The sequence below is a fragment of the Nocardia sp. NPDC003693 genome, from assembly GCF_053981095.1.
The window spans coordinates 56079-113749 of sequence record NZ_JBSFNO010000022.1; the positions used below are offsets into that span (position 1 = coordinate 56079).

The following is a 57671-nucleotide window of genomic DNA, read 5'->3' on the forward strand; positions in this document are numbered from 1 at the left end:
CGCGTGGTGGATTCGGTGCGCGCGGGTGGCGGTCGCGGCGGCTACGTGGTGGTGGACGCCGACATCTCGACCGATGTGCGGCTGCCCGCGACCACCGTCGCAGAACTGCGGCAGAACACCGTGCTCGGCGACATCCACCTGGCCCTGACCACGCCGACCGACGGCTTCGGGCAGCTGCTCGCCGACGGCGGCACCATCGCCCAGGAGCGCACCCGCCCGCCGGTACAGCTGGAGGACACCATGGCCGCGCTGGCCGCCTTCACCCAGGGCGGGGCGGTGAATCAGTTGCAGGACATCATCAATCGCTTCAACACGGTGCTGCCCGCGGATCCGAACGAGACCAAGCGCATCGCGCAGAACGCGGCCGCCAACGCCGAGGATCTGGCGGCGAACCTGGACGCGATCGACTCGCTGCTCGCGGGCCTGGCCACCAACGCCCAGGTGCTGCACGACGGGGTCGGCTTCCTCGATCACGAGTTGAGTCAGCAGTCGGTGGACGCCATGACCGGCGCCACCGAGTCCATTCGCGGTGTGGCGCAGATCTTCACCGCGCTGGGACAGATCGGCGGCGCGCTGCCGTGGCTGACGCCGGTGGTCACCGCCGCCGACGGCGCCGCGCAAGCCTTCGTGCCGCTGGCGATTTCGGGCAGCCCGCTCGACACCTCGGTGCCCTCGAACCTCTCGCTGTTGGTCGCGCTGTTGCGGGACAAGCTGATTCCCTTCGTGGAACGCGGCCCGAAGGTGAATGTGACCGGCGTGCGGGTGGATTCGGTGTCCAAGGACGACCAGGTCGGCAGTATCGTGTCGACCCTGCGCATGATCGGAGCGGTGCGATGAAGTGGGGATCGCTGGCCTCGCTCGGGGGCATCGCCGCGGTCACCGTGGTCGGCGCGAGCTATCTGACCTTCGGTGTGGTGCGGGCGGATCCGTTCGCCGAGTTCACCCACGCCTCCATGGTGCTGGCGAATTCCGGTGGGCTCAGCGTCGGTTCGCCGATTCTGCTGACCGGTATGCGGGTCGGGCAGATCACCTCGGTGGAGGGCACGGCCGCGGGGGTCGAGGTCGGCTTCCGGGTCGACGCCGATCGTCGCGTACCGACCGACAGCGTCATCAGCATCGAACAGCTTTCGGCGCTGGGTGAACCGTACGTGGAGATCCGGCCGAAGACCGGAAACGGGCCGTATCTGCGCGACGGCCAGCGCCTGGACACGGCCACCATCAAGTCCCCGCTCTCGATTCCCGAGGTCTCGCGCCTGGTCAACCAGGTCATGAACCAGCTCGACCCGAAGGTCGCGGCCTCGCTGGCGAGCACCCTGGGCGCGGCGTTCGAGGGCACCGAGAGCGTGATGCCCCAGCTCACGCGCGCCGGTGACCTGCTGGCTTCGGCGATCATGAGCCGGGAGCCGAAGATTGCCCAGCTACTGAACAGCTTCCAGGCCGCGGCCTCGAACATGGACGGTATCGGCGCGGCCACGGCGGCTGCCGCACCCGCGTTGGTGCAGTTCACTCGGTCGCTGGAAGAGCTGGTCAACGCGGTCGGTAGACTGGTCGACCAGACCCCCGGACCGCAGTCCTACGTGGACAGCAATGGTCTGGCGCCCTTCCTGGCGAAGCTCACCGAATGGTTGCGGCAGGCCGGTCCCGAACTGAACAGCCTCGCACCGCAGCTGCAACCGCTCGCGGACGCCGCGCGCACCACCGGCCCGCAGCTCGATATCAGCGCCCTGATCTCGCAGGCGCTCGCCGCCACCGGCGAGAGCTCGGTGCGGGTGTGGGTCAACGTCAAGTAGCAGTACCCGAAGAAGGAGAACGCGGATGTCCCAGGACACCGACCCGAAGGGCACCGGCCCCGGCGATTCCGAGTCGGTGGCCTCCGCGGGCGCCACCGCGTCGCCTGTCGATCTCGGCAAGGCGGCCGCCGCACCGGCGTCCCCCGCCACACCGGCGGCCGGTGCGCCGAAAACCTTGCAGCTCAAGGTTTCCACCCTCGGCCTGGCCGCGGCGGCGGTGCTGCTGATCGGCGCGCTGGTCGCCACCAGCGCGCTGTGGCTGTCGGCGCGGCACGACCTGGCCTCGAACGAGGCCGCGGCGGCCGACACCCGGCACGCCGAACAGGTCGCGACCGACTACGCGGTGGGCGCCTCGAACATCGACTTCACCGATCTGACCACCTGGAACGGGCGGCTCAAGGCCAACACGACCGCCCCGCTGGCCGCCAAGTTCGACGCCACCGCGCCGAAGCTGCAGGAGATCCTGGTTCCGCTGAAGTGGACCTCGAGCGCCACCCCGGTCGCGGCCAAGGTCTCGGCCCACGACAACGGGATCTACCAGGTGAACGTCTTCCTCAACGTCACCTCGACCAACGCGCAGAACCCGGACGGTGTGCAGACCACCGTCACCTACAACGTCACCGTCGATCCGTCCCAGGACTGGAAGATCACGAACGTGGGCGGAAATCTGGTGCCGAGCCAGTAGCGAACGGGCGGAGTAACGCCGCACACGTCCGCTCTCGTTCCCGAGACCCGGGTACGGGGCGGCCGGTATCATCGCGCGCGCTTGCCGATCACCTGGAGGAACCGTGCCCGCGAATCCCACTGCCGCCGAACTGCTGGCGACCGTCGAAGCCTCACCGCAGGCGGTGGGGGTGCACGACCGGGCCGCCTGGGTCGGCCTGTTCGCCGACAACGGCAGCGTCGAGGATCCGGTGGGTTCGCGCCCGCACATCGGCCGCGCGGCCATCGAGCGCTTCTACGACACCTTCATCGCGCCCAACGGCATCGCCTTCGACGTCACCAACGATGTCGTCTGCGGCATGACCGTCTTCCGGGATCTCACCATCGCCACCACGATGTCGACCGGGGTCACCCTGCACGTGCCCATGCACCTGCGCTACGACCTGGCCGAGGTGGACGGTGCGCTGAAGATCCGTGCGCTGCGCGCGCATTGGGAACTGCCGGGCATGATCGCCCAGCTGATGGGCTCGGGCGCGCAGGGTCTGCTGGCCGGCGCCAAGCTCGGGCCGCAGTTGGTGAGCAACCAGGGTGTCGGCGGCGCACTGGCTTTCATGAAGGGCATGAGCAGCGTCGGCAAGGCCGGCAAGCAGGCCGCGGCCCGGCTGCTGGACGCCATCGGCCGGGGCGAGGTCGCGGGCGCGCACGCGGCGCTGGCGCCGGTGCCGCAGCTGTCGTGGGCGAGCGACGAGCGAATGTCGCTGGAGGACTTCACCCTTCGTGCCAAGGGCCTGCGCTGGAGCAAGCCGCTGGCTGCCGGTCGCAACGTCACGGCCACCGTGGAGACCCGGGAGGGCCGGGGCATCGCGCAGCTCGATTTCACCGAGCGCGGCGCGCGGATCACCGGCGTCCAGGTGTTCGTGCCGAGCCGGCAGCTGTGAGTCAGGCGGGCTGGTCCCGGGCGGCGCTCTCGCGCCGGATCGCCGATGGCGTCGCGCCCCACCAGCGCCGGCAGCAGCGCGTGAAGGTCGACTGTTCGGAGAGCCCGACCAGCGAGGCCACCTGGCTCATGGGAATGTCGGTGGTGGTCAGATAGCGCCGCGCCTCCGCGCGCCGCACCTCGTCGAGCAGGGTCGCGAACGAGGTGCCCTCGGCCGCTAGCCGGCGCTGTAGCGTGCGCGGGTGCAGCGTGAGCAGCCTTGCGACAGCGTCGATTTCGGGCGCGGCGGTGCCGAGCAGCTTCTGCAGCGTGGTCCGCACCCGCGGCGTGAGCGCCGCGGCGGCGCCGCCGGACTGGCGGGACAGGAAGGCCATGGCGAGCTGGTGCAGATTCTCGTCGCCGCCCGAGAGCGCCCGGGTGGCCAGTGACGCGGGCACCCGCAGCAGCGCCACCGGCCGCTCGATCCGTACCGGGGCGCCGAAGAATTCCTCGTACACCGCGATCGGGGCGGCGGGCCGGTACGGCAGTTCGACCGAGCGCAGGCCGTAGCGCGGTTCGGCGAGCCGCGCGATCGTGTGGTGCACGAAGGCCAGTCCGACATCGGTGCCCTGGACGGGGATGGGCAGACCGGGCTCGGTGACGGTGTAGCGCAGCGCGATGACCCCGCGATCGCCGTACGGGTCCGGTTCCATGGTGAGACTGAGCGAGCGCGCGTGCACGAACAGGTAGCGCGAGGTGCATTCCAGGACGTCGGCCAGGGTGGGCGAGTTGCGGATGGCCAGCGCCAGCGGGCCGAGCATGTCCAGATCCTGGCGCAGGGAGATGCGCAGACCCAGATCCGGGCAGTGCAGCCGATGGGCGGCCAGCTCCATGACCGCGCCGACCGCCTGGTCCGGGACCAGCAGATCATCGGTGTCCAGGGCCTGGATCGGCAGCCCGCACAGGGTGGCGAGCTCCTCGGGATCGCCGCCGAGCTCGGCGACCGTGGCGCGGAATCCGCGCAATCCGGCGGATCGAATGACCGACATGTCGTCCAGAATCAAATACTTGTCGTGCAGAGTCAAGAATGGGCCGACCGGCCGTCACAGACTGGAAGGCATGAACGCCGCGACTGCCCCCGCCGAACACCTCGATGTCGTGATAGTCGGAGCCGGGCTGTCCGGCATCGGCGCGGCCTATCGACTGCAGACCGAACATCCCGGGCGCAGCTACGCCATCCTGGAGAGCCGCACCAACCTGGGCGGCACCTGGGATCTGTTCCGCTACCCGGGCGTGCGCTCGGACTCGGACATGTTCACCCTGGGCTACCCGTTCAAGCCCTGGGTCGAGGCCAAGTCCATCGCGGACGGGCCGTCCATCCTGAGCTATATCGCCGAGACCGCGGCCGAGAACGGCATCGACCGCCATATCCGCTTCGGCACCAAGGTCGTCGGCGCGCACTGGGACAGCACCGCCGCGCACTGGGAACTGACCCTTCAGGAGCGCACCGGCGCCGGCGTCGAACAGCGCACCCTCACCTGCGGATTCCTCTACTCCTGCGCGGGCTACTACGACTACGACCGCGGCCACTCGCCCGACTTCCCGGGCCTGGCCGAGTTCGCGGGCACCGTGGTGCACCCCCAGTTCTGGCCGCAGGACCTGGATTACACGGGGAAGAAGGTCGTGGTCATCGGCAGCGGCGCGACCGCGGTCACGCTGGTGCCCGCCATGGCCGAACAGGCCGAGCACGTCACGATGCTCCAGCGCAGCCCCACCTGGATCTCCGCGGTTCCGGGCCGGGACAAGGTCGCGGACAGCATCCGGGAGAAACTGCCGCCGAAGCTGGCGCACCGGGTCATCCGCACCAAGAACATCCTGTTCAATATCGGCTTCTACCAGTACTGCCGCCGGCGTCCCGAGGCCGCGCGCAAGCTGCTGACCGGACTCACCACCCGCATCCTGAAGGACCGGGACCTGGTCGCCGAGCACTTCACCCCCGAGTACGACCCGTGGGATCAGCGGTTGTGCGCGGTGCCGGACGCCGACTTTTTCAAGGCCATGCGCAAGGGCCGCGCCGAAGTGATCACCGATCACATCGAAAGCTTTGTGCCCGAAGGCATTCGGCTGAAGTCGGGCAGGGTGCTCGAGGCCGACGTCGTGGTCACCGCCACCGGTCTGCAGCTGCTCGCCTTCGGCGGGATCGAACTGCACGTGGACGGCGCTCCGGTCCAGCTGTCCGACGAATTCGTCTGGCAGGGCACGATGCTCACCGGTGTACCCAATTTCGCGGTCTGCATCGGCTACACCAACGCGTCCTGGACGCTGCGCGCCGATCTGTCCTCGCGGCTGGTGTGCCGCGTGCTGGACTTCATGGATCGGCAGGGCTACCGCGCGGTCGTACCGCAGCCGGACCGGACGTTGCGCGAACGGCCGCTGCTCGATCTGGCCTCGGGGTACATCCAGCGCTCCATCGGGCAGTTCCCGCGCCAGGGCGATCGGCATCCGTGGCAGGTGCGCCAGAACTACCTGATCGACGCGGCCACCACCATGCGCACCGATCTGCGCAAGACGCTGCGGCCGGTGACCGCCGGCAAGGCCCTGCAGCGGGTCTGAGACGCCCCTGGCTAGCATCGGGCGTATGAGTTCCACCTGGAAATTAACGGCCCTGGTGGCGGCCGCGATGCTGGGCACGATGGCCGCGGCGGGTTCGGTCCACGCCGCCCCGCCCGCCGCCGCGGCCGATCCGTGGACGGTGCCCGCGGCCCCGGCCGAGTCCGCGTCGATCATCGTGGCGTACAGCTTCGGCAATCGGATACCCGCCGGGGCAGATCCGGCGCGGACCGTGGGTGAACCGGGACCGGTCAACACCGAGCTCGCGGCCGCGGTGGTCGCCGCGCGGGGCGGACGCAGTGTTCCGATCTACGCGCAGACCGAGATCGCCGAGGTGCTGCGCACGGCCTACGGCCTGACCGACGTCGTCGCCATCGACCCGGATCGGGCGGCCGACGGCACCCTCGTCTATCTCTCGACCGATGGGGTGGCGGCGAAGATCGCCGAGCTGAGGGGCGGTGCGGTGGCCGGTGAGCGGGCGGCGGTGGTCGCCTTCGCGGACCACCTGTGGCGCGCCACCCGCACCACGGCCGCACACGGTTTCGACGCCTTCGCGCCGGCCGGCGTCGCCATGCCGAATCGATACGATCCGCAATCCGGACAGCTCTGGACGACGAGTCCGCTGCTGTACCTGCCCACCGACTTCGCGGGCAGACTGGCGCTGCTGCGGTAGTTCGCCCGGCGGACAGGCCGATCGGGGGAGTGCGAGGTGCGCGTGCCCGGATGCGGGCCGGCGGACCGTGGCCGAGGATGATCCGGAGAGCGCGGCGGCCGGGCGACGATCGGGGGGTGGCCATGGGTTCGGACGGTGGATTCCTGTCGCGCGCACCGGGGTTGGAGCCGCCGTTGCGGCTCCGCGGTTGTCCGGCCGAAAACTGGACGGGCGATTTACCCGCGTGCGCAACACATTGGCAAACAATGGTTCGCGACCATTCGGTGTCGCACACGCGCCCGGTCTCGTGTCGCAATGGCGTCATCCGAAAAACGGTCGCCGGGCGCGCCGGAACCGTTGCGCTACAACGGGTAATAACGGCTTCGCAGCCTGCGAAATCGGTCACTTCCGGCGAAGCGCTCGCCGGGGCAAGGCAATTCGCCCGTGCGGCGCTGCGCGTGGCGCTGGAGGTGCTGGACGGTCGTCGGCCGCCGGCGCAGATGCGGCCGCTGGCCGAGGGGCCGGTGATCGCCGCGTTGAGCACGCTGGTGAGTACGGGATCGGCGCCCGGGCGTGAACTCGGCGGCGCGACCCTCACCAGGGTGGATGTGATCATGACCGAGTCGCGGCGGGGGGAAGTGTGTGCCGCATACGATCGAGGAATCCGACATTTCGCCCTTGCCGCGCGCATTGTTCGCGGTCGATCGGGGTGGCGGTTGACCGCATTCCGGGTGTGCTGAAGACCGTCTGGTCTGCGCGGTAATAGCAGAATAGTCTGATCTCGGGTATTTCCAAACGTGCCTGGTTTGAAACCTTCCAGTCATGGCATTAGCATTTCGGCGAATAGCGGCACCTCTACGTGGAAGGGCAGTCCATGGCGAAGAAAGTCACCGTAACTCTGGTTGACGACTACGACGGCGAATCGAAGGCCGACGAAACCGTCTTTTTCTCGATCGACGGGATGGATTACGAGATCGACCTGTCGATCAAGAACGCCGGCAAGTTGCGGGAGTCGCTGGAAGCGTGGACCGAGAAGGCCCGCAAGGTGGGGCGCTCCAAGCAGCGCAAGGTCGCCGTGGCGGGTGGGCGTGCCCGTCCGGCGGTGGATCGCGAGGAGAGCACCGCGATCCGCGAGTGGGCACGGGCCCAGGGACATCAGGTGTCCTCCCGGGGACGCATCCCCGCGGAGATCGTCGAGGCGTACCAGCGCTCGAAGTAAAATAACGGGAAAATCCCGTAGTGAAATTCGGCCGGAGCCGGTGCCCGATGGGTACCGGCTCCGGCCTTATAAAGAGGTTCCACCAGCGCTTATTTACGCGGCGTGCAGCGGCGAATCTCCGGCGCGCGGCAGTTCGGCGCGGATTCGCTCGAGCAGTCCGCTCGCGCGTTCGCGATGGACGTCACCCGCGCCCGAGTCACCGGCCGCGTCGGCGAGCGCGGCCAGTACCGCGTCCATCGGCCCGAAGGAAGCCATACCGGTTTCGACTCCGATGACCGTGCCGGTATGCGGCAATAGGAATTCGTAGAGCGCCGCAATCGCGTCGGTATTGCCCAGCGCGATCGCGGTATGGGCCCGCAGCGCCGACATCAGCACCGGATAGGGTCCGTCGCGCCGCGGGTCGGTGTCGTCGAAAACCGCCCGCGCCGCGTCCAGCCGATCCGCGTGCGCCAGCGCCAGCGCGTACGGCTGCGCCATCACGCTCGGCAGTTCGGCATAGCTCGCGCCGATCCGGTCCACCAGCCCCGAGAGATTCCCGCGCGCCCAGCCGATCGCCGTGGCGCAGAACAACTCCGACTCGGTGGCGTTGGTGCTGCCGGAACGCCGTAGCCGCCTGCCGAATTGCTCGTACAGTCGCTCGGCCTGGGCGACTTCCCCGCGCAGCAGCTCCATGGTGGCGGCGAAACAGCCGACCATGTCCAGCAGCGGCTGCAACTGGCCCTCGTCCGCGCATTCGAGGGTGCGCGCGGCTCGGCGCCCGGCTTCCCGAAGATCGGTGCGCGCCACCGCGACCCGGTAACCCTGGTAGTGCGCGAGCGCGCGGTACTCTGCCAGGCCCGCGGCCTCGGCGACCCGCTCCATCTCGGCGGTCAACTCGACGAACTCGGCGTCGTAGTCGAACTCGAGGTAGGTCAGCGCGTTGATCGCCGCGCACACCAGTTCCGCGTCCCCGATCTCGCGCGCCATCGCCAGCGCCTCCCGCGCCAGGGCCTGGCCCGCGTCGTACTCCTCGAGCCCCGCCTCGAACGACGCCGCGATGCGCAGCCGCACCGCGACTTCGGTTTTCGCGATCGACCCGGCGGGGTTCGCCGCCGGGTTCGCCGCTGTCGGGCTCGGTTCGGTGCTCGCCCGCGGGTCGCTGTCGCGGTGCTCGGGAGCCGCGGTCGCGATCGACCCGGCGGACCGCACCGCGGCCGAGTTATCCTGAGCCGCACCGAGTTCCGTGCCGAGGGCGTCGGAACCGCGACCGGTCGTGCCGGTGCGGGCGGGCGGCGGCGCGGACCGCGGCCCGACGGCGTCCAGCGCGGCGAGGGCCCGCGAAAGGGCCTGGCGGACCTGGTGATCCGGGTCACGCCATTCCCGGATGGCCCAGATGACCGGCACCCGCCAGCTGGTCAGCGCGGCGTACCGCAGATCGTCGTCGCCGAGTCCGTCGGCCATCGTCAGCGCGCGCAGGCGTTCGGCGCGGGCCTCGCCGTGCCGGTTGTCGTAGGCCAGGGCGGTGACCAGCGTGCAGCGCAGCTCGAGCAGGGCCGTGCGATCACCGCGCGCGGCGTGTTCGGAGGTGTGCCCGGCGAGTTCGTGCAGTTGCACGGCCGAGCGCAGGAGCCGGACCGTCTCGCTGCGCATGCGGTGCTTCATGCGGTGCCGAGCCGCCGCCCGGACGTATTCGATGGCGTGCCAGGCGGTTTCGGGGGTCGCGCCGAGGAAGGCGTGCCGGGCGAGCACCTCGGGATCGGGGACCGTCCGGGCGTACTGGCGCGGGGTCTCCAGGAGTTCGAGCGCGGCCCAGTGCATGCGGCCGCGGCGCAGCACCGGGATGCCCAGGTACACCGCGTCGCGAATCAGGGTGTGCTCGAAGTCGATGCGCCCCGAGCCCCGGGTGCCGACCAGTCCGGCCGCCTCGGCGGCGGTCACCAGATCGATCAGCTCGTCCTGCGTGGTGCCGGAGACAGCGGCGAGTGCGCTCAGCTCGATTCCGGTGCCCCAGACCGCGACGTGCCGCAGCACCTCGGTGACGCCCGCGGGCAGGCGCGCGACGCGATCGTCGATGAGCTCGCGGATCGATTCCGGCACCTGTTCCAGATCACCGTGCGCGGCCAGCAGTTTCGCCAGTTCGCGGACGAAGAGCGGATTCCCGCCGGTGCGCCGGTGCAGGCGATGCGACAGGTCCTCGTCCACCGGCCGCAGGCCCGCCGCCCGCGCCACCTGCCGGGTGCCCTCGGGGTCCAAGCCGGTGAGCCGGAGCCGCAGCGCGGTCTGCGGGGCCAGCGCGGCGGCGGTGGTGTGCACCCCCGGAACGGCTTCGGATCTGCGGGTGGTCAGCAGGATCAGCACCGGTTCGTCGCGCAGCCAGCTCGCGAGCTGGCGCAGCACCTGCAGGGTGGCGGTGTCGGCGCGATGCACGTCCTCCAGCAGCAGCGCCACCGGGCCCGCCGCCGCACCCGCGCGGCGGCAGCGCTCGGCCAGCGTCCGGGACATGCCGAAGGCGTCCGCGGGCGCGGGCTCGGGCGCCGTTCCGGGGGGCGCCGCGCCGTCGAAACCCGCTGTGGCGTCCAGAATCTCGGACCAGGCCCAGGCGGGCGGCGCGCCGTCGATCTCGGGACAGCCGCCGGTCGCCACCTGCCAGCCGGTCGTGGCCAGCGCGCCCAGCGCGGCCTCGGCCAGGGTGGATTTGCCGATGCCCGCCTCGCCGTCGATCCAGGCCAGGCGCAGCCCGCCCGCGCGGACGGCCTCGGCGAGGGTGAGCAACTCCCCGAGTTCGGCGGTGTACCCGGTGCCGGTCGGCGCGCCGGGGATCTCGATGCCGCTCACCGATTGTCCTGTGCCACTGTCGATGCGGGTCCCCGGACTCGCCGCTGGGCCGGCTCCGGCGGCCGCCCGCTCCGTCCCGGGCGATCGGCGCGGATCCGGGTCCGGCCGCAGTTCGGTGGCGTGGGTGAGGATGGCGCCCTCCAGCTGCCGCAGCGCGGGGGCGGGATCCACGCCGAATTCGCGGCCGAGGAATTCACGGGAGCGGCGAATCGTGGTGAGCGCCTCCAATTGCTGTCCGGTGCGGTATTGCGCGGTGGCCAGCAACCGGACGAGTTCCTCGCGGCCGGGATGTTCGTCGAAGAGTGCGCGGAGTTCGAGAACGACTTCGCCGAAACGTTCGAGTTCGAGTTTGGTCTGGGCGTTCATCTCGATCGCGGTGAGATGCAGATCGGTGAGCCGATCGGTTTCGGCGGCGGCCCATTCGGTATCGGCGAAAGCCTCCAGTGCGGGCCCGTGCCAGTGGCCGAGAACCGTGTCCAGCATGCCGATCCGGCGGGCGGCGTCCGGCCGGGCGGCGGGATTGCTGATGAGTTCCTGATATGCGCGCAACTGCTGTTCGAAATGCCAGGCATCCACGGCGTTTTCGGCTATCCGCAGGGAATATCCGGACGATTCGGACACTATGTAGCGGGCGGGCGCGCGCCGGGCCCGCTGCGGTTCCAGTAGTCGCCGCAGGGTGTGGATGTGCACCTGCAGCACCGCGGCGGCCCGGGGCGGTGGTTGTCCCGACCACAGGTCATCGATCAGTCTGTCGGTGGTGACGGCCTGGCCGCGGGCGACGACGAGGCGGCCGAGGACCGCCCGCTGCATCGGCGTTCCCAGCGGTGCGTCGTGACCGTCGAGCGACAGGTGCAGCGGGCCGAGCACTCTGATCTCCGGCCCTGCCATTCCGAACGCCCTTCCTCATCCCCAGCCAACTGGACGTTCGCCGCAAGAAGAGCACTATCCCGCAAAAAGTCGAAGATGCCAAAAGTTTGCGGAAAAGTTGTCCAATAGTTACGGCCGGAGAGTGGTGGCCCTTGATTCCTGTGCTAGCCGGATGCAATTCGAATGCGTATGAATTCATATGACGGAAACCCCGCCGGAAGTGCACCGGAAGACGGGCGGCGGATACTTTCGGGTGGAACCAATCGAGGAAGGTGTTGTGGCGTGATACAGCAATGTGATTTCCCCGCAGGCGGATTCGGTATCGGTGGAATCGAGCCGGCGGCTTCGGGGGCGTATGTGGACCGTGACGGCGATATTTGGGAGAAGTCCGGGGACGGCTGGCATCTGCTGTTGCAGCAGGGTGTCGCGGTCGATCCCGACTCCGCGTGGGATTGGACCGAGGGCTGCGTCCGCGATTACGCGCCATTCGCTCCGGTGGTCGCCGAAATGCGCTGACCCGGGCGGGCGGTGTCATCGGGCACAAACTCGTCACGGCCCTTGCCGTGCCGCAGGGGGTCACTAGGGTGGAGTCGAGTTCGCCAATCGTTTGCTGTTGCGCGGATCGGCTCACTGATTCGGTGCGGCGGCCCGACGCCACGAGGTGACGATGACCCAGAGCTGGCCCGGTTCCCGGGGATCATTCGACTCTTTCGACGACATATTCGAGCGCTTCTTCGGCAACGGCATGACGTCGCAGCCGCCGGTGCAGCGTATCGATCTGACCCGTTTGCTGAGTGAAAGCGCGAAGGCCGTGGTCGACGGTGCCAGGGCAGCCGCGCACGAGTGGGGCAGCGCGGAGATCACCCCCGAACACCTGCTCTACGCCGCCGCCGACATCGAGCCCGGCACGAGCATCATCACCGAGATCGGCCGCGACCCCGGGCAATTGCGCGCCCAGATGCGGGCGGCCGCGGGCAGCGGGGTCGGCGCGCACGGCGCCGGGCACGCCCTGGCGCTGAGCCCGGCGGCCAAGGCCGCCCTGCGCAACGCCCAGCGCAGCGCCGCCGAGGCCGGCAGCAGCTACATCGGGCCCGAGCACATCCTGCTCGGTATCGCCGCCAGTCCCGAGAGCCCGGCCGCCCAGGCCCTGTCCGGCGCCAAGCTGCCCGCCGCGGGCGCGCCCCGCGAACCCAGCGACACCCCGACCCTGGACGAGTACGGCCGCGATCTGACGGCCGAGGCGCGCGCGGGCAAGGTGGACCCGGTGGTGGGCCGCGCCGAGGAGATCGAGCAGACCGTGGAGATCCTCTCGCGGCGGCGCAAGAACAACCCGGTGCTCATCGGCGATCCGGGCGTGGGCAAGACCGCCATCGTGGAGGGCCTGGCCCAGCGCATCGTCAACGGCGACGTGCCCGACACCCTGGCCGGGCGGCGGGTCGTGGCGCTGGACGTCGCGTCGCTGGTGGCGGGCAGCAAGTATCGCGGCGAGTTCGAGGAGCGGCTCACCAAGGTCCTGGACGAGGTGCGCGCGCACTCGGACGAGCTGGTGGTCTTCATCGACGAGCTGCACACCATCGTCGGCGCGGGCAGCGGCGGCGAGGGGTCGATGGACGCGGGCAATCTGCTCAAACCCGCGCTCGCCCGCGGCGAATTGCACGCCATCGGCGCGACCACCATCGACGAGTATCGCCGGTACATCGAGAAGGACGCCGCGCTGGAACGCCGCTTCCAGCCGGTCATGGTGTCCGAGCCCTCGGTGGCGGACACCATCGAGATCCTGCGCGGTCTGGTCGACGTGTACGAGGAGCACCACCAGGTGCGCTACGACGACGAGGCGCTGATCGCGGCGGCCGAACTCTCCGACCGCTATCTCACCGATCGCTTCATGCCGGACAAGGCCATCGACCTCATCGATCAGGCGGGCGCGCGGGTGCGCCTGCGCACGAAAACCCGTGCCCCCGAAGCCCGGGAGCAGCAGGAGGAACTCGAGCGGCTGCGGCGGGAGAAGGACGCCGCGGTCAACGCCGAGGACTACGAGAAGGCCAACCGGCTCAAGGCCGATATCGCCGCGGCCGAGCACGCGGAGACCCCCGCCGATACCGCCGAGCCGCCGGCGGTGACGATCACCGATATCGCCGAGGTGATTTCGCGCCGCACCGGCATCCCGGTCGCCGATCTCACCGCCGAGGAACGGCAGAAACTGCTGAAACTCGAAGAGGTGCTGCACAAACGGGTCATCGGCCAGGACGAGGCCATCGTCGCGGTCGCCGAGGCGGTGCGCCGGGCGCGGGCCGGGCTGAAGGATCCGCAGCGGCCCATCGGCTCGTTCCTGTTCCTGGGCCCGACCGGCGTCGGCAAGACCGAACTGGCGAAAGCGCTGGCGGAGGCCGTCTTCGGGGACGAGGATCGGCTCATCCGCTTCGACATGAGCGAGTTCCAGGAGAAGCACACGGTATCCCGGCTGGTCGGCGCGCCGCCCGGCTACGTCGGCTACGACGATGCCGCGCAACTCACCGACAAGGTTCGGCGCCAGCCGTATTCGGTGATCCTGTTCGACGAGGTCGAGAAGGCGCACCCGGACGTGTTCAACGTGCTGCTGCAGTTGCTCGACGACGGCCGGGTCACCGACTCCAAGGGCCGCACCGTCGATTTCAAGAACACGATCGTCATCCTGACCAGCAACATCGGCTCGGACATCATCCTGTCCGCGAAAGACGGTGACCTGGAGGCGATCACCCCGCAGCTGGAGGAGCGACTGCGGGGGCATTTCCGGCCCGAGTTCCTCAACCGGCTCGACGAGCAGATCGTCTTCCACCGCCTGGACCGCGCCCAGCTCCGGAACATCGTGAACCTCGTGCTGGACGGCACCCGCCGGCGCCTGCGGGCCCAGGACATCGAACTCGATGTCACCGACAAGGCCATGGACTGGCTCGCCGACACCGGCTATCAGCCCGAGTTCGGCGCGCGGCCGCTGCGCCGAACGGTCCAGCGGCAGTTGGACAACAACCTGTCGAAGAAGATCCTGGACGGCGAGCTGGTCCCCGGCGACACCGTGCGCGTGGACGCCGACGACGCCGGACTCGTGGTCGAGGCGGTGCATCGGGACGGGAACCGGACCAGTCAGAGTTCGATCGCGACCGACGATGCGGCCGGGGCGGGCAAAGCCGGGGACGGAAAGGCCGGGGCCGCGCGGAACGGCCGCGGTGGAGGCGGCGAGGACTAGCCCGGCTCGCGTCGCGGCCCGGCGCCGCGTCGATTCCGTCGGCGCGGCGCCGTTCGCCGTCCGGGACGTCTCTCGCTTTGCGAACGAATCTGAGTTAACTTGCAGGAATGGAGCTCGATCGCGAATCGGCAGCGTTGCCGTTGGGGGACCTCTTCGCCGAGGGGCCGTTCCCCCCGCACCACGCGGGGTGTTTCGGCTGCGGGCCGTCGAACCCGTCCTCGCCGCGCATGGTGTTCGAGCGGTGCGGAAACACCGTGCGTGCGGCCTTCACCCTCGACGAACGGCATCAGGGCGCGCCCGGTGTGGCGCACGGCGGCATGATCGCCGCGGCGCTGGACGAGGCGTCGGGGGCGCTGCTGCTGCCGCTGCGGCAGCCGGCGGTCACCGCGAAGCTGGATGTCGATTTTCGCGCACCCGCGCGGCTGGGCAGGGAATTCGTCGTTACTTCCTGGTTGACCGCGGCCCAGCGGCGCAAGCTCTTCATCGAATCCGAGCTGACCGATGGCGACCTCGTGATCGCCACCGGCCGGGCCATTTTCGTGAAGGTCGAGCAGGAGCACTTCGTGAATCTCGGCGCGAATCCGGGGGAGCTGTTCAGCTCCCAGCGGTAGCGCCGGACGTGCCCGGCGGGGCGGTGATTCAGCCCAGGCGCCGGATGTCACCGCGCACGCGGTAGAAGCCGCCGCGCGCCGATTCGCTGATCGAGTCGACGACGTAGCGCGCGCCCGCCTCGCGAATATCGCGGGGGAACTGCACGTTCCAGCCCCGCTCGTAGCCGGCGGAGACCACGTGCACGCGCAATCCGCCGCCGGTGTTCACGCACTCCACCACGACGCCGTCACCGGCCTCGGCGATGACTTCCACGGTGGCGCTGGGGGTCACGGCCGAGAACTCCGGGGCCTTCACCGACACCGTCTCGGGCAGCACGCCCTGCTCGGCGTCGCGAATGGCGGTCTCGCTCACGTCCAGGCACGCCAGCGAGCCGTTGGTGGTCACCAGGTACAGCTTCTCGTCGTGGTACTGCATGGAGTACGCCGAGCCGCAGCCGGTGCCCAGCTTCCACAGTCGCTGCCCGCTCGCGTCGAAGCAGTAGACCGAGGAGTAGTTGTCGCCGGCGAAGACGTAGCGCCCGTCCGGGGAAGTGGCACAGGAGAACACGGCCCTGTCGCACTGGTAGGTGCGCTCGGACTGCCCGTTCTTGGCCACCATGCGCACCTGGTTGTGGCTGGTGCCCGCGTAGACCGCGTCGGTTTCCTGCCAGCCGAACAGCACCGAGCCGCCGGTCTTGACGTCCCATTCGTTCTTACCGGTGGCCAGGTCGTACTTCGTGACGCCGTTCGAATGGCCGTGGTACACACCGGCATCGTCGATGCGCACCATCCAGCCGGAGTTGCCGGTGCTCTTGCGGGTCCAGAGCGATTCTTCCTCGTGGTCGATGACGGTGAGCCCGCCCTGGCGATCGGAGACGCCCAGGGTGCCGTCGTGGATGTCGAGCCAGTAGATGTCGACGTCGGCGGCGATGTCGTAGGCCGCGCGCGGCACCTTGCCGGACAGATCGTAGACGCGGCCGTCGTCGCAGCCCGCGTAGATCCAGAAGTCGTCGGCGACAATGCATTTCACGGCGTTCGGGAGCTGGAAGCGGCCGGTCACCTCGCCGCCGGGGGTCAGGGTGAACACATCGCCGTTCTCGTTGCCCACCCAGCAGCGGTGCTCGTCCACGAAGATGCCGAAGGCGGCCGCCCCGGAATCGAAGGACCACAGCACGGGGGCCGATTTGGCGGTGGAGCGCTGGGAGACGATGGCCCGGCGGGTGACCGGGCGCTTGCCGCGCGCGCCCATCACGGCGGGGGCGTAGCCCTTGCGGACCTTCTCACCGATCTTCTTGGCGGCCGCGGCGTTCGCCTTCTCCGCGGTGGCGAACGAACTCACCTTGGCGGTGCCGCTCTCACCGATGCGCCCGTATCGAATGGTGACCTGGGTATCGGCCACCACCACCTCGTAGAACTTGTGTGCCGAACCGCTGTCTTCCGACAGTTCCAGGTAATGGGTGGTGGCCGTAGTGCTCATCCGCGTCTCGCTCCGTGCTTTTCGCTGCTCGTCGATGTGGTACGAGGCGAAAACTAGCAAGTCTCACCGACATTCGGGGAACGAGCCGGAAAGCCCTGCTCAGAGGTACAGCTGCGCGACGAGTCCGGCGAGCGCGCCGCCGAGCAGCGGGCCGAGCACCGGGACCCAGGAGTAGGCCCAGTCGGGGTTCTTGTGGTGCGAATCGGCCTGCGCGGGCAGCTGTTCCGGCATGCGCTCGGCGACGCCGCGACCCGCGTCGGCCGGGACCCGCTGCGGTGCGTGCCGCACCGCGCGGCCGGTCGGCAGCAGCGCGTAGGCGATGCGGGGGCCGAGGTCGCGGGCGGGGTTGATGGCGTACCCGGTCGGCCCGCCCAGCGACGCGCCGATGCCCACCACCAGCAGGGCCGCGGCCAGCGGTCCGAGCCCGCTCGGCGTGTGCCCGAAGGCCAGGATGACGAAGACCAGCGCGAAGGTGGCGATGACCTCGGTCAGGAAATTCCACCGGTAGGAGCGGATGGCCGGTCCGGTGGCGAAGACCGCCAGCTTCTTGGCGTCGTCGGGTTCGGCGTCGAAATGCTGTTTGTAGGCGGCGAAGGCGGCGCACGCTCCGGCGAACGCGCCGGCCAATTGCCCGGACAGGTACGCGACGGTGTTGCCGAAGGTCACCGGCACGCCGGGTGCGTAGTCGGCCGATCCGGCGAAGAGATTGCCGATGGTGACGGCGGGATTGAGATGCCCGCCGGTCTTGTAGGCCACGTACACGCCCGCGAACACCCCGAGACCCCAGCCGAAGGTGATGAGCAGCCAGCCGCCCTCGTACCCCTTTGATTTGGCCAGCAACGCATTGGCGACCACGCCCGCTCCGAGCAGGATCAGGATGCCGGTGCCCAGCGCCTCGCTGATGAAAATCGAGCTGAAGTCCATGATGGAACCTCCGGTCGGGGTGTCGTCCGCGGGAACGGCCATACCGGATCAGACTCTACGGTTTTCATTTCCGCAAATCCCTGGGAACACGCGTGCGGCCGGATCAGCCGCCGAGTGCGGCGACGCCGGCCCGCGCGAACTTCTCGTCCAGGTCTCCGCTCGGCGCACCCGCCACGCCGATGCCCGCGACCGGCGCGCCCTTCGCGTCCACCGGGGCGCCGCCGCCCAGGAACAGCGTGCCGGGGATGTCGGCCAGCTGCGGCGCGGACGACAACCGCCCGGCGAGCTCGGAGGTCGGCGCGTTCCAGGACACCGCGGTGAACGCCTTCTCCCGGGCGGCGTCGTAGGACTGCGGGCCCGCGCCGTCGCCGCGCAACTGCACCAGGGTGTTGCCGTTGCGGTCGACCACGGCCACGCTGACCCGCTGGTTGTCCCGCTGCGCCGCGTCCAGCGCGGCCTGCGCCGCCTTCGTGGCGGCCGCGATGGTCAGGTGCGTGCTCTGCTGCAGATTGCCGTCGGAGGCGTCCGCGACGACCGGCGCCTTCGTCGCGGGGTCGGTGCCCTCGGCGTTCGAGGCGACCAAGCCCACCACGCCCGCGGTGGCGGCGACGGCCGCGACGCCGCCGACCAGGAGCCGGGTCCGGAGGCTGATGCTCTTGCTGTTCATGGTGTTTCCCTCGCGTTGTCGGGTGCCGCGGCCGGTGCCGCCGGTTCCCCACCCATACTTCGGCTTCGCGCCCGCTCCGCCATCGACGCGGCGGCTATATCCGCGCCCCCGCCCGGCCGACACCCGGGTCAGCCGATCGGTTGATCCCGATCCGGCCCGCGCCCGGCACAATGAACTGTTCGACCAGCTCACGGCCCATCGAGCCGCGACCAGAGGCCCATCGAATCGCGTGCCCGGCCACGCGGAGGAGGTGACGATCATGTACACCCGCACGCCGCCCGCGCCGGATCCGCGGTGGCTCGGCCTCACCATGGACATCGCCTTCTACGTCCTGCTGGCGGCGTCACTGGCCCGCTTCCTGATTCGCCACCAGGACACCCCGCGAACCCCGTGGGTGGTCGCCCTCTCGCTGGCCCTGGCCGTTCTCTACGCCCTCGGTTCGCATCGCACCGCCACCTATGACCCGGCGAAGTCCGCGCTGCCCGGGCCGGGTGAGACTCCTCGGCCGGACTCCGTCGGGCGTGGCGTCGAACCGGCATCGGCGGAAGTCGTCGATTCCCCGGCGGACGCGACGCACGGTGGCGGGGCTGTGCGCACAGCATCCCATCGGTCGCGACCATCGGGCGACGGAGCGGACTCCGCCGATGCCGCTGCGGCGGAGCCGCTTTCGCCGGTCGGCCCGGTCGACGGGCGTGCGGCGCTGTGGCTGGGGCTGGTCATCGCGGTGTGGGCCGTGCTCGTCCTGCTCGGCCCGAGTTTCGCGTGGTGCGCGGTCCCGCTGCTGTATCTGGCGCTGCGGATCCTGCCGTTGCGGATCGCGGTGGCGGCGGTGGTCGCGCTGACCGTGCTGATCGTCGTGACCCAGGTGCGCCTGGCCGGGTGGCTGGACCCGAACGTGCTGCTCGCGCCGCCGGCCGTGGCCGCGGTGGCGACGGCGACGTTCGTGTTCATGCGCCGCCAGACCGAGCGGCAGGCTGCGCTCATCGACGACCTGATGCGGACCCGGGCGGAGCTGGCGGGCAGCGAGCGGCGCGCGGGCATGCTCGCCGAGCGGCAGCGCGTCGCCATGGAAATACACGACACGCTGGCGCAGGGACTTTCGAGCCAGGGCATGCTGCTGCAGGCCGCGGACCGGGTGTGGGACGCCGAGCCGGAGCGGGCGCGCGCGCACGTGCGCGCCGCCGCCGGGGTGACCGAGCGGAATCTCGCCGAGGCCCGGCGCTTCGTCCACGATCTCGCCCCGGCCGAACTGGCCGAGAACGGTTCGCTGGCAGCGGCTTTGCGCACCCTGGCCGACCGCGCGGCCGACGACGGCATCGCCGCGAGCTTCGCGAGCGACGGCGCCCCCGTGGAGCCGCCCGCCCGCGTCGCGGCCGCGCTGCTGCGCATCGCCCAGGGCGCGCTGGCCAATGCGCGCGAGCACGGCGCGGCACGGACGGTGACGCTCACCCTGACCCACCTCGGCGACCAGATCGTGCTCGACGTCGCCGACGACGGGCGCGGCTTCGATCCGGGCGCCGTGGCCGCCACCGGGGAACGCGGGCACGGGATTCCGGCGATGCGGGCCCGGCTGCGGCAGTTCGGCGGCACGCTCACCATAGAATCCGCGCCGGGCGAGGGCACGGTGCTCTCGGCCGCCATACCCCTGGAGGCGTCGTGACCGCCGAATCCGCTGTGCGCCTGATCATCTGCGACGACCACGCGGTAGTGCGCGCGGGCCTGCTCGCGCTGCTGGGCAGCGCGCCCGGCATCGAGGTGCTCGGCGAGGCGGGCAGCGGCCCCGAGGCGGTGGCCCTGGCCGAACGGCTGCGCCCCGACGTCGTGCTCATGGATCTGCAACTGGGCGGGGACATGGACGGCGCCGAAGCCACCCGTCGCATAACGGCTCTCCCGTCCCCGGCCCCGCGTGTGCTGGTGCTGACCACCTACGACACCGACGCCGACATCACCCGCGCGATCTCGGCCGGCGCGACCGGCTACCTGCTCAAGGCCGAGAGCGCCGACGAGCTGTTCGCCGCGATACACGCTGCCGCACAGGGCCGTACGGCGCTGTCCCCACCGGTGGCCCAGCGCGTCATGTCCCAGCTGCGCCACCCCAAACCCACCCTGACGGCCCGCGAACTCGACATCCTGGCCCAGCTGGCCCGGGGCTCGGGGAACCGCGAGATAGCCCGCGCCCTGCACATCAGCGAGGCGACGGTGAAAACCCACCTGGGCCGCATCTACGACAAACTCGGCGTCGACACCCGCGCCGCGGCGGTCGCCGTGGCCAACGAACAGCGCCTACTGCCCTGACCCGCCCCGTGGTCGGCACCGTAGGCACGAAAAGGCCGTGCCGCACCGATGTTCCGGTGCGGCACGGCCTTTTCGGGCGTTCGGTCAGGCCGTCGCGACCAGGCGGGCCGCGTTGGCCGCCTCGTCGTCGATCGCCTCGTTGGCGGCGAGCTCGGCGTGCACGCGGTCGTAGTAGCGGTTGATCTCGGTGTTGGCGCGCTCGCCGTCCCAGTCCAGGTGCGGGGCGATCAGGGTGGCGATCTCCGGGGCCGCCTTCAGGCCGCGGTCGGGCACCTCGATGGAGATGCGGGTCCGGCGGGTGAGGATGTCGTCCAGGTGCAGGGCGCCCTCGTGGGTGACCGCGTAGACGGCCTCGGCCCCGATGTAGTCGTCGGCACCCGGAATCGGCTGCGCCAGTACGGGATCGGCGGCGATCAGCTCGAAGATGCCCTCGCTCAGCGAGCCGTAGCGGCCGAGCAGGTGGTGCACGGTCTCGACCGGCAGGCCGGTGCGGGCGGCCACGCCGGACGCGTCGTCCAGCATCTCGCGGTAGCCTACTGCGCCCAGGACGGGCACGTTCTCGGTGCTGGACGCCGGCACGTCGCCGCCCAGTCGCGCGGCGGCCGCGTCGACCACGTCCGAGGCCATCACCCGGTAGGTGGTGTACTTGCCGCCCGCGATGACGAACAGGCCCGGCGCGGGCTCGGCCACCGCGTGTTCGCGCGAGAGCTTCGAGGTCTCCTTCGACGCGCCGGTCATCAGCGGGCGCAGCCCCGCGTACGTACCGACGATGTCCGCGCGCGTGAGCGGTTCGCGCAGCAGCGAATTGATGTGATCCAGGATGTACTGCACATCGGCCGCGCTGGCGGTCGGATGGTTCTTGTCCAGCGACCATTCGGTATCGGTGGTGCCGATGATCCAGTGTTCCGCCCACGGAATCACGAACAGCACGGACTTCTCGGTGCGCATGATCAGGCCGGTGTCCATGTTCAGCCGCTCGCGCGGCACCATGATGTGCACGCCCTTGGACATCCGCACGTGGAACGGGAATTCCACGCCGGTCATCTGGATCATGTCGTCGGTCCACACGCCGGTGGCGCTGATGACGGTCCGGGCCCGGATGGTGTGCGCGGCACCGGTTTCCAGATCGGTGACGGTAGCGCCGACGATGCGCTCGCCGTCGCGCAGCAGTCCGGTGACCCGGGTGCGGGTCAGCACGGTCGCCCCGTGCTCGGCGGCGGTGCGGGCCAGTGTCATGGTGTGCCTGGCGTCGTCGACCTGCGCGTCGTAGTAGCGGATCGCGCCGGTCATGGCGTCGTCCTTGAGCGCGGGCGCCAATTCCAGTGCGCCGGTGCGGGTCAGGTGCTTGTGCATGGGCACCGAGCGCGCGCCGCCGAGGGTGTCGTACAGCGCGACCCCGGCGCCGATGTAGGCGCGTTCCCAGACCCGGTGCTGCAGCGGGAACAGGAAGGACACCGGGCGTACCAGGTGCGGCGCGAGCTTGCTCAGCAGCAGCCCGCGCTCCTTCAAAGCCTCACGGACCAGCGCGAAGTCGAGCTGCTCGAGGTAGCGCAACCCGCCGTGGATGAGTTTGGAAGACCGGCTCGAGGTTCCCGCGGCGAAATCGCGGGCCTCGACCAGGGTGACGGACAGGCCGCGCGCGGCCGCGTCCAAGGCGGCGCCGGCTCCGGTTACCCCGCCACCGATGACCAGGACGTCGATCTCGGTGTCGCCGAGCGCATCGATGGCCCGGGCGCGGTAGGCGGGATCCAGTTGTGCGGACACGAAATTGCTCCTTGTTATCGGTTGAGCGGTGATCGAAGGTACGGGGGGATTCAGTCCTGGTCGTCGTCTATATCGACCCAGTCCAGGGTTCGTGAAACAGCTTTGAGCCACCGGGCGTAGCCGCGTTCGCGGCGCTCGGTGGACCAGGTGGGCTCCCAGCGCCGGTCCTCGTGCCAGTTGGCGACAAGTTCGTCGGTGTTGTTCCAGAACCCGACCGCCAGGCCCGCCGCGTAGGCCGCACCGAGCGCGGTGGTTTCGGGGACCCGCGGCCGCGAGACCGGCACGCCGAGGAAGTCGGCCTGGATCTGCATGGCCAGCTCGTTCGCGGTGACGCCGCCGTCCACCCGCAGGGTGGCGAGCCGCACACCGGAGTCGCGCTGCATGGCCTCGACCACGTCGCGGGTCTGGTAGCAGATGGATTCCAGTGTGGCCCTTGCCAGATGGGCGTTGTTGCTGAAGCGCGACAGGCCGACGATGGCGCCGCGGGCGTCGGGCCGCCAGTACGGTGCGAACAGTCCGGAGAACGCGGGCACGAAGTACACCCCGCCGGTGTTCTCGACCGATTCGGCGAGCGATTCCACGTGCGACGCACCGGAAATGATGCCCAGCTGATCGCGGAGCCACTGCACGGCCGACCCGGTGACCGCGATCGAACCCTCGAGGGCGTAGACCGGCTTGTCGTCGCCGAACTGGTAGGCGACGGTGGTGAGCAGTCCGTGCTGCGAGTGCACTATGTCCGTACCGGTATTGAGCATCAGGAAATTCCCGGTGCCGTAGGTGTTCTTGGCCTCACCCGGTCGGAAGCACACCTGCCCGACGGTGGCGGCCTGCTGATCGCCGAGCACGCCGGCGATGAGGACCGAGCCCTTGAACGGCCCGTCCGGGTTGGTGCGACCGAACCCCTCGGGGTCGGCGGACGGCGCGATGCGCGGCAGCATGGCGCGCGGCACCCCGAAGATCTCCAGCAATTCCTCGTCCCAGTCGAGGGTTTCGAGGTTCATGAGCATGGTGCGCGAGGCGTTGGTGACGTCGGTGACGTGTTCGCCGCCGCGCGCCCCGCCGGTGAGGTTCCAGATGAGCCACGAGTCCGGGGTGCCGAACAGGGCGTCACCGCGTTCGGCGGCCGCGCGCACGCCCTGGACGTTGTCCAGGATCCACTTCAGCTTGCCGCCCGAGAAGTACGGCGCCGGTGGCAGACCCGAGCGCTGCCGGATGGTGTCCCCGTGCCCGGCCCGGTTCACCTCGGCGATGATGCGGTCGGTGCGGGTGTCCTGCCAGACGATGGCGTTGTAGTACGGGCGGCCGGTGCGGCGGTCCCAGACCAGGGTGGTCTCGCGCTGATTGGTGACCCCGACCGCGGCCAGATCGTCGGCGGTCAGGTCGGCCGCGGCGAGCGCGGTCTTGATGACGGTGCGGCTGCGTTCCCAGATCTCGGCGGGATTGTGTTCCACCCAGCCGGCCTGCGGCAGTATCTGCTCGTGCTCGAGTTGATGCCGGGCAACCACGTTCCCGCCGTGGTCGAACACCATGAATCGCGTGGAGGTCGTGCCCTGGTCGATGGCTCCGACGTACTGCGTCATCGCGGTCCCTTTCCGGAGACTCGTCGTTGAGTCCGTTTGCCCTGGTGAGCTGGTCGCCGCCGAGCTCTACGTCCACGCTACGAAGGGGTGGCCTGCACTGACAGAGTCTCCGTTCGACAATGCTGAACGGTTTGCTGGTAGGTTACGGGCATGCCGGGTCCGATTCAGTCGATCGAACGTGCGGCGGCCGTGTTGCGCCTGCTCGCGCGGGGATCCGGGCGGATGGGAGTCGGCGAGATAGCGGTGGCGCTCGGGCTGGCCAAGCCGACCGCGCACGGCATCCTGCGCACCCTGCAGGGGGTCGGATTCGTCGATCAGGATCCGGCCACCGGTAAGTATCGGCTCGGCGGCGGGCTCACCGAACTCGGCTCGCCGTACATCGACGTGAACGAATTGCGTTCGCGGGCGATCAATCGCGCGGACACGCTCGCCGCGCGGACGGGGGAGTCGGTGCGGATCGCCGCGCCGGTGCACGGCGCGATCACGGTGGTGCACCACGTCTTCCGCCCGGACAACACCGCGCAGGCGCTCGAGGTGGGTCAGGTCCTGCCGCCGTACGCCACCGCGCTGGGCAAGGTGCTGCTGGCCTACGACGCCGAACTCGCGGCGGCGGTGCGCGAGGGCGGACTGCCCGCGCTGACCCACCGCACGATCACCGCACCCGCGGAACTGGGCCGCGCGCTCACCGAGATCCGGCGCACCGGCTGGGCGGGCGATGTCGGCGAGTTCCGTTCGGGGGAGGCGGGTCTGGCCGCGCCGATCCGGGGCCGCGGCGGTCTCGTGGTCGGCGCGCTCGGCATCACCGGCGCGATCGACCGGCTCTGCGACGGTCAGCTGCGCCCGCGGCCCGCGCTGGTCGACCTCGTCCGAGATGCGGCGCACGCCGTTTCACGCGATCTTGGTGGTGCACAGTGATTTTCGCGACCGAGGTGATCGTCACGCCCGACAGGAGTGAACACCCATGACCCAGCGGTACGTGCTCGCCATCGATCAGGGCACCACGTCGACCCGATGCATCCTGTTCGACCAGCGGGCGCGCCTGGCCGGGGTGGCACAGCGCGAGCAGCGCCAGCACTACCCCAAACCCGGGTGGGTGGAACAGGACGCGCTCGAGATCTGGCGCAACGTCGAACGGGTGGTGCCCGCCGCGCTGCGGGATTCGGGCATCGCGGTGGATCAGGTGGCGGCGATCGGCATCGCCAATCAGCGTGAGACCACCGTGGTCTGGGATCGCCGCACCGGGACACCCATCGGCCGGGCCATCGTCTGGCAGGACGTGCGCACCGAGGAGCTGGTGCGGAATCTGCGGGAAACGCCGGGCGCGGAACGCATTCGGGAACTGTGCGGGCTGCCCCTGGCGACCTACTTCGCCGCCCCGCGACTGCGCTGGCTGCTGGACAACGTGCCCGGGTTGCGCGACCGCGCCGAACGCGGCGACGTGCTCTTCGGCACCATGGAGACCTGGCTGGTCTGGAACCTCACCGGGGGCGCGGATCACGGCGTGCACGTCACCGACGTCACCAACGCCGGGCGCACCCTGCTGATGAATCTCGAAACCCTGGACTGGGACGCGGAACTGCTCCGCTTCTTCGATATCCCGCGGGCGATGCTGCCCCGCATCGAACCCTCCACCGGCGAGTTCGGCGTGGCCCGGCGGGTGGCCCCCGGCGTGCGCATCGCGGCCGCGCTCGGCGATCAGCACGCCGCGCTGTTCGGGCAGACCTGTTTCGCGCCCGGCGAGACCGAATGCACCTACGGCACCGGCGGTTTCCTGCTCATGAACACCGGGCGCGAGCTGATCCGATCCCAGCACGGCCTGCTCACCACCATCGGCTACCAGGTGGGCCCGGAGCCGGTGTACGCCCTGGAGGGCCCGATCGCCGTCACCGGTTCCCTCGTGCAGTGGCTGCGCGACAACATCGGCCTGATCGCCAGCGCGCCCGAGATCGAAACCCTCGCGGGCACGGTCGAGGACAACGGCGGCTGCTATCTGGTGCCCGCGTTCTCGGGGCTGTACGCGCCGCACTGGCGCAGTGACGCCCGGGGCCTGCTCATCGGGCTCACCTCGTACGTCAACCGGGGTCATATCGCCCGCGCGGTGCTCGAGGCCACCGCCTGGCAGACCCGCGACGTGGTCGAGGCCATGAACGCCGACTCCGGGCTGCACGCCGCGGCGTTGCGGGTGGCGGGCGGTATGACCTCGGACAACCTCCTGATGCAGATCGTGGCCGACGCCCTGGACATACCGGTGATGCGGCCGATCGTGGCCGAGACCGTCTCGCTGGGCGCGGCCTACGCGGCGGGCCTGGCGGTCGGGTACTGGCCGGATCTGCAGGGCCTGCGCCACAACTGGCGGGTGGCGGCCCAGTGGGTGCCGCGCATGGATCCCCGCCTGCGGGCCGCCGAGTACGAGAACTGGCAGCGGGCGGTGCAGCTTACCTTCGGTTGGCTGCGCCTGGAGAAGCCCTTGACCTAACGTGAAAGCTATGCGGTTGTACGTGGGGTGCGCGATGTGGACTCATCCGGAATGGCAGGAAAAACCTCTTCCCCCGGCGGAGCGGCTGCGCACCTATTCCTCGTGGTGCAATGCGGTGGAAGGGAATACGACGTTCTACGCCACTCCGCAGCGCCGGACCGTGGAATCCTGGGCGCGCCAGACGGATCCGGACTTCCGGTTCGTGATGAAGTTGCCGCGCACCGTCACTCATGATCGTCGCCTCGCCGGCATCGACGACGACATGAACGCCTTCCTGGACGCGGTGGAGCCGCTGGGCCGTCGCCTGCACGCGCTGTGGGTGCAGCTGCCGGGCTCGTTCACCGATCTGCGGGCGCTGGCCACCCTGCTGGACGGGCTGCCCCCGCACTACCGGGTGGCGGTCGAGGTGCGCCATCCCGCCTTCTTCGACAACCACCGGGCGATAGCGCAGCTGGAGTCGGTGCTGGAATACGCGGGCGCGGAATGGATTCCGTTCGACACCACGACGCTGTTCGCGAGTCCCGCGCGCAGCGCGGCCGAACACGAGGCGCAGTCGAAGAAGCCGCGACTGCCGGTGCGTACCGGAGCCCTGACCGAGTTCCCGATCGTGCGCTACCACGGCCGGGACGACACGGCCGCGACGATCGCGGGCTGGCAGCCCTGGGTCGAGCAGACGGTGACCTGGCTGCGGGAGGGCCGCTCGCCGACGGTCTTCATCCACACCCCGGACAACGCCGGGTCCCGCGCCCTGTCCCGCCGGTTCCACGACGAGGTCCGGGCGCGGGTGCCCGAACTGGAGCCGTTGCCGACCCCCGTACCCACCGATCCCATGACGTTGTTCTGAGCGGGCGGCGCCGTCCCGCCTCCCGATCCGGCGCCGTCGGACCCGTCCGCCACCGTCACCCGATCAGCAGCGAATCCCGTTCCCGCCGTTGTGCTTCGCGCGCGAGCGAACGGTCCCGCTGCTCCTCGAACCGCAGGACGTCCCGTTCGAGCCGCTCGATGAATTCCCCGAGCTCGTTGCGCAGTTCGTCGCCGCGCGCACCGAAATCGGTGCGGTCCCAGATGTTCCACTTCTTCAGCACCGGACGGATGACCTCTTCCAGATGCTGGCGCAGGTCGTAGATGCCGTGCTTGGCCATCAGCACGCCGTTGCGGCGGAAGTTCGGCATGCCCGCACCGGGCATCTGGAACTCGGTGATGACGTGCACGATGGCCTGCATCGCCTGGTCGGGCGAGACGTCGAGGGCGGCGCCGCACATATTGCGGTAGAAGATCATGTGCAGGTTCTCGTCGGCGGCGATGCGCTGCAGCATCTTGTCCGCTATGGGGTCATTGCAGACTTTGCCGGTATTGCGGTGAGAAACGCGCGTGGCCAACTCTTGAAAAGTGACATACGCGACGGAGTACATGAATCCGGCAGCAACCTGAATGGCGTTGGTGCCCAGCCGTTTCTGAACCAGACCGGTCGGATTGTATCCACCGGTCATGTGCGTCATCCGCGCCTGTTCCAGGGCCTCGGGATCCACGCCGCGGGTGACCACCAGGTAGTCGCGCAGCACGATGCCGTGTCGGTTCTCCTCGGCCGTCCAGCGGCCCACCCACGTACCCCAGGGTCCGTCCTGGGAGAAGTTCTCGGCGATCTCCCGGTGGTAGCTGGGCAAATTGTCCTCGGTGAGAAGATTGGTGATCATCGCCGCCTTGGCGACTTCGCTGAGAACGGACTGCTCAGGGTCCCAATCGCTGCCTCCCATTGCTGAGAAGTTGCGACCCTGATCCCACGGCACATAGTCGTGCGGATGCCAGTCCTTGGCCATGGATAGATGCCTGTTCACATTTTGTTCGGCAATCGGCTCCAGCTCGATGAGCAACTCGAGCTGCGTCAGATTCCTGGCCACGGTCGTGTGCCTCCCTCGAAATGACTCGGCGCTAGGGAATGATGGTGTAGCTCAATACCTGTCAGCCGATGGATGACGGTGGAATACGCTTTGGATGCGGCGTTCGCCGCCGTGGCGAAGGAGCCGCGGGGAAGAGTCCCGGGGGTGTCCGCGTGTCGCGCGGGGAGACTGGTCGGCTTCGCCTCGGATAATCTAGCCCAGTTCGCCGGAGATTGGCTTCACCCCCCGCCGATGTGTTCACGGCCGGGTGCACTCGCTAGCTGCTTACCAGTTCTTGACAAGTCCAGCCGAGACCAGACAAGCCCACGCGGATCGAAACCTGGTTCGCCGGAGCATTGCTACGGAGAGTGAACGACTCATGCAGACACCCAAACGAACCAAATTCCCCAGCGTCGTGGTGACTTCGGTGGCCGCGACCACCTCCATCGCCGGCGACATCGACTCGACCTGGAAGGGCTTGCTCAACGGCGAGAGTGGGATCGACGTCCTCGAGGACAGTTTCCTCGACGACTTCGGCCTGCCGGTCCGCATCGGCGGTCACCTCAAGGTCACCCCGGACGCGGTGCTGAGCCGCGAGGAATGCAAGCGCAACTCCTACGTCGAGCAGATGGCCCTGGTGCTCGGGCGCGAGGTGTGGCGCAACGCGGGCAGCCCGCAGGTGGACGGCGACCGGCTCGGCGTCGCGATCGGAACCGGTCTCGGCGGCGCCGAAATGCTCATCACCGCACGGGACAAGCTCTCCAGCGGCGGCTACCGCAAGGTCTCGCCGCTGACCGTGCAGGGCATCATGCCGAACGGCCCGGCCGCCGTCGTGAGTGTCGAGCTCGGCGCGAGGGCCGGTGTGACAACGCCTGTTTCGGCATGTTCGTCCGGTTCCGAGGCGATCGCCAACGCCTGGCAGCGCATCGTCATGGGCGATGCCGACGTGATGATCACCGGCGGCGTGGAGGGCTCGATCCAGGCGCTGCCCATCGCGGGCTTCTCCATGATGCGCGCCATGAGCACGCGAAATCACGACCCCAAGGCCGCATCTCGGCCGTTCGACCGCGACCGGGACGGCTTCGTGTTCGGTGAGGCCGGCGCGCTCATGGTCCTCGAGACCGAGGAGCACGCGCGGGCGCGCGGGGCCCGGATCCACGCCCGGCTCATGGGCGCCGGTATCACCTCCGACGGCTTCCACCTCGTCGCACCCGACCCGGAGGGTACCGGGGCGGCGCGCGCGATGACCCGCGCGATGGAGCACGCGGGCATTTCCAAAGCCGATGTGTCGCATATCAATGCGCACGCCACCGCCACCCCCATCGGCGATACCGCCGAGGCGAACGCCATCTCGCAAGCGGTCGGCAACCATGCCGCGGTGTACGCGCCCAAGTCCGCGCTCGGACATTCCATCGGCGCCGTGGGCGCGCTCGAATCGGTGCTGACGGTCCTCAGCGTGCGGGACGGAATCATCCCGCCCACGCTGAATTTGGACAATCTGGACCCGGAAATCGACCTCGACGTGGTCGCGGGCACGGCGCGCGCCGGCACCTACGACTACGCCCTCAACAACTCGTTCGGATTCGGCGGTCACAATGTGGCTCTCGCCTTCGGCCGCTACTGAATGCACTTCGCCCGGTACAGAGTGACGTGGATCATGGGCACCTGCTAGTCTTCCCCAGCCCCAGCTACTTCTCGGGCTTCGGAGTCGATTCTTGTTCGGTGTCACTGCACAGTCATAGCTGTGAGTTGAAAAAGGATAGGGAATGATCGGCGAGACCTTCGATGACTATCTGGACGAGCACGGCAATATCAAGATCCCCAGCAACCTGACCATGATCGATCTGGTCGACAAGCACGCCGCGCAGGGGGATGAGCTCGCCTATCGCTATGTCGACTACTCACGTGAACGTGACGGCGAGTACCTCGAATTGACCTGGAACCAGTTCGGCGTTCGGCTCCGGGCGGTGGCGGCGCGCCTGCAACAGGTGACCCAGCCGGGCGACCGCGTCGCCATTCTGGCGCCGCAGGGGCTCGAATACATCGTCGCCATGTACGCGGCGGTGTACGCGGGCTGTATCGCCGTGCCGCTGTTCGACCCGGATGAGCAGGGGCACTCCGATCGGCTCCACGCCGTGCTCGCGGACTGCGAGCCCGCGGCCATTCTGACCGTCGGCGCTTCCGCCGCGGGCGTGCGTGACCTGTTCCGCGATCGGCCCGCGCCGCAGCGGCCGCGGATCATCGCGGTGGAGGCGATCCCGGACAGTGTGGGCTCGGCCTGGGTGCGGCCGGACATCGACATCGACAACGTGGCCTACCTGCAGTACACCTCCGGCTCCACCCGCTCGCCCGCGGGCGTGGAGATCACCCACCGGGCCGTGGGAACCAATCTGCTGCAGGTGATCACGACCGTCGGGATCACCGAGAAGGCGCGCGGGGTCACCTGGCTGCCGCTGTTCCACGACATGGGTCTGCTGACGGTCATCCTGCCGACCATCGGCGGCAAGTTCATCACCATCATGTCGCCCAGTGCCTTCGTCCGCCGCCCGTACCGCTGGATCAAGGAACTGGCCGCGCAGGAGGACGGCGCCGAGATCTTCGCCGCCGCACCGAATTTCGCGTTCGAGCACGCCGCCGCCCGCGGTCTGCCGAAACCGGGCGAGGAGCTCGACCTGTCCAATGTGATCGGCCTGATCAACGGCAGCGAGCCGGTGTCGGTCACCTCGATGAAGAAGTTCAACGACGCCTTCGAACCGTACGGCCTGCCCAAGACCGCGATGAAGCCGTGCTACGGCATGGCCGAGGCCACGCTGTTCGTCTCGGCCACCCGCCGCGAGGACGAGGCCCGCACGGTCTACGTCGATCGCGTCGAGCTCAACGCCGGGCGCATGACCGAGGTGTCGGCGGACGCGGAAAACGCTGTGGCACAGGTGTCCTGCGGATACGTAGCGCTCTCGCAGTGGGCCGTCATCGTCGATCCGGACACCGCGTCGGAGAAGGCCGAGGGCGAGGTCGGCGAGATCTGGCTGCACGGCAAGAACATGGGCATCGGCTACTGGGGGCGTCCCGAGGAGACGGTCGCCACCTTCCAGAACCTGCTCAAGACCCGGCAGCCGCACGGCAGTCACGCCGAGGGCGCGGACACCGACGCGATGTGGATGCGCACCGGCGACTTCGGCGCCTATCTGGACGGCGAGCTCTACATCACCGGCCGCGTGAAGGATCTGGTGATAGTCGACGGCCGCAACCACTACCCGCAGGATCTGGAGTACTCGGCGCAGGAGTCCAGCACCGCGCTGCGGCCGGGCTTCGTCGCCGCTTTCTCGGTCTCGGCCAACCAGATTCCGGCCGAGTCCGCGACCGACGGCGCCGCGACCGATCCCGGCAACTCCGCCGAGCAACTGGTGATAGTGGCCGAACGCGGCACGGGCGCGGCCAAACTCGATCCCGAGCCCATCGCGGAGACGGTCCGCGCGGCCATCGCCAAGCGGCACGGGGTCGCGGTGCGGGACCTGCTGCTCGTCCCCGCCGGGTCGATTCCGCGCACCTCCAGCGGCAAGATCGCCCGCCGGGCCTGCAAGGCCGCCTACGTCGAGGGCACCCTGCGCGGCGGTCATCGCCAGCAGGCGTTCCCGGACGAGGCCGAATAGTATTGCCCCGCATCGCCGATCGCACTTGCGCGCGGTCGGCGATGCGACCCGGACGCGGGCTACCGCCCGGCCGCCCCGCACCCGGGGGTCGCGCGCGAGTGGTCCACCGGGACCGCGACCCGGTCCGGTCGGTGAGCAAGGTCCGATGACGGTCCGGCGCGCGAGCCGGCGATTCCCGTCCAGGTCCGTACACTGTGCCGCCGTGTGGACTTCCGCCCGAATCGGGCTCCTGCTGGTCACGACCGCCCTGACCGTCGCCGGTGTGGCGCACCCCGCGAACGCGCGGCCGAGTCCGGCCGTGGCCGCGGCCGTCTGCGGAACCCCGCTGTCCGACACCGAACTCGACCGCGTCGCCGCGCTCTCGGACACCGGCGATCTGACCGGTGACGCGCTGACCCGGCTCGAGACCGCCGTCGCGCGCCTGCACGAGATCACCGAGATCCTGAACGCGCACGGGGATCGGCGCGGGCTCTTCGGCATCGGCCTGGACGGGGTGGAGCAGGCCGCGGTCATGCCGCTGCAGCGTGACCCGCTCGCGTTCCGGGACCGGGACTACGCGCACGCCATCAGCCTGGAACTGCTCAGCCGCTACCTGGACAACCTGCACGGCGAATTCACCGGCGGCCCGGTCGAATGGCAGTGGGCGCGGTACTTCGCGCAGGCCGCGCGCTGCGAGATGTCCGGCGCCCAGGTGGCCATGTCCGGCTACAACGCGCATCTCGCGGTGGACCTGGCTTATTCGGTCGCAGCGGTGAACAGTGAGATCGACGACGCGCCGGACTATTTCACGATCGTCGCGAGCATCGCCGCCGCGGGCGATGTCATCGTGGATCGGACGAAGGCGGTCTACGGCGCCGACCTCGGCCCGCTGTGGCGCTTCTACTTCGTCGGCGAGGGCCTGGATCTGCTGTTCGGCCGGGGCGTGGCCACCGAGCAGCTGCTGATCGCCGCCGACCTGGGCGCGAACGTCGTCATCTTCGGAAACGGCCTGGCCCTGCGGGATCCGGTGCTGCGCGACCCCGTCGCCGCGGAGATCCGCACGCTGTCCGACGCCGCGGACGCGGCCTTCGGGGTGCTCGCGCAGATCCACGCGCTCTGACCACGCCGGCGGGTGCGCGTCGGGGCTCGGACGCCGGCGGACGAGCGTCGAGGCTCGGGTACGTACCCCTCAGGGCTCGGGATGCAACCGTGCGCCGTGCAGGCGCGGTCCGGGCGCGCCGTGCGTGTGCGGACCGCGCCCGGCGGACTTGGCCCAGTACATGCTGTAGTCCGCGGCCTGCAGCAGATCGTCCGCGGTCGTGTGCGCGGCGTACTCCTCGGCGACGCCCACGCTGGCGGTGATGGTGAGCCGGTGCCCGTTCACCTCGAAGGGGTGGGTGAAGGCCCGCCGCACCTCGTGCGAGACCGCGTCGACGTCACCGCTGGAATCCGGTACCAGGATCACGAATTCGTCCCCGCCCATCCGCGCGACCAGCCGCCCCGGTCCGGTGACGCAGGCGTCGAGTCGAGTGGCGGCCTGCACCAGCAGTTCGTCGCCCACCGCGTGGCCGAAGGTGTCGTTCACAGATTTGAAGTGATCGAGATCGACGTAGCAGAGCCCCACCCGGCGGTCGGGATCGGTGAACGCGGCGGTGAGCGCGTCGAAGAAACGGGAACGATTGGCCAGCCCGGTCAGCTGATCGTGGTGGGCGCGGTAGTGCAGGCGCTCGCGCAGCGCGCGGCGTTCGGAGATGTCCTCGACCAGGATGAGCGTGTACTGCGGCTCGCCGTGTTCGCTGCGAATGAGCGAGACGTTGATGTTCGTCCACACCGTGCGCCCGTCGCGATGCGGGTACGCCTTCTCGAGTTGCACGTTGTCGACCTCGCCGGAGAGCACCGCGGCGTACAGCGGCCACATGGCCGGATCGTCGTCCGGGTGGGTCAGATCGGTCACCTCGAGCGCACACATCTCGGCGGGGGTGTAGCCGAGCATGGTGGCGAAGGCGGCGTTCACCTCGATGATGCGCCCCGTCATATCCGACAGGCCGGTGCCGATTCCGGCCTGGGCGAAGACCGCGCGGAAGCGAGCCTCGCTGGCCCGCAACTGTTCCTGCATCCGCATGCGCGCGGTGATCTCGGCGACCCGCACGCTCTCCTGTTCGGCGAGCAGCCAGGCCCGGAAGGCGCGGACGTACCCGGTGGTGAAGGCGCCCAGCACCGCCGCCGCGCGTTCGGGCGCGATGCCGATGTCCTGCTCGAACCAGTCGGCGAGCACGGTGACGGTGCGCCCCAGGACCTCCGCGCCCACGAAGTGCGCCCGCGCGAGTTCGGCGCCGAGTTCGGCGACCTGCCGGGCGGAGGCGCCGTTGCGCGCGGCGGCGTCCACCCGCTCGGCCAGTCTGGTCAGCAACGCGCCGGCTTCGTCCCGGCTCATGGGCACGACATGGTCGCGGGCTCCGCTGTCGAGCGCGGCTACCCACTGTTCGACCAACTCGGCGTGCGGGCCACCCTGCTCCGGCCCACCCCCGGGATCCGACGCCATGAGGGACGATGGTAGCCCGACCGGTCGGTGCCTGCTAACCCCGCCCCTATCGGCCGACTTGGGATACCATTGCGGCGCTTCAGGATTGGTTTGCGCGATGCGTGCCGGGTGCGAAGAGGGGTAGCGAGACGATGACCAGACCGAGTTGGGCTCCCGAGGGCATCGATTTGGATCGCCCCAGCGCCTCACGGGTGTACGACTACTTCGTCGGCGGCATGCACAATTTCGAGATCGATCGCGAATTGGCCCGTCAGATAGAGCTGTTCACGCCCAATGTCGCGGAAACCATGCGCGCCAACCGAGATCTGTTGCGCCGCTGTGTCCGCTACCTGACCGACAAGGGCATCGATCAGTTCCTGGATCTGGGCTCGGGCATTCCCACCGTCGGCAACGTGCACGAGGTGGCCCAGGCCCGAAACCCGCAGGCCCGTGTGGTTTACGTGGACATCGATCCAGTCGCGGTCGCGCACAGCCAGGCCATCCTGTACGACAACAAGCTCGCCGGCGTGATCCACGGCGATGTCGCGCGGCCCGATGCCATCGTGAACGATCCGCTGGTCGCCGAGCTCATCGACTTCGATCGCCCGCTGGCCGTATTGCTCTTGGGCGTACTGCATTTCGTGCCCGACGAGAGCGATCCGGCCGCCGCCGTGGCCCGCCTGCAGGACCTGTGCGCGCCCGGCAGCTACCTCGCGATCACCCACGCCACCGCGGACGGTCAGCCCGCGGAAGTGCTGGAGGCACAGAAGCTTTCCGGTCGCACCTCCACCGAGATCAGCCTGCGCGCCCGCGACGAGATCGCCGCGTACTTCGGCGACTGGACCCTGGTCGATCCGGGTCTGGTCCACCTGCCGCTGTGGCGGCCGGAGGATCCGGCCGACGTCGGCGAGCGCCCGGAGAGCTCGGGCGCGTACGGCGCCCTGGCGCACAAGAACTGACCGCGCGGGATCGGATTCCGGCGCGATTCGGCGCGATGTCGTCAAGGGCCCTTGTGGTTTTCGCCCGCCCACGAATCGTGGACGGGCGAAAACGCGGCGGGGTGCTCAGGGGCTCACCTCCGGCGCCGGGCTCGGGCGCCGGAAGGTCACCGCGGCCGCCACGGCGGCGAGTGCGGCGATCGCGGCCGCGCCGGTGAAGGCGGCGGCGAACCCGTCGGTGAGCGCGGCCTTGTCATCCAGGCGTTCCGCGCCCGCCGCCGCGGCGACGGCCGTCACGGCGGCCAGGCCCAGCGCCGAACCGATCTGATAGCCGGTGTTCACGATGCCCGAGGCCAGCCCGCCCTCCTGCGGCGGCGCGGCCGAGATGGCGGTCTGCAGGGACGGCACGAAGGCCAGCGACATGCCGAGCGCGGCGATCAGCGAGCCGGGCAGGACGTCGAGCCAGAACGAGCCGTCCGGGCGCACGAACGACAGCCAGGCCAGGCCCGCGGTCAGGACCAGCAGTCCGGACACGATCATGGTGCGAGCGCCGAAGCGGGCGAACAGCTTCGGTGACAGCGCGATCATGCCGATCATGATGAGCGCGGTCATGGGCAGCAGCGCGGCGCCCGACGGGAAGGCCGAATAGCCCAGGACCTGCTGCAGATAGAGGTTCAGGAAGAACCACATCGGCACCCAGGCCGCGCCCAGCAGCACCTGGGCGAGGTTGGCCGCGCCCAGGTTCGGGGAGCGGAAGATCGACAGCGGCATCAGCGGGTCGTGCCGGCGGCGCTGCAGCACCACGAACGCGATCAGCAGGGCCGCCGCCAGGGCCAATACGCCCCAGGTGGACCCGGCGAGCCAACCCGCCTCGGGCGCACGGACTATGGCGAACACGGCCGCGCCGAGACCGAGGGTGGCGGTCGCCGCGCCGAGCAGATCGACCGTGCCGCGCGGGGCGAGCGCGCCGGCGGGCAACAGGGCGGGCGCGGCGGCCAGCGCGAGCAGGGCGATCGGAATGTTGATGTAGAAAACCCAGGGCCACGAGGCGTATTCGGTGATGAGCCCGCCCAGGAACACCCCCGCGGTGCCGCCGGCCGGGGCGGCCGCGCCGTAGATCGCGAAGGCCCTGGTGAGTTCGCCGGGGTTGCCGCCGAACAGCATCATGAGCAGGGTCAGCGCCGAGGGCGCGATGAGCGCCGCGCCCACGCCCTGCACGCCGCGCCCGAGCAGTTCGACCGTGGCCGAGCCGGCCAGGCCGGCGACGAGCGAGCCCGCGCCGAGCACCGCCCAGCCGGTCTGGAACATCCGCCGCGCGCCCAGGATGTCGGAGAGCTTGCCGCCCAGCAGCAGCAGGCCGCCGAACACCACGACGTAGGCGTTGAAGACCCAGGACAGGTTCTCCTGGGAGAAGCCGAGTTCGGTCTGCATCTTCGGCAGGGCCACGCCGATGATCGAGGTGTCCATGATGACCATGAACTGGGCCAGGGCGATCAGGGCCAGGGCTGTCCACCGTCGCGCGGACGGCGGGGCCTGGGTGGGGGTGGACATGGGTGCACTCCTTCCTGTGCGCGGTTCACCGTCGGTGTGCCGCAGGGAGATCCGACTGGTCCATGTATACCCATGGGGGGTATCGTCGGGAAGCGCGATGCCGCGTGATTCATTTCATACCCCTAGGGGGTATTGAAGTCGGTTCTGAACGGCTACCGCGCGCGCGGACGCGGGATCGCCGACAAACTGACCTGTGAATGTTTGTGATTTGTCCCAGCGAGTGGGAGCGGAGCCCGCATCGCCTGTCGGAACTGCGGTTTTTCGGTATCGTGGCGACATGCCGTGCTGTCCCGGACAGTTGTTAACGTTCGGATTCGATTGTGCGACAACTGCATAGAGAGCGTTTGTGCGAGAAGGGCAGGCAATGATGACTGCGAACACCAACCGCTTCGATGAGGCGGCGGTCGGTGCCGAGGATTCCGGCGCGGCATACGGCGGGCTCGGCCCGGGCAGGCTGCTGTCCGCGGAACCGATGACCGCCCGGCTGCTGCCCGGTCTGCGACTGCCCGCCCGCGCGTGGCGCGTCGGCTACACCTCCACCACCGCCGACGGCGCGCCCACCGAGGTGACCGGAACCGTGCTGGTGCCGCGCGCACCGTGGCGCGGCCCCGGCGAACGCCCGCTCATCGCCTACGCCGTCGGCACCCAGGGCCTGGCCGACACCGTCTCCGCGGCGTCCTGGCAGTTCCGGCTCGGACTCGAATACGAATCGCTCTTCATCACCGCCGCGCTGCGCCGGGGCTGGGCCCTGGCCGTCACCGACTATCCGGGGCTCGGCAATCCGGGAACGCACCCGTACGTCATGGGCCGCCACCTCGGTCCCGCGGTGCTCGACGCGGTGCGGGCAGCGCGGCGGCTGCCCGCCGCCGGACTGTCCCCGGACGGCCCGCTCGGGATCTACGGCTACTCCGAGGGCGGCTGTGCCGCGGGCTGGGCGCTGCAGCTGCAGCCCTCGTACGCGCCCGAACTCGAGGTGACCGCCGGCGCGGTCGGCTCGGCGCCGGCGGACCTGGAAGACATGATCAACTTCCTGGACGACACCCCGTACGCCTTCCTGCTGTTCTACGGCGTGCTCGGGCTCGACGCCGCGTACCCCGAACTCGATGTGCTGCAGCATCTCAAGCCGCAGGGCCGGCTGCTGGCGGCGATCCTGCGCCGCACCCACGCGGTCCCCGCCGCGGTCGCGGGCATCGGGCTCGGCGCACTCATCCCGACCAAGGTGTCCACCTACTGCTATCGCCCGCCGTTCGAGGTGCCCGAGGTCCGGGCGCGCCTGCTGGAGAACAAGCTCGGCGCCATCGCACCCGCCGCGCCCGTCCTGGTCGCGGGCGGCACGTCCGAGCAGATCATCCCCTATCCGCAGGCGGTGGCGCTGGCCGACAGCTGGCGCGCGCTGGGGGTCGAGGTCACGATGCTGTCCATGTCCAAGCGCGAACACCTCACCGGGGCTTTCGCTTTCGCGGGACCAGCGATGCGGTTCCTCGCCGAGCGATTCGCCGACGCGCGATCGGTGGCGCTGCCGCGCGGGGCCTGAACGGCGGCCGCGGGAGCGCGGGCGCGCCCCGGACGATCACATCCGGCGGTGGGCGCGGCGGTAGGCGGCGGGCGTCGTGGTCGTCCAGCGCTTGAAGGCGTGGATGAACGGCGTCGCCTCGGCGTATCCGAGCCGGATGGCGATGTCGTCGACCGACAGCGGTGTGGCGGTGAGCATTTCCTCGGCCAGGGCCTGGCGGACCTCGTCGAGCAGGGCGCGATAGCTGGTGCCCGCGGCGACCAGGTGCCTGCGCAGGGTGCGTGGGCTGAGGTTGAGGTCGCGGGCCACCGCCTCCAGGGTGGGCGCGGTGCTGAAGCCGGTCGCGCCCGCCCCGGGCAGCAGCCGGTCGCGCACCTCGGCGGCGATGCCGGTGCGGGCGCTGCGGCGGTGCAGCAGATCGCGGCACTGGGCCACACACAGCGCCCAGGTGGGCTGATTGGCCTGGGGGAGCGGCTGTTCGAGCAGATCCGGGTCGATGCCGAAAATAGTGTGCGGGCGGTCGAAGCGCGGCGGTACGCCGAACAGCGCGGCCAGCCGCCGATCCTGATCGGTTGCGGGGTAGGCGAATTCGGCGCAGGTGAAGTTCACCCGCGCACCGAGTAGATCGCTCATGACCCGGTGCATGGCGACCACGTCGCGCTCGACCAGGAACCGCTGCACATCGGCCGGAATGGTGTCGTGGTGGATCCAGGTGATCACCTCGCGCGGCCGGGTCTCCACGATCGGCGTGCAGAAGGCGAACCCGAGCCGGTAGTACCGCAGCGCCAGCGAAATCGCCTCGCGCAGTGTGGGACTGGTGACGCAGGCGTAGCCGAAGATGCCGAAGGTGCTGATGCGGTAGCGCAGGCCGACCTCGACCCCGAGCGCGGGTACCCCGGCCAGCGCCCGGGTCAGATTGCGCACCACCGCCAATTCGGCCTCGGCGGGTATCTGCGCGTCGGCATCGGTGAGTTCCCGGGCGCCGACGCCGGTCCCGCCCAGGATGGTCTCGGCCGCGACGCCGTGCTCGGCCGCGAACTCGACCATGACCGCGACGCTGGCCGTCCCGCGGGGGAAGTTCCAGGTCCGGACTTCCGGCTCTTGCACGGTACTCATCCTCCGATTATGGCCGAAACTATGGATTCTTTGGCCACCGCTCTTTGCCGGGCGCATTCGTGCCGGTCGTAGCGTTGAGCGCATGCGATTCGACTACGACGTCATCGTCATCGGCTCGGGATTCGGCGGCAGTGTGAGCGCTCTGCGGCTGACCGAGAAGGGCTACCGGGTCGGCGTGCTCGAGGCGGGCCGCCGATTCGACGACCACGAATTCGCGCAGACCTCCTGGCGGGCTCGCCGCTTCCTGTGGGCGCCCGCCCTGGGCTGCTACGGAATTCAGCGCCTGACCCTGTTGAAGGACACCTTCATCATGAGTGGCGCCGGGGTCGGGGGCGGCTCGCTGGTGTACGCCAACACGCTCTACGAACCGCCGGACAAGTTCTACGCCGATCCGCAGTGGGGGCACATCACGGACTGGAAGTCCGAGCTCGCCCCGCACTACGACCAGGCCAAACGCATGCTGGGGGTGACGACCAACCCGGCCACCACCGCCACCGACCGGGTGCTGCGCGACGTCGCCGCCGACATGGGTATCGCCGACACCTACCGCAGCACCCCGGTCGGGGTGTTCTTCGGCGGACCCGGCCGCCGCCCCGGTGAGGACGTGCCCGATCCGTTCTTCGGCGGCGTCGGCCCGGATCGGCGCGCGTGCACCCACTGCGGCGAATGCATGACCGGCTGCCGGCACAACGCCAAGAACACCCTGGTGAAGAACTACCTGTACCTGGCCGAAAAAGCCGGGGCCACGGTGCATCCGCTGACCACCGTCACCGATGTGCGGCCGCTGCCCGGGGGCGGCTTCACCGTCGCGACCGTGCGCACCGGCGGCAAGGTCCGCAGGCGGCGTCGCGAATTCACCGCCGAGCAGGTCATTTTCGCCGCCGCGTCGCTCGGCACCCAGCGGCTGCTGCACCGCCTGCGGGATCGCGGATCGCTGCCCGCGGTCTCGCCCCGGCTCGGCTACCTCTCCCGCACCAATTCCGAAGAGCTGCTGGCGATTCGCTCCCGCGTCAAGGGTTCGGACTTCACCAAGGGGGTCGCCATCACCTCCTCCATCCACCCCGACGCGGACACCCACGTGGAACCGGTCCGCTACGGCCGGGGCAGCAACGCGCTGGCCCTGATGACCACCGCGATGGTGAGCGGCGAACCGCCCCGGGTGCGCGCCTGGTTCCGCGAATTGGCTCGCAACCGCCGCGATCTCGTCAAGATGCACAACCCCCGCCGCTGGTCCGAGGAGATGATCGGCCTGCTGGTCATGCAGTCGGCCGACAATTCCATCACCACCTACACCAAACGCGGTCTGTTCGGCCGGCGCATGACCACCCGGCAGGGCGAGGGCGTGCCCAACCCCACCTGGGTGCCCGCCGGGCACGAGGTCGCGCGCCGGGTCGCGGACAAGATCGACGGCATCCCGACCGGCTCGTTCACCAGCAGCATCTTCAACGTGCCGATGACCGGCCACTTCCTCGGCGGCTGCCCCATCGGGGATGCTCCGGACACCGGCGTGGTGGATCCCTATCACCGCCTGTACGGCCATCCGGGTCTGCACGTGATCGACGGTTCCACCATCTCGGCCAACCTGGGCGTGAACCCCTCGCTGACCATCACCGCCCAGGCCGAGCGCGCTATCTCGTTGTGGCCCAACCGAAACGATCCCGATCCCCGCCCCGCTCCGGCCGCGCCCTACCGCCGCCTGGCCCCGATCGCGCCCCGGTCCCCGGTGGTCCCGCCCACCGCACCCGCCGCCCTGCGCCTGTCGATCACCCCGGTCACCCCGAGCGTCCCGGCCGGGACGGCCCCGAATCCCGGATCCCAGGTCTAGGCCCGCTCGCCCCCGGTGTGCCGGTGATTCGCCACCGAACTCCGCGCAAACCCTGGACGAACCGGTTCGCCGTGCCGAGGATGGGACGGATCGAGCGTCTATCCGGAGGAGTCGATGTGGCCGAGCAGCGCGTGGATTGGCTCGCGGGCGGGGTGCGCCGGTCGATAGCCGGCGAACGCATCGCGCGCATCGCGGGCGAGCTGTTCCTGGCGCGGGGGTTCGATCAGGTCGGTATGGACGACGTGGCCGCGGCGGCGGGCTGTTCACGGGCCACGCTGTACCGGCATTTCCACGGCAAGCCCGCGCTCATCGACGCGGTCATGGCCAACTCGGCCACCGCGGTGGTCGAGCGGGTCGCGGCCGCGGTCAAGCGCTACGAGGGCTCGCGCCGCATCGTCGAGGCGATTCTGGTCTCGGTCGCCGCGGTGCGCGCCGATCCGGCGCTCGCGCGCTGGTTCGCCGACCGCACCGGCGGCAGCGACGAGGTCTTCGCCACCTCACCCGAACTGGGCCGGATGGCCACCATGCTCACCGGCATCGCACCCGATGACGAAGCCGCGCAATGGATCGTGCGCGTGGTGCTGTCGTTGCTGGTGTGGCCGCTGCCGGACGCGGCCAGTGAGCGCCGCATGGTCGAACGATTCGTGAGCTGACCTCCTTGCCGAGTGTCTGGGACAGTTCTACACTGAGGTGACATCGAACACCCGGTACCAGGTACTCGGTGTTGCACCAAGGATGGTCGAGATGACAAGTGCGCCTCCCGCTGGCACCTATCCCAAGGCTCGCCGGATCAGATTCCGCTTCGAGCAACACGATTCGAACGACCGATACTTCGTCGACGGCGACATGGTCTTCAGCCATTTCGTCGCCGGACTCTCCGGCAGCTTCCCGCCCGGCGAGGAATCCTTCATCCGCTCGGTCCGGCGGGTCGCCGGCCGGGTCACCGACCCCCTGCTGAAGAAGCGCGTCACCGGCTTCATCGGGCAGGAGGCCATGCACGGCCAGGAACACCGCAGGCTCAACGACAAGCTCGTCGAGATGGGTTATCCCATAGCGTGGCTGGACACCGAGGCCGCGCGCGAACGCTCCCTGCGAATCGAGCGGCGGCTCGCCCCGCTGGTCCACCTGGCCGCCACCGCCGCGGCCGAGCACTACACGGCCGTGCTGGCCCAGCGCGTGCTGTCGAGCCGGGAGATCCAGGACATCCCCGCCTCACCGGAATTCTGGAATCTGCTGAACTGGCACGCTTTCGAGGAACTCGAGCACAAATCGGTCGCCTTCGACGTGTTCCGCGCCGCCGGTGGCACCGAACAGACGCGCATCGCGGTGATGGCGGTGCTCTACGGCCTCACCATTCCGCTCACCTACGGCGCGCTCGCGGTCTCGCTGGCCCGCGACCCGGTGGCCCGGCGGCAACCGGCTCGCCTTGCGCGCGAAGCGTATTCGCTGTTCCGCGGCCCGATCTTCCGCGGTCTCATGGGTGAGCTGGCGCTGTACATGCGCCCCGGATTCCACCCCGACGACATCGATACCGACGCGCTGCTGCGGCACTGGCAGCAGGAGCTCTTCGGCGACGAGGGCGTACTGGTCGATCACCTCAAGTAGGACAACTACATCGAGAAAGGACCGGCCAATGACGATCGGTCAGGACGCCACGTCCCTCACCCCCTATCCCAAGGTCCGGCGCATGCGCTTCCGGTTCGGGCAGCCCGAACCCATGTCGCATCACTTCGTGCAGGACGACATTCCGCTCACCCATCTGATCGCCGTACTGTCCGGTGCGTTCCCGCCCGGCGAGGAATCCTTCATCCGCTCGGTGCGCAAATTCTCCGCCGAGATCACCGACCCCGTGCTGAAGAAGCGGGTGGTCGGGTTCATCGGGCAGGAGGCGGTGCACGGACAGCAGCACCGGGCCCTGAACGATCAGCTGATCGAGATGGGCTTTCCCATCGTGCGCCTGTTCACCTTCCCGCCCGGCGCCCTGCGCGAGCGCGCGGTGATCGCCGTCGAGAACCTGGTGCCGCGGCACGTGCACCTGGCCTTCACCGCGCTCGCCGAGCACTACACCTCGACGCTGGCGGTCCGGGTGCTGGGCGAGGAGGCCATCCAGGCCATCCCGGGCGACCCGGAGGTCTGGAACCTGTTGAACTGGCACGCTTTCGAAGAGCTCGAACACAAGTCCGTCGCCTTCGACGTCTATCGCGCGACCGGCGGCTCCGAGGCCGTGCGCATCGTGCTCATGGCGGGCACCTACGCCGTCACGATCCCGGTCGTCTCGGTGGGCGTGCTGGCCTCGATCCTGAGTGATCCGCGCAGCTGGCGGCCGATAAAGGTGGTGCGGCAGTCGATCCGGCTGTATCGCGGGCCGATCGTCAAGGGCCTCATGAAGGAGATCCGGCCGTACATGCGCCCGGGCTTCCATCCCGACGACATCGACAGCACCGAACTGCTCGAGCACTGGCGGCGCGCGCTGTTCGGGGCCGACGGCGAACTCCTCGATCGCATCGGCGCGGCACGGTCATGAACCACACGAACGACGGCAGGGGTGCGCCGGTCGGGGACCGCCCCGATCACGAGGTCATCGTGATCGGGGCCGGTTTCGGCGGCATCGGCACCGGCATCGCACTGCAGCGCAAGGGCATTCACGACTTCGTCATCGTGGACAAGTGGGACCGCGTCGGCGGGACCTGGCACGCCAACACCTATCCCGGTGTGGCGGTGGACATTCCCTCCTTCATCTACAGCTTCTCCTACGAGCAGCGCGGCGACTGGTCGCGGGTCTTCGCGCCCGGGACCGAACTCCGCGACTACGCCGAGAGCATGGTCGACAAGTACGGCCTGCGGGACAAGCTGCGACTGAGCACGACCATCGTGGCCGCGGACTTCGACGATCGAAACAGTCTGTGGCGCTTGAGCGCCGACGGCGGCCGGGTGCTCACCGCGCGCTACGTCGTACTGGCCATCGGCGGGCTGGAACGGCCGAAGATGCCCGACATCGAGGGCCTCGACGATTTCGGCGGCGCCCTCGTGCACACCGCGCTGTGGGATCACGATGTGGCTCTGCGGGACAGGCGGGTGGCCGTCATCGGCACCGGCGCCACGGCCCTGCAACTGATTCCGGCCATCGTGGACGAGACCGCGCACCTGACCGTCTTCCAGCGGACCCCGATCTGGGTGTTCCCGAAGAACGACGCGGACATCGGCCCGCTCGGGCGGCGGGTACTGGGCAGCCCGGCCATTCGGTCGGTCCTGCGGGCGGCGGGCAATCTCGGCACCGAGGTGGCCATGAGCGGTATGGTGGCCGGCCCGGCCTGGCTCACGCGGGGGACCCGGCGGCTCGCCGAGATACCGGTCCGCCGCTGGATGCGGAGCCAGGTCCGCGATCCGGCGCTGCGGGAGAAGCTCACGCCCCGATACGGACTCGGCTGCAAACGCCCCTCGATGTCCAACGACTACCTGCGCACGTTCGATCGCGACGACGTCAGCCTGGTCACCGAATCCATCGTCCGGGTCACCGAACGCGGGATCGTCACCGCGGACGGCGCCGAGCACGAGATAGACGTGCTCGTGTGCGCCACCGGCTTCAAGCTCTGGGACCGGGGAGCGATCCCCCCGTTCCCGGTGCGCGGGCGGGGCGGCAAGGATCTCGAGACGTTCTGGGCCGAGCACCGCTATCAGTCGTACCAGGGCGTCTCGGTCCCGGGCTTTCCCAACGCCTTCACCATCACCGGGCCGTACGGCTTCGTCCTGGGTTCCTACATCTGGATGATCGAGGCGACCGCCGCGCATCTGAGCCGGGCCATCGCCGAATCCCGGCGGCGCGGCACGCGCGAGGTGGAGATCCGGCAGGAGGTCCACGACGAGTACTTCGCGACCTGCCTGCGCAGGCAGCGGAAGAACTTCCTGTTCACCGACGTGTGCGCCGGCTCGAACACCTACTACCTCGACAACAACGGCGACTCGCCGTTCCGCCCGTCCACGCACGGCGAAATGTACTGGCACAACCGGCATTTCGATCTCGACGTGTACCGCTACACCGCGGGCGCGCCGGTGCTCGCGGACCCCGTCGCACTGTCCGAGGAGCTCTCGTGAAACTCAACGACATCGACCCCCGCCTGGTCGTGGTGACCGGTGCGGGCAGCGGAATCGGCCGGGCGGTCGCGCTGCGCTACGCACGCGGCGGCGCACAGGTCGTGGTGTCCGACATCGACAAGGACGCGGCGCTCGCCACGGTCGCCCTCATCCAGGCGGAGGGCCGCCGGGCCGTGGCGATGCAGCTGGACGTGACCGATCCCGGCGCCTGGGCCGCCTTCGCCCGCGACGTGCACGCCGATCACGGCGTGCCCGACGTCCTGGTCAACAACGCCGGGATACTGGTCAGCGGGGCGTTTCTCGATCTGGAGCCGGCGGACTGGGACCGCCAGCTCGGGGTCAATCTGCTGGGCGTGGTCCACGGCTGCCGGACCTTCGGGCGACTCATGATCGAGGAGGGCGCCCGCGGGCACATCGTGAACATCGCCTCGGCGGCCGCGTTCACCCCCACCCCGGTGATGTCGGCGTACTCGGTCTCCAAGGCCGGGGTCAAGATGCTCACCGAATGCCTGCGCCTCGAGCTCGCGCCGAAGGGCGTCGGGGTGAGCGCCATCTGCCCCGGGGTGATCAACACCAATATCGGTGACCACGCGGTCACCGTCGGCGTCGATCCGGTGCTGGTCGAACGCGGGAAGGAAATCGCCAGGCAGGTACAGGATCTCGCCGCGCGCCTGCCCTTCTCGCCGCTGAGCCCGGACCTGGTGGCGCGCGCGGTGGTGCGGGCGGTGCGCTTCGATCTGGCGGTGGTGCCGGTGCGCACCGAAGCCTGGCTGGGCTATTTCCTGCCGCGGATCGCGCCCGGCGTGAATCGCCGTATCGCACAGCCGATATCGGTGGAGCGGCTGGAGGCGGCCGGGGCGTGGCTGCTGGAGCGGTTCGGCGCGCCACCGGTGCCCAGGGCCGTGGGCGGACACGGGGCGGCCGGATGAACCCACGTGCCCACCGGATCGCGGTGCACGAGGTCGTCAGCGAGACCGCCGAGGCGGTCTCGCTGATCTTCGAGATCCCCGCCGACCTCGGCCGCCGATTCGCCTACGCGCCAGGGCAATTCCTCACGGTCCAGGTGCCCAGCGCCCGCACCGGCTCGGTGGCGCGCTGCTATTCGCTCTCCAGCAGCCCGCACTGCGACGACCGCCTGGCGGTCACGGTCAAGCGCACGCCGCAGGGCTACGCCTCGAACTGGCTCTGCGACAACGTGGCGGCGGGATCGCTGCTCACCGTGCTCGAGCCGGCCGGGAACTTCTCCCCGCGCACCTGGAACCGCGATCTGCTGCTGTGCGCGGCGGGCAGCGGCATCACCCCGGTCATGTCCATTCTCAAATCCGCGCTGGCGCTGGGCCGGGGGCGGATCACGCTGCTGTACGCCAACCGGGATCGGTCCGCGATCATCTTCGCGCGCGAGCTGGCGCGGCTCACGCAGCGGCATCCGCGCAGGCTGACGGTGCTGCACTGGCTGGAATCCGAACGCGGGGTGCCCACCGCGCCGGGGCTCGCGGCCTGGATGCGCCCGTATCGCACTTGGGACATATACCTGTGTGGCCCGGCCGGATTCACCCTGGTCGCCAAGCGTGGCCTGGCACAATTGCGAGTATCCGAGCGCGTGATCCGCCAGGAGGAATACCGCTCGCTGACGGACAACCCGTTCGAGCCGCACACACCCGCGACCGTGTCGCCGACCGCGACCACCGCCGGTGCGCCCGCATCCCCGCCCGCCCCCGGCGTCACGAGCACGGCCGTCGTGCACGTCGAGATAGACGGCGCGACCCACACCCTGCCGTGGCCGCGGAGCAGAAAGCTCCTGGACGTGCTCCTCGACCACGGCATAGACGCACCGTACGTGTGCCGCGAATCCGCCTGCGGCACCTGCGTATGTCGCGTCGCCCGGGGCCGGACCCGCATGCTGCTGAACGAGTCCCTCATCGACGAGGAACTCGCGATAGGCCTGACCCTGGCCTGCCAGACCCTGCCCGAATCCGACGACGTGCACATCGCCTTCGATCAGTAACACCCCACACCGGCCCGACAATGAGGTTGCCAGCCATGAGTACTCTGCCCGAAGGTATCCGCGGTACCGTCGATCCCCGATTCGCCGGAGCCGCACGCGGTTTCGCGCGACTGTTCGAGCGCTACCTGCGCACCGGCGGCGCGCTGTCGGTGTATCTGCGCGGCGAACCCGTCGTCCGGATCTGGACCGGCACGGCCGACGACGCGGGTGCGGTCCCCTGGGAATTCGAGACGGCGGCGCTGTCCTTCTCCACCACCAAGGGTGTCACAGCGCTGGTCATCCATCGGCTCGTGGATCGCGGCCTGCTCGACTACGACACCCCGGTCGCCGAGTACTGGCCCGAATTCGCCGTCGGCGGAAAGCATTCCATCACCGTGCGGGATCTGCTCGCGCATCGGTCCGGGCTCTCGGATCTGCGCCCCGTCGTGCACGGCGCCGCCGACGTCCTGGACACCGAACTGATGGAACAGCGCCTGGCCGAGGCGACGCCGGATTGGACCCGCGGCCTGCCGGTCTACCACGCGCTCACCTACGGCTGGCTGCTCGGCGGCCTGGCCCGCGCGGTCACCGGCGCGAGCATGGCCGAGCTGTTCCGCACCGAACTCGCCGAACCGCTGGGCCTTTCGGGCCTGCACCTGGGCGTGCCCGCGGACGGCACCCCCGTCGCGGAACTCGTCGGTCCCGGGGTGTCGGCCACCGGCACCGGACTCGGCCGCCCGATCACCGCCGCGGCGATCCGTCTTCCCGTGGTCGGCACGATCCTGAACACCATGCACTTCACCGGCGCCCAGGACGCGCTGCGGGGCCCCGTACCCGCCCTGGCGCGCTCCGAGAACGGCGCCGCGACAGGCGTTTTCAGCGCGGACTCGATCGCCCGGGTCTACGGGGTCATCGCCAACGGCGGCGAGTTCGGGGGCGTCCGGCTGTTGAGCCCCCGCACGGCCCGGGGCCTGGACCGCTACACCCGGACCAATCCCGATCCCGCGCGCCTGGCCTTCTGGCAACTCGGGTACCACCCCCTGCCGACCCTCGGCGCTCCCCGCGGCTTCGGTCACCTCGGCCTGGGCGGCTCCGGCGGCTGGGCCGATCCCGTCTCCGGCCTCTCGGTCGGCTTCGTCCACAACCGCCTGGACATGTTCCGGCTGCCCACCGATATGAGCCTGCTCTCGCTCCTGCTCCCCGCCATAGCCCGGGCGGCCGGCACCGCCGACCCCCGCTTCGCCGGCACCCGGGCGGCCTGACCCACTCCCTGCCGGGCCACCCGGGAACCGTCGTCAGGCGAGCGGTTCCTTCGCGAGGGCGACCACTTTCGTCCGGGCGGCAACCGCCGCCCGGAACTCGTCGGCGGTCTGCGGGACCAGCGTCGCCGCGATGATCGCCAGCACCGGGCCGACGATCATCACGGCGAAAGCCGATGTGTAGGAGAGGTGGTCGGTGACGATGCCGAACGCCAGCGGGCTGACCACACCCGCCAGCTGACCGCCGAAAATGATCACGCCCGACGCCGCGCCCATGTACGCGCTCGGCAGCGCCCGCAACGGCACCGAGAACGCCGGCATGAACGCCAGCCCGGCAACCAGGCTCATGACGGTGCCCGCGACGACGAAGGCCGGGAACCATTCCAGGCGCGGCAGCACGAGCAGCATGACGGCTGTGAACACCATGGACGGCACCACGATCACCCGCGGCCGCCCGCCGAGCCGATCCGACATGCGCGCGCCGATCACCACGCCCGCCGCCGCGGCCAGGGTCGAGGGCACCGCGGCCACCGCGACGAGCGTCATGGAGATGCCGCGACCCTCGTGCAGGAAGGTCGGCGTCCAGGCCGTCACGCCCCACACCAGCACGTCGTAGCCGAAGAAGATGGCCGCGAACCCCAGCAGCGCGGGGGAGAAGAGCACGGCCCGCCGATCCGCGGCCGGCGGCCGATCGGTCACCGGCAACTCCTGCTGCGGCAGCGGTTCGGGCATCCAGCGCCGCCACGCGATGATCACTCCCAGCCCGAGCACCGAGATGAGCGCGAACATGGCGCGCCAGCCCAGGGTGGGCAGCATGATCCCGGCGATCACCGCGGCCAGCAGGATGCCGACGGCGTTGGAGGAATTGGTCCAGCCCGAGGCGGTGGTGCGCTGTTCGGGCAGGGTGCGCTCGGACAGCGCTTTGAGCGCGGCGGCCGGGAACACGCCCTGCACCAGCCCGAACAGGAAGCGCATGGCGAGCAGCGCGGAGAACGACCAGGCCAGGGCGGTCAGACCGGTGAAGATCGACCAGGCCAGCAGGCCGATGACGCCGATCTTGATCGAGCCGTAGCGGTCCGCGAGCAAGCCGCCGGGGACCTGTGCGATCGCGTAGGCCAGGAAGAAGACCGACACCAGCAGTCCCAGCTCGGTGTGGTCCAGGTCGAGCTCGTCGCCGATCGCGGGGAGCGCGAAATTGATGACCGTCCGGTCGATGTAATCGACCACCCAGGCCGCGAAGAGCAGCATGACGGTGACCTGGGTCGTGCGTGGCATCGGAGCCCCTTCATCGAATCGAGGCGTGGCGAAATGCCACGGTCAGCAGCACGAACGCACCCTCCTGGATAACCGTCTACGCCAATGCCTTCCGAACCCGCACATCGTAATGAGCGGTGCGGCCCCCGGCGCGCCCACAAATTCTTGGGCAGGCGGCCGTCCCGCCGCGGTATCCCGATGGGCGGAGCCGCCGGGAGGTACGCGCCGAGAAACGGACATATACCCTTCAGAGTGTGACCGTCGCCGGTTGCGAATCGGGCAACGCGGGGGCACATGAACGCGAATTCCGCCGGACTCCCGCGCCGATGTGGTGTGCTGCGCGCGGCCGATTCCGGGTCCGTGCCCGGCCGGTGTGCACGCGCCCAATACAAAGTCTCTCGTACTGTTCTCGCGCACATCGGCAGAAGACGGCGCAGGTTTTAATGTCCCTCGCGGGGCGATCGCCACGTCGATTGAACCCCCGCGCCGCCCGGCTCGTTGAACCACATGAGTTGATCGCGAACCGGTTGCGGCCCACCAGCTGATCCGGCGGTCGCCGCGTCCGGATCGGGGTCCCCGCCGGGCGATGCGCGGCGGGGACATCGGGTTCGACGGGAGCGCCGTCTCCTGTGCAAGTAGCCCAAATCCCTTGTGCATCAACGTTTTCGAACAACCATGTGATCTGTGACACATTGTTCCGGGGGTTTGTCCGGAGATACATTGTGTCCGATGCATCGCCCACAATGTAATTCGAAGGGGGGTTCCGTGATCGATCGCAGGATGGCTTCCCCGACCGTGGCGGACGTGATCGTCGAACGGCTGGCCGCGCACACCGATCATCTGTTCGGGGTCGGCGGCGCCAACATCGAGGACGTCTACGACGCCGTGGCCCGGGCGGGCGTCATCACCGGCATCGTCGCCAAACACGAGTTCGGGGCCGCGACCATGGCCGACGGGTACGCCCGGGCCACCAACCGGCTCGGTGTCGTGGCCGCCACCTCCGGCGGGGGAGCGATGAATCTGCTTGCCGCCCTGACGGAGTCGTACGATTCGCGGGTACCGGTGCTGGCGCTGGTCGGGCAGCCGCCGCTCGGTCAGCTGGGGCGCGGCGCGTTCCAGGACACCAGCGGCGGTCCCGGCCTGCTCGACGCCGAGCGGATCTTCGGCGCGGTGACCCGGGCATGTGTGAAAGTAACGCGGCCGCAGGACATTCACGCGGCGCTGGATCGGGCGATCGCCACCGCGCTCGCGGGCGGACCGGTCGCGCTGCTGCTGCCCAAGGACATTCAAGCCGCGCCTGCGGAACCTCGTTCGGCCGGAGCGGAAATCGGCGGGAGCGTGGCCAACGATGACGACCCGGCCGCGAGCGCCGAGGAGATGCGCGCCGCCGTCGAACTGCTGGCGGCGGCCGCCGGGCCCGCGGTGATCATCGCCGGACCCGAGATCGCGCGCGCCGACGCCCGCGCCGAACTGGCCGCCCTCGCGATGGCCCTGGACGCGTCGGTGCTGCTCACCCCCGATGCCAAAGACGCCTTCCCGAACGGTGATTCCCGCTTCGCGGGCATCACCGGGGTCATGGGGCATCCGGGCGCGCCCGCGCTGGTGGCCGGGGCCGCGCTGGTCGTGCTGACCGGCGCGAGACTGCCCACGACCGCGCGCGCCGGGCTCGACGCGGCGCGCGCGGCCTGCCCGCGACTCGTGCACGTCGGCGCCGAGGACCCGTTCCCCGAGGTGCACGCCCGGGTGCCCGGCGCGTTGCGTGCGCGGCTCCGGGAACTCGCCGCCCGCGCCTCGCGCCCTGGAATCGGTGCTGTGCAACAGAATTCGAACCCGCGCACCGAACTGTCCGTACCACCCTCGGACGGGCCCGGCGTGCGCTACCGCGACGCCGTGGCCGCCATCGGAGCCCGGCTCGAGCCCGGCGCCGACATCGTGGCCGACGCCGGGAACACCGGCGCGGCCGTGGTGCACCACCTGCCGGTACCCGACGGCGGCCGCTTCCTGATCGCGCTGGGCATGGGCGGTATGGGCTACTCCTTCGGCGCGGGGATCGGCTCCGCGCTCGGGCGCGGCCGGCGCACCGTCGTGATCGCCGGGGACGGTTCGTATTTCATGCACGGCCACGAACTGCACACCGCGGTCGAGTACCGGGTCCCGGTCACGTTCATCGTCTTCAACAACAACGCGCACGCCATGTGCGCCACCCGCGAACAGCTCTACTACTCCGGCGACTACAGCTTCAACCACTTCCGGCCCGCCGAGATCGGCGCGGGCGTGGGGGCCATGTTCCCGGACCTGCCCGCCCGGACCGCGCACACCCTCGCCGATTTCGAGGACGCCCTCGACAAGGCGCGCGCCGAACCCGGTCCCGTATTCATCGAACTCCGTTGCGACCCGGCGGAAGTCCCACCCTTCGCCCCCTTCCTGAAGGAGCCCACCGCATGACCGACATCGCCAACGCCGCGCCCGCGCCGGATCTCGACGTGCCCGGCGTCTACCGCATCGAGACCCTCAGCGTGAAGGAGGGCATGCCGATGGTGCTGGACATGACCAGGGCCGTGTACCCGCACGACGAGATCTACGGCGACTACTGCACCGTCAACGAGTACATCGCCGCGCCGCCCGACGAGGTCTTCGACTACCTCTCCGACACCCGCAGCCTGGGCGAATGGACCTACAGCATGCGGGGATTCGAGCGCACCGGCGAACCCGGCCTGTGGGTCTCCGACGATCGCATCGGCTCGCACACCCGCATCTACACCCGCACCGTGGCCGGTCGCGAGGCCCGCACCGTCGACTACCACTGTGCCTGGGACCAGGGCGAACACCTGTGGATGATCTACCTCATGCGGGTGGTCGACGCGCGGACGGTGCTCGGCAAGCCGGGTTCGGTGGTGCTGTGGACCAACTGCCGACATCCGTTCTACGACGAGAACGGCTATCCCGAGACCGCCCCCGAGGGCCGCCCGGTCTGGGTCGGCGACTTCTGGCATCTCTTCGCCGCCGGGCATCTGCTCGAACTGCGCAATCTCAAGGCGATCTGCGAACACCGGCACGCCAATGGCCTGCCCATCAAGCCCGAATGGATGGACTGACGATGAGCACCGACACCATCAGCCTGATCGACATCGCCGGGTATCTCCCCGAGAACGTCGTCTCCGCCGACTATTTCGCGCAGTACGCGGACCCGGCGGACGTGACCGGCAACCTCATGTTCAAGGCGCCGAAGTTCCGGCGGCACGTCGCGGCGGGGGAGACCCCGGCCGACATGGCCGAGCGCGCGGTGGCCCCGATCCTGGCTCGCCGGGGCCGGGAAGTGCTGCGCGAGATCGACATTCTGATCGTGCACACCCAGCTGCCCGAGACCGGCATCGTCGGCAACGGCGGTGAGGTGGCCGCGCGGCTGGGCATCAATCCCGAATGGCTCATCGATCTGCACAACGGCGGCTGCGCGGCCTTCGTGCACGCGATGAAGCTGGCCCGCCAGCTGCTGGCGAGCACCGACGCGCGCTCCGCGCTCATCGTGACCGTGCAGAATTCGGCCGGGCAGATCTTCACCCAGGAGCAGGTGCGGGGCAAGCCGCAGGCCGCCATCCCCGGCGACGGCGCGGGCGCGGGACTGCTGGTGAAATCGGCTGACTCGCCGATCCTGGACATCGAGACCAGGCACCTGCCGGAGTTCGCGGGCCAGATGACCGTGCTCGCCGATCCACCGCGCCGCTACTGGGAGGCGGGGCCGGGCCAGATGCACGTCGGCTTCACCGAATCCAAGATCGCCAAGGTGCTCGGGCGGGGTAACCGGATCGTGCCGGAGGTGGCCCAGGCGGTGTGTGCGCGGATCGGCGTCCCCAGCACCGACCTCGATCTGCTGGTCACCAATCAGCCCAACCGCGCCTTCCTGCGCAATTGGCGTGACGCGCTGCAACTTCCGGCCGAGCGCCATCCCGACACCTTCGACGAGTGCGGAAACCTGTTCGCCGCCGGCATTCCGGTGACGTTCGATCGGGCCGTGGACGAGGGCCGGGTCCCGGCGGGCGCGCTGGTGGTCTTCGCCGGATTCGCGCACGCGGGCGACTTCGCGGCCGCCGCCGCGGTGCGCTGGGGCGGGCGCTGAGGCCGGCCATGGCAGCCATCACCGGCCACCGGCTCCAGCTCAACGAGAATCCCTACGGCCCACCGGCTTCGGTGCGCGAGGCGCTCGGGCGAGCACTGGCCTCGGCCAATCGCTACCCGGAATTCCTGCCCCGGCGCCTGCCCCGGCTGATCGCCGAACACCTGGGCGTGGACGCCGATCGCATCGTGGTCGGCGCGGGCGCGACCGGCGTGATCATGCATATCGTGCAGGAATTCGGTTCCGCGGGAGCGGGAGTGGTCACGGCCACGCCCACCTTCGACGGCTACCCGATCCTGACGACCATGGCGGGCGGACGGCCGATCGCGGTGCCGCTCACCCCCGACGGCAGGCAGGATCTGGCGGCCATCGCCGACGCGATCGACCCCGGCACGCGCCTGGTGGTGCTGTGCAGCCCGCACAACCCGACCGGAACCCTAATCACGCAACGGGAATTCGAGTCCTTCCTCGATCGCGTCCCCGCGCCGGTCACCGTCGTGCTGGACGAGGCGTACGTCGACTTCGTGGGCCCCGGCGCGCGCATCGACGTGCTGACCCTGCTGGATCGGCATCCGAATCTGCTGGTGCTGCGCACCTTTTCGAAGGCGTACGGGCTCGCGGCGCTGCGGGTCGGGTACGCCATCGGCGCACCGGAGCGCATCGCCCGCGTCGCCCGCTGGCAGGTGCCCTTCGGGATGAACGCGCTCGCCGAGGTCGCGGTCCGGGCCTGCTACGCGGCCGAACCGGAGATCGAGGCGCGGGTGGCCACCATCGGCGGGCACCGGCATCGTCTCACCGCCGGATTGCGCGACCTCGGCCTGTCCGTGCCGGACAGCTACGCCAACTTCTCCTATCTCACGCTGCCGGAACGGGACACCGATCGGGTGGTCGGCGCGCTGGCCGGCGCCGACATCCACGTCAAGCGCTACCCCACCGGCCTGCGCATCACCATCGGCGACCGCTCGGCGACCGACGCGGTGCTCTCCACGGTGCGCAGTACAGTGCAGTAATGCCAGAGAATCCGTCTCCCGCACCCGATGGGCACCGGGCCGGAGCGGACGAGGAGATCGACTACGCACTGCTGTCGCTGGGCGCACAGCTGTGCTTCGCGCTGTACTCCACGTCGCGGTCCATGACCGCCGCCTATCGCCCCTTCCTGGATCAGATGACCCTGACCTATCCGCAGTACCTGGTACTGCTGACCCTCTGGGAACGGCCGGGCATCACCATGAAGGAACTGGGCGAGCACGTCCACCTCGACTACGGCACGGTCTCTCCGCTGGTCCAGCGACTGCAGTCGCGCGGGCTGGTGGAGAGCCGGCGCAGCGAGAGCGACGGCCGGGCGGTGCTGCTGCACGCGACACCGGCCAGCCGCGAACTCCAGCTCCCGGCCCAGCGCATGATCCACACGGTCCTGGATTCGGTGGGCATCGACCTCGAGGACATCGAGGCCCTGCGCGATCAGGTCAACGCCCTCGGCGTGCGCCTCGACGCGATGGTGAGCGCGGCGCGCGGTCGCTGAACGGGTGGTCGCCGCTGGTCCCGGGCACATTCACGCGCCCGTCTCGGTGTTCACGCGCACATTGTGATCCACGGCGCATTTGGCCAGCATTGTGAATCGGTCCGATCCCTGGACCGCAGCAGCAGTGTGCCCGCGTTCCGGACAGCTCCACGTACCTGCCCGTTCGGACGCGCCGAAGGAGGTAGTTGAACAGTGGTATCGCCCACGATCGCGCATCGCGAATTCACGGCCGAGGCGACGTACACCATCGCCGAGAACGCCGCCCTGATCGATATCGTCGATGATCTCGAGCGGACCTCGCCGCAGTTCGTGGCCTTCCACAAGCCGACCGCCGACGGCTACGCCGAGGTGACCGCCGCTGATTTCGCCGCCCAGGTGCGCGCGGTGGCCAAGGGCCTGATCGCCTCCGGCGTGCAGGCCGGCGACCGGGTCGCGCTCATGGCCGCCACCCGTTTCGAGTGGACGCTCATCGACTACGCGATCTGGGCCGCGGGCGGGTGCACCGTCGCGATCTACGACTCCTCGGCGACCGATCAGGCGCGCTGGATCCTCGAGGACTCCGGCACCAAGCTGCTGATCGTGGAGAACGACCGGCACGCCGAGACCGTCGCGCCCATCAGCACCCCCGACCTGACCGAGACCCTGCGCATCGACGGCGGCGCGGTCGCCGAGCTCGTCGAGCGCGGCCAGGTCGTGCCGGACGAGGTCCTCACCCAGCGCCGCGCCGCCGTGCGCGCCGAGTCGCCCGCGACCCTGATCTACACCTCCGGCACCACGGGCCGCCCCAAGGGCGTCATGCTCACGCATTCGAACCTGTTGGCCGAGGCCACCTCCGGCAAGCTGGCGCTGAACCACCTGCTCGCCGAGGGCCGCACCACCCTGATGTTCCTGCCGCTGGCCCACGTGTTCGCGCGCGCCATCTCCGTCGGCGCGCTCTCGGCCAAGGTGACCGTCGCGCACACCTCGGACTGGACCACCCTGGTCGACCAGTTCGGTTCGTACAAGCCGAATTTCGTGCTGGCCGTGCCGCGCGTGTTCGAGAAGATCTACAACGGCGCCAAGCAGAAGGCGCACGACGGCGGCAAGGGCAAGATCTTCGATGCCGCGGCCGACACCGCCATCGAGTGGAGTAGGGCGCAGGAGAACGGCGGCGCGGGCCTGCTGCTGCGCGCCAAGCACGCGCTGTTCGACAAGCTCGTCTACGCCAAACTTCGTGCAGCCCTCGGCGGCCGGTGCGACGGCGCGGTCTCCGGCGGCGGCCCGCTCGGCGCGCGTCTCGGCCACTTCTTCCGCGGCATCGGCGTGCCGGTGTTCGAGGGCTACGGCCTGACCGAGACCAGCGCCGCGGTCACCGTGAACCAGGTCGGCAAGACCCGCGTGGGCACCGTCGGCCTGCCGATCGAGGGCAACGCGGTGCGGATCGCCGAGGACGGCGAGGTCCTGGTGCGCGGTTCGGTGGTCTTCGGCGGTTACTGGAAGAACGAGGCGGCCTCGGCCGAGGCGTTCGTCGACGGCTGGTTCCGCACCGGCGACCTGGGCACCCTCGATTCCGAGGGCTTCCTGAGCATCACCGGCCGCAAGAAGGAAATCCTGGTCACCGCCGCGGGCAAGAACGTCTCCCCGGCGCCCATGGAGGATTCGCTGCGCGCGCATCCGCTCATCGGCCAGTGCATGGTCGTCGGTGACAACAAGCCCTTCATCGGCGTGCTGATCACCCTGGACCGCGAGGTCCTCCCGGGCTGGCAGCAGCGCAACGACATTCCGGCCGACACCGCCATCGAGGCGCTGGCCGCGCACCCGGCGCTGCTCGCGGAAATCGAAGCGGCCGTTGCCGAGACGAACACGAAGGTCTCGAAGGCGGAGGCGATCAAGAAGATTCGCGTGCTGACGTCGGATTGGACCCAGGAGACGGGCGAACTCACCCCGAAGCTGTCGCTCAAGCGCAATGTCGT

At 69.7% G+C, this 57671-nt stretch carries 47 protein-coding genes (2 of these 47 cut by a window edge); 35 read left to right on the top strand and 12 right to left on the bottom strand.

The window, feature by feature from the left end; genetic code table 11:
- The 4 genes from ACWDOP_RS23505 to ACWDOP_RS23520 form a co-directional block, all read left to right on the top strand.
- On the top strand, positions 1-837 hold the 3' portion of the coding sequence (locus ACWDOP_RS23505) for an MlaD family protein (RefSeq protein WP_456346781.1). 228 nt of this gene lie to the left of the window's left edge; only the last 837 of its 1065 coding nucleotides appear in the window; the start codon falls outside the window, past its left edge; it ends in the stop codon at positions 835-837.
- Complete coding sequence (locus tag ACWDOP_RS23510; RefSeq protein WP_456346782.1) at positions 834-1790, top strand: MlaD family protein; 957 nt, start codon at positions 834-836, stop codon at positions 1788-1790. Before ACWDOP_RS23505 ends, ACWDOP_RS23510 begins: the two co-directional genes overlap by 4 nt.
- Positions 1791-1815: 25 nt before the next feature.
- Positions 1816-2475, top strand: coding sequence for a hypothetical protein (locus ACWDOP_RS23515; protein WP_456346783.1), 660 nt, complete (start codon positions 1816-1818; stop codon positions 2473-2475).
- Between the two features lie 103 nt (positions 2476-2578).
- Positions 2579-3391, top strand: a complete 813-nt coding sequence (locus tag ACWDOP_RS23520; protein ID WP_456346784.1) for a nuclear transport factor 2 family protein — start codon at positions 2579-2581, stop codon at positions 3389-3391.
- A gap of 1 nt (position 3392) precedes the next feature.
- Here ACWDOP_RS23520 and ACWDOP_RS23525 read toward each other — a convergent pair whose 3' ends face one another.
- Positions 3393-4418, bottom strand: a complete 1026-nt coding sequence (locus ACWDOP_RS23525; protein WP_456346785.1) for an AraC family transcriptional regulator — start codon at positions 4416-4418, stop codon at positions 3393-3395.
- Between the two features lie 70 nt (positions 4419-4488).
- Between ACWDOP_RS23525 and ACWDOP_RS23530 the strand changes: the two genes are divergently transcribed.
- The 4 genes from ACWDOP_RS23530 (at position 4489) to ACWDOP_RS23545 (ending at position 7850) form a co-directional block, all read left to right on the top strand.
- On the top strand, positions 4489-5982 hold the full coding sequence (locus tag ACWDOP_RS23530; RefSeq protein WP_456346786.1) for a flavin-containing monooxygenase: 1494 nt from the start codon (positions 4489-4491) through the stop codon (positions 5980-5982).
- Positions 5983-6007: 25 nt separating this feature from the next.
- A complete protein-coding gene (locus tag ACWDOP_RS23535) occupies positions 6008-6652 on the top strand; it encodes a hypothetical protein (protein ID WP_456346787.1) in 645 nt (214 codons plus the stop codon).
- A 245-nt stretch (positions 6653-6897) separates the two neighbouring features.
- Entirely contained in the window at positions 6898-7371 is a 474-nt protein-coding gene (locus tag ACWDOP_RS23540) for an Rv3235 family protein (protein WP_456346788.1), read from the top strand.
- Between the two features lie 134 nt (positions 7372-7505).
- On the top strand, positions 7506-7850 hold the full coding sequence (locus ACWDOP_RS23545; protein WP_454205436.1) for a histone-like nucleoid-structuring protein Lsr2: 345 nt from the start codon (positions 7506-7508) through the stop codon (positions 7848-7850).
- 93 nt (positions 7851-7943) lie between these two features.
- On the opposite strand, the gene ACWDOP_RS23550 is transcribed toward ACWDOP_RS23545, so the two are convergent.
- Positions 7944-11552, bottom strand: coding sequence for a BTAD domain-containing putative transcriptional regulator (locus ACWDOP_RS23550; RefSeq protein WP_456346789.1), 3609 nt, complete (start codon positions 11550-11552; stop codon positions 7944-7946).
- A gap of 336 nt (positions 11553-11888) precedes the next feature.
- Here ACWDOP_RS23550 and ACWDOP_RS23555 point away from each other — a divergent pair, with 336 nt between their 5' ends.
- The 3 genes from ACWDOP_RS23555 to ACWDOP_RS23565 all read left to right on the top strand — a co-directional run bounded on the left by ACWDOP_RS23555 (position 11889) and on the right by ACWDOP_RS23565 (position 15365).
- On the top strand, positions 11889-12047 hold the full coding sequence (locus ACWDOP_RS23555) for a hypothetical protein (protein ID WP_456346790.1): 159 nt from the start codon (positions 11889-11891) through the stop codon (positions 12045-12047).
- Between the two features lie 151 nt (positions 12048-12198).
- Positions 12199-14754, top strand: coding sequence for an ATP-dependent Clp protease ATP-binding subunit (locus tag ACWDOP_RS23560; protein WP_456346791.1), 2556 nt, complete (start codon positions 12199-12201; stop codon positions 14752-14754).
- A gap of 107 nt (positions 14755-14861) precedes the next feature.
- Complete coding sequence (locus ACWDOP_RS23565; RefSeq protein ID WP_456346792.1) at positions 14862-15365, top strand: PaaI family thioesterase; 504 nt, start codon at positions 14862-14864, stop codon at positions 15363-15365.
- 28 nt (positions 15366-15393) lie between these two features.
- Here the strand turns inward: ACWDOP_RS23565 and ACWDOP_RS23570 are convergent, their stop codons facing one another.
- The 3 genes from ACWDOP_RS23570 to ACWDOP_RS23580 form a co-directional block, all read right to left on the bottom strand.
- On the bottom strand, positions 15394-16821 hold the full coding sequence (locus ACWDOP_RS23570) for a WGR domain-containing protein (RefSeq protein ID WP_456346793.1): 1428 nt from the start codon (positions 16819-16821) through the stop codon (positions 15394-15396).
- Between the two features lie 99 nt (positions 16822-16920).
- Entirely contained in the window at positions 16921-17787 is an 867-nt protein-coding gene (locus ACWDOP_RS23575; protein WP_456346794.1) for an MIP/aquaporin family protein, read from the bottom strand.
- 61 nt (positions 17788-17848) lie between these two features.
- Entirely contained in the window at positions 17849-18412 is a 564-nt protein-coding gene (locus tag ACWDOP_RS23580; protein ID WP_456346795.1) for a GlcG/HbpS family heme-binding protein, read from the bottom strand.
- A 259-nt stretch (positions 18413-18671) separates the two neighbouring features.
- Between ACWDOP_RS23580 and ACWDOP_RS23585 the strand changes: the two genes are divergently transcribed.
- Positions 18672-20072, top strand: coding sequence for a sensor histidine kinase (locus ACWDOP_RS23585; RefSeq protein ID WP_456346796.1), 1401 nt, complete (start codon positions 18672-18674; stop codon positions 20070-20072).
- Positions 20069-20707, top strand: a complete 639-nt coding sequence (locus ACWDOP_RS23590) for a response regulator (protein WP_456346797.1) — start codon at positions 20069-20071, stop codon at positions 20705-20707. Before ACWDOP_RS23585 ends, ACWDOP_RS23590 begins: the two co-directional genes overlap by 4 nt.
- Before the next feature lie 84 nt (positions 20708-20791).
- Here ACWDOP_RS23590 and glpD read toward each other — a convergent pair whose 3' ends face one another.
- Together glpD and glpK (ACWDOP_RS23600) are read right to left on the bottom strand one after the other, a co-directional pair.
- Complete coding sequence (gene glpD, locus ACWDOP_RS23595; protein WP_456346798.1) at positions 20792-22471, bottom strand: glycerol-3-phosphate dehydrogenase; 1680 nt, start codon at positions 22469-22471, stop codon at positions 20792-20794.
- 50 nt (positions 22472-22521) lie between these two features.
- A complete protein-coding gene (gene glpK, locus ACWDOP_RS23600; protein ID WP_456346799.1) occupies positions 22522-24051 on the bottom strand; it encodes a glycerol kinase GlpK in 1530 nt (509 codons plus the stop codon).
- A gap of 150 nt (positions 24052-24201) precedes the next feature.
- Between glpK (ACWDOP_RS23600) and ACWDOP_RS23605 the strand changes: the two genes are divergently transcribed.
- The 3 genes from ACWDOP_RS23605 to ACWDOP_RS23615 are packed head-to-tail and all read left to right on the top strand — an operon-like array spanning position 24202 to position 27371.
- Entirely contained in the window at positions 24202-24966 is a 765-nt protein-coding gene (locus tag ACWDOP_RS23605) for an IclR family transcriptional regulator (protein ID WP_454205423.1), read from the top strand.
- A 46-nt stretch (positions 24967-25012) separates the two neighbouring features.
- Positions 25013-26527 carry a glycerol kinase GlpK gene (gene glpK / locus ACWDOP_RS23610; RefSeq protein ID WP_454205422.1) on the top strand — a complete coding sequence of 505 codons (1515 nt, stop codon included), beginning with the start codon at positions 25013-25015 and terminating at the stop codon, positions 26525-26527.
- Between the two features lie 10 nt (positions 26528-26537).
- Complete coding sequence (locus ACWDOP_RS23615; protein WP_456346800.1) at positions 26538-27371, top strand: DUF72 domain-containing protein; 834 nt, start codon at positions 26538-26540, stop codon at positions 27369-27371.
- A gap of 55 nt (positions 27372-27426) precedes the next feature.
- On the opposite strand, the gene ACWDOP_RS23620 is transcribed toward ACWDOP_RS23615, so the two are convergent.
- Complete coding sequence (locus tag ACWDOP_RS23620) at positions 27427-28425, bottom strand: acyl-ACP desaturase (RefSeq protein WP_456346801.1); 999 nt, start codon at positions 28423-28425, stop codon at positions 27427-27429.
- Positions 28426-28783: 358 nt separating this feature from the next.
- Between ACWDOP_RS23620 and ACWDOP_RS23625 the strand changes: the two genes are divergently transcribed.
- The 3 genes from ACWDOP_RS23625 to ACWDOP_RS23635 all read left to right on the top strand — a co-directional run bounded on the left by ACWDOP_RS23625 (position 28784) and on the right by ACWDOP_RS23635 (position 33153).
- Positions 28784-30028 carry a KasA/KasB family beta-ketoacyl-ACP synthase gene (locus ACWDOP_RS23625; RefSeq protein WP_454205419.1) on the top strand — a complete coding sequence of 415 codons (1245 nt, stop codon included), beginning with the start codon at positions 28784-28786 and terminating at the stop codon, positions 30026-30028.
- Between the two features lie 142 nt (positions 30029-30170).
- Positions 30171-32054, top strand: a complete 1884-nt coding sequence (fadD32, locus tag ACWDOP_RS23630; RefSeq protein WP_456346802.1) for a long-chain-fatty-acid--AMP ligase FadD32 — start codon at positions 30171-30173, stop codon at positions 32052-32054.
- Between the two features lie 202 nt (positions 32055-32256).
- Positions 32257-33153, top strand: coding sequence for a DUF5995 family protein (locus ACWDOP_RS23635; protein WP_456346803.1), 897 nt, complete (start codon positions 32257-32259; stop codon positions 33151-33153).
- Positions 33154-33222: 69 nt separating this feature from the next.
- On the opposite strand, the gene ACWDOP_RS23640 is transcribed toward ACWDOP_RS23635, so the two are convergent.
- A complete protein-coding gene (locus ACWDOP_RS23640; RefSeq protein WP_456346804.1) occupies positions 33223-34575 on the bottom strand; it encodes a diguanylate cyclase domain-containing protein in 1353 nt (450 codons plus the stop codon).
- A gap of 131 nt (positions 34576-34706) precedes the next feature.
- On the opposite strand from ACWDOP_RS23640, the gene ACWDOP_RS23645 reads away from it, so the two are divergent.
- Entirely contained in the window at positions 34707-35513 is an 807-nt protein-coding gene (locus ACWDOP_RS23645) for an SAM-dependent methyltransferase (RefSeq protein ID WP_454205415.1), read from the top strand.
- A gap of 105 nt (positions 35514-35618) precedes the next feature.
- Here the strand turns inward: ACWDOP_RS23645 and ACWDOP_RS23650 are convergent, their stop codons facing one another.
- On the bottom strand, positions 35619-37043 hold the full coding sequence (locus ACWDOP_RS23650; RefSeq protein ID WP_456346805.1) for an MFS transporter: 1425 nt from the start codon (positions 37041-37043) through the stop codon (positions 35619-35621).
- 364 nt (positions 37044-37407) lie between these two features.
- Here ACWDOP_RS23650 and ACWDOP_RS23655 point away from each other — a divergent pair, with 364 nt between their 5' ends.
- Positions 37408-38577, top strand: coding sequence for a lipase family protein (locus ACWDOP_RS23655; RefSeq protein ID WP_456346806.1), 1170 nt, complete (start codon positions 37408-37410; stop codon positions 38575-38577).
- Between the two features lie 36 nt (positions 38578-38613).
- Here ACWDOP_RS23655 and ACWDOP_RS23660 read toward each other — a convergent pair whose 3' ends face one another.
- Positions 38614-39672 carry an AraC family transcriptional regulator gene (locus tag ACWDOP_RS23660; RefSeq protein ID WP_456346807.1) on the bottom strand — a complete coding sequence of 353 codons (1059 nt, stop codon included), beginning with the start codon at positions 39670-39672 and terminating at the stop codon, positions 38614-38616.
- A gap of 82 nt (positions 39673-39754) precedes the next feature.
- Here ACWDOP_RS23660 and ACWDOP_RS23665 point away from each other — a divergent pair, with 82 nt between their 5' ends.
- The 8 genes from ACWDOP_RS23665 (at position 39755) to ACWDOP_RS23700 (ending at position 48835) form a co-directional block, all read left to right on the top strand.
- A complete protein-coding gene (locus tag ACWDOP_RS23665) occupies positions 39755-41497 on the top strand; it encodes a GMC oxidoreductase (protein ID WP_456346808.1) in 1743 nt (580 codons plus the stop codon).
- Between the two features lie 116 nt (positions 41498-41613).
- Positions 41614-42150 carry a TetR/AcrR family transcriptional regulator gene (locus tag ACWDOP_RS23670; RefSeq protein ID WP_456346809.1) on the top strand — a complete coding sequence of 179 codons (537 nt, stop codon included), beginning with the start codon at positions 41614-41616 and terminating at the stop codon, positions 42148-42150.
- 91 nt (positions 42151-42241) lie between these two features.
- Entirely contained in the window at positions 42242-43102 is an 861-nt protein-coding gene (locus ACWDOP_RS23675) for a metal-dependent hydrolase (RefSeq protein WP_456346810.1), read from the top strand.
- A gap of 28 nt (positions 43103-43130) precedes the next feature.
- Positions 43131-44021 carry a metal-dependent hydrolase gene (locus ACWDOP_RS23680; protein WP_456346811.1) on the top strand — a complete coding sequence of 297 codons (891 nt, stop codon included), beginning with the start codon at positions 43131-43133 and terminating at the stop codon, positions 44019-44021.
- The gene (locus tag ACWDOP_RS23685) at positions 44018-45589 is read left to right on the top strand and encodes a flavin-containing monooxygenase (protein WP_456346812.1); all 1572 of its coding nucleotides are present in this window, start codon (positions 44018-44020) and stop codon (positions 45587-45589) included. The genes ACWDOP_RS23680 and ACWDOP_RS23685 overlap by 4 nt, the downstream gene beginning before the upstream one ends.
- Complete coding sequence (locus tag ACWDOP_RS23690) at positions 45586-46518, top strand: SDR family NAD(P)-dependent oxidoreductase (protein ID WP_456346813.1); 933 nt, start codon at positions 45586-45588, stop codon at positions 46516-46518. The genes ACWDOP_RS23685 and ACWDOP_RS23690 overlap by 4 nt, the downstream gene beginning before the upstream one ends.
- Positions 46515-47594, top strand: coding sequence for a 2Fe-2S iron-sulfur cluster-binding protein (locus ACWDOP_RS23695; protein WP_456346814.1), 1080 nt, complete (start codon positions 46515-46517; stop codon positions 47592-47594). The genes ACWDOP_RS23690 and ACWDOP_RS23695 overlap by 4 nt, the downstream gene beginning before the upstream one ends.
- Positions 47595-47629: 35 nt before the next feature.
- A complete protein-coding gene (locus ACWDOP_RS23700) occupies positions 47630-48835 on the top strand; it encodes a serine hydrolase domain-containing protein (RefSeq protein ID WP_456346815.1) in 1206 nt (401 codons plus the stop codon).
- Between the two features lie 33 nt (positions 48836-48868).
- On the opposite strand, the gene ACWDOP_RS23705 is transcribed toward ACWDOP_RS23700, so the two are convergent.
- Positions 48869-50107, bottom strand: coding sequence for an MFS transporter (locus tag ACWDOP_RS23705; RefSeq protein ID WP_456346816.1), 1239 nt, complete (start codon positions 50105-50107; stop codon positions 48869-48871).
- Positions 50108-50851: 744 nt separating this feature from the next.
- On the opposite strand from ACWDOP_RS23705, the gene ACWDOP_RS23710 reads away from it, so the two are divergent.
- The 6 genes from ACWDOP_RS23710 to ACWDOP_RS23735 all read left to right on the top strand — a co-directional run.
- On the top strand, positions 50852-52531 hold the full coding sequence (locus ACWDOP_RS23710) for a thiamine pyrophosphate-binding protein (RefSeq protein ID WP_456346817.1): 1680 nt from the start codon (positions 50852-50854) through the stop codon (positions 52529-52531).
- Positions 52528-53181: an SRPBCC family protein gene (locus ACWDOP_RS23715; RefSeq protein WP_456346818.1), complete on the top strand. Its 654-nt coding sequence runs from the start codon at positions 52528-52530 to the stop codon at positions 53179-53181. The genes ACWDOP_RS23710 and ACWDOP_RS23715 overlap by 4 nt, the downstream gene beginning before the upstream one ends.
- 2 nt (positions 53182-53183) lie before the next feature.
- Entirely contained in the window at positions 53184-54200 is a 1017-nt protein-coding gene (locus tag ACWDOP_RS23720) for a 3-oxoacyl-ACP synthase III family protein (protein WP_456346819.1), read from the top strand.
- A gap of 8 nt (positions 54201-54208) precedes the next feature.
- Positions 54209-55207, top strand: coding sequence for a pyridoxal phosphate-dependent aminotransferase (locus ACWDOP_RS23725; protein ID WP_456346820.1), 999 nt, complete (start codon positions 54209-54211; stop codon positions 55205-55207).
- On the top strand, positions 55207-55719 hold the full coding sequence (locus ACWDOP_RS23730; RefSeq protein WP_454205398.1) for a MarR family winged helix-turn-helix transcriptional regulator: 513 nt from the start codon (positions 55207-55209) through the stop codon (positions 55717-55719). Before ACWDOP_RS23725 ends, ACWDOP_RS23730 begins: the two co-directional genes overlap by 1 nt.
- Before the next feature lie 192 nt (positions 55720-55911).
- Positions 55912-57671 carry the 5' portion of an AMP-dependent synthetase/ligase gene (locus tag ACWDOP_RS23735; RefSeq protein ID WP_456346821.1) on the top strand. 43 nt of this gene lie beyond the right edge of the window, so the window shows 1760 of its 1803 coding nt (coding positions 1-1760); it begins with the start codon at positions 55912-55914; the stop codon falls past the right edge of the window.

Excerpts from the sequence above, each read along its gene's own strand:
- ACWDOP_RS23510 (WP_456346782.1), top strand. The coding sequence starts at position 834 with ATGAAGTGGGGATCGCTGGCCTCGCTCGGGGGCATCGCCGCGGTCACC.
- ACWDOP_RS23515 (WP_456346783.1), top strand. The coding sequence starts at position 1,816 with ATGTCCCAGGACACCGACCCGAAGGGCACCGGCCCCGGCGATTCCGAG.
- ACWDOP_RS23525 (WP_456346785.1), bottom strand. The coding sequence starts at position 4,418 with ATGTCGGTCATTCGATCCGCCGGATTGCGCGGATTCCGCGCCACGGTC.
- ACWDOP_RS23530 (WP_456346786.1), top strand. The coding sequence starts at position 4,489 with ATGAACGCCGCGACTGCCCCCGCCGAACACCTCGATGTCGTGATAGTC.
- ACWDOP_RS23535 (WP_456346787.1), top strand. The coding sequence starts at position 6,008 with ATGAGTTCCACCTGGAAATTAACGGCCCTGGTGGCGGCCGCGATGCTG.
- ACWDOP_RS23540 (WP_456346788.1), top strand. The coding sequence starts at position 6,898 with ATGGTTCGCGACCATTCGGTGTCGCACACGCGCCCGGTCTCGTGTCGC.
- ACWDOP_RS23545 (WP_454205436.1), top strand. The coding sequence starts at position 7,506 with ATGGCGAAGAAAGTCACCGTAACTCTGGTTGACGACTACGACGGCGAA.
- ACWDOP_RS23550 (WP_456346789.1), bottom strand. The coding sequence starts at position 11,552 with ATGGCAGGGCCGGAGATCAGAGTGCTCGGCCCGCTGCACCTGTCGCTC.
- ACWDOP_RS23560 (WP_456346791.1), top strand. The coding sequence starts at position 12,199 with ATGACCCAGAGCTGGCCCGGTTCCCGGGGATCATTCGACTCTTTCGAC.
- ACWDOP_RS23565 (WP_456346792.1), top strand. The coding sequence starts at position 14,862 with ATGGAGCTCGATCGCGAATCGGCAGCGTTGCCGTTGGGGGACCTCTTC.
- ACWDOP_RS23570 (WP_456346793.1), bottom strand. The coding sequence starts at position 16,821 with ATGAGCACTACGGCCACCACCCATTACCTGGAACTGTCGGAAGACAGC.
- ACWDOP_RS23575 (WP_456346794.1), bottom strand. The coding sequence starts at position 17,787 with ATGGCCGTTCCCGCGGACGACACCCCGACCGGAGGTTCCATCATGGAC.
- ACWDOP_RS23580 (WP_456346795.1), bottom strand. The coding sequence starts at position 18,412 with ATGAACAGCAAGAGCATCAGCCTCCGGACCCGGCTCCTGGTCGGCGGC.
- ACWDOP_RS23585 (WP_456346796.1), top strand. The coding sequence starts at position 18,672 with ATGTACACCCGCACGCCGCCCGCGCCGGATCCGCGGTGGCTCGGCCTC.
- glpK (WP_456346799.1), bottom strand. The coding sequence starts at position 24,051 with ATGACGCAGTACGTCGGAGCCATCGACCAGGGCACGACCTCCACGCGA.
- ACWDOP_RS23605 (WP_454205423.1), top strand. The coding sequence starts at position 24,202 with ATGCCGGGTCCGATTCAGTCGATCGAACGTGCGGCGGCCGTGTTGCGC.
- glpK (WP_454205422.1), top strand. The coding sequence starts at position 25,013 with ATGACCCAGCGGTACGTGCTCGCCATCGATCAGGGCACCACGTCGACC.
- ACWDOP_RS23615 (WP_456346800.1), top strand. The coding sequence starts at position 26,538 with ATGCGGTTGTACGTGGGGTGCGCGATGTGGACTCATCCGGAATGGCAG.
- ACWDOP_RS23625 (WP_454205419.1), top strand. The coding sequence starts at position 28,784 with ATGCAGACACCCAAACGAACCAAATTCCCCAGCGTCGTGGTGACTTCG.
- fadD32 (WP_456346802.1), top strand. The coding sequence starts at position 30,171 with ATGATCGGCGAGACCTTCGATGACTATCTGGACGAGCACGGCAATATC.
- ACWDOP_RS23640 (WP_456346804.1), bottom strand. The coding sequence starts at position 34,575 with ATGGCGTCGGATCCCGGGGGTGGGCCGGAGCAGGGTGGCCCGCACGCC.
- ACWDOP_RS23645 (WP_454205415.1), top strand. The coding sequence starts at position 34,707 with ATGACCAGACCGAGTTGGGCTCCCGAGGGCATCGATTTGGATCGCCCC.
- ACWDOP_RS23650 (WP_456346805.1), bottom strand. The coding sequence starts at position 37,043 with ATGTCCACCCCCACCCAGGCCCCGCCGTCCGCGCGACGGTGGACAGCC.
- ACWDOP_RS23655 (WP_456346806.1), top strand. The coding sequence starts at position 37,408 with ATGATGACTGCGAACACCAACCGCTTCGATGAGGCGGCGGTCGGTGCC.
- ACWDOP_RS23660 (WP_456346807.1), bottom strand. The coding sequence starts at position 39,672 with ATGAGTACCGTGCAAGAGCCGGAAGTCCGGACCTGGAACTTCCCCCGC.
- ACWDOP_RS23665 (WP_456346808.1), top strand. The coding sequence starts at position 39,755 with ATGCGATTCGACTACGACGTCATCGTCATCGGCTCGGGATTCGGCGGC.
- ACWDOP_RS23675 (WP_456346810.1), top strand. The coding sequence starts at position 42,242 with ATGACAAGTGCGCCTCCCGCTGGCACCTATCCCAAGGCTCGCCGGATC.
- ACWDOP_RS23680 (WP_456346811.1), top strand. The coding sequence starts at position 43,131 with ATGACGATCGGTCAGGACGCCACGTCCCTCACCCCCTATCCCAAGGTC.
- ACWDOP_RS23685 (WP_456346812.1), top strand. The coding sequence starts at position 44,018 with ATGAACCACACGAACGACGGCAGGGGTGCGCCGGTCGGGGACCGCCCC.
- ACWDOP_RS23695 (WP_456346814.1), top strand. The coding sequence starts at position 46,515 with ATGAACCCACGTGCCCACCGGATCGCGGTGCACGAGGTCGTCAGCGAG.
- ACWDOP_RS23700 (WP_456346815.1), top strand. The coding sequence starts at position 47,630 with ATGAGTACTCTGCCCGAAGGTATCCGCGGTACCGTCGATCCCCGATTC.
- ACWDOP_RS23705 (WP_456346816.1), bottom strand. The coding sequence starts at position 50,107 with ATGCCACGCACGACCCAGGTCACCGTCATGCTGCTCTTCGCGGCCTGG.
- ACWDOP_RS23715 (WP_456346818.1), top strand. The coding sequence starts at position 52,528 with ATGACCGACATCGCCAACGCCGCGCCCGCGCCGGATCTCGACGTGCCC.
- ACWDOP_RS23720 (WP_456346819.1), top strand. The coding sequence starts at position 53,184 with ATGAGCACCGACACCATCAGCCTGATCGACATCGCCGGGTATCTCCCC.
- ACWDOP_RS23725 (WP_456346820.1), top strand. The coding sequence starts at position 54,209 with ATGGCAGCCATCACCGGCCACCGGCTCCAGCTCAACGAGAATCCCTAC.
- ACWDOP_RS23730 (WP_454205398.1), top strand. The coding sequence starts at position 55,207 with ATGCCAGAGAATCCGTCTCCCGCACCCGATGGGCACCGGGCCGGAGCG.